The organism is Marinifilum sp. D714, from assembly GCF_030851345.1.
Taxonomy (GTDB): Bacteria; Bacteroidota; Bacteroidia; order Bacteroidales; family Marinifilaceae; genus Marinifilum.
Genome location: NZ_JALPNU010000012.1, coordinates 1 through 57,671, shown reverse-complemented (window position 1 = coordinate 57,671; position 57,671 = coordinate 1). Strand labels below are relative to the sequence as shown.

Below are 57,671 nucleotides of genomic sequence, written 5' to 3'. Positions count from 1 at the left end.
AAACTATTGATTTTTGATGAAATTAAAGCATCGTTAGAAGCAATGTTTTGGAAATTGATACCTGCAATACTGTAGAAGTTCAATAGTTTTGTTTCTGCAAACAAACTTACTTTAGCATCAGATCTTTTAACATCTTTTTGCTTACTTTTTTTACCATCGGTTCTTTCTGTAGTAAATGCGTTAGCATCAATTGGAGACTTTTCTTCAATAATTCTTGAACGACCAATACCCATTGGAACGATAGATTCTACTGTAGTGATTACTTTGTATTCGTATGACTGAGCACTAGCATCGATAAAAAGCCCACAAGCAATAATGAAAAGTAAAACTAATTTTTTCATACTTGGTAATTAATTTACTGGTTTATAAATATTAGTAGTTTTTTGAAAAGCACTAAACTATAAAATTATTTAGATAATATTGTTGCTAAACAAAATTTTTCATCATCCTAATTGATATATTTATCGAATTTTCATGTACATAATGAGAGAGGTACAAATTTTTCATTCACCAAGCATAAGTTAATCTTATAGGTTTATAAAATCATCTTATTTTCAATTATTGATATTTGTATCAAAGAAAATGACAAATCAATAATTAAAAAATAAGAATCATGAAAAATCTAAAAGAGAATCAAGCAACAGTTGAGTTAACAGCAAACGAAAGAGAAATTGAACAATTGCAAATTTTATTGGCAAACTATCAGTTGTATTATCAAAACTTAAGAAATTTTCACTGGAATGTAAGGGGACGTGCTTTCTTCGAATTGCATGCAAAATTTGAAGAGTTGTATACCGATGCAAGTGATAAAGTTGATGAAATTGCTGAGCGTATCTTAACCTTGGATGGTCATCCATTGGGAAACTACTCTGATTATGTAGCAATTTCAACCATTCAGGAAGTAAACTCTAACACAAGTGGAGAGGAAATGGTTCAACAGGTTGTTAACTCACATGAAATATTGATCGAAAAAGTGAGAAATGTAATTGCGGAAGCAAATGAGAATGAAGATGAGGGAACTTTGGACATACTACCAGCTTATATTTCTTATTTGGAGAAAATTAACTGGATGTTAAAAGCTTACTTAAAGTAATTCGAATGTGTTGAGAATAAGAAAGCCTCCAAAACTTGGAGGCTTTTGCATTTTATTCGCTTTTAATATCTAGTATTGTTGGAAAGTTCATGTTTTCATCCATAAATTTATCCATTTGAACCGTAAATCTTTCACAGAAAACAATACGTTGAGATTTTGGAATATATGGAGATAGTCTGTTGATTTCAGACAAAATCTGATCTCTCATAATTAGTTCGGCATCATCAATGATGAACATTTTTAAATTGTTCAGATTAATTCCACTAAATGAATATAACTCATTTAATTTTTTAGCTGTTGCAATTACAACATCCGAGCCTGCATATATCTTATCTCTTAAATCGTGAAGATTTCCTGCATCACCTTCGCAAAAAACTCTTAAATCAGTATTTTGTCCCAATGCCTCAAATTGTTCTTTCATCTCAATAGATTTTTCTCTGCTCGAGACAATAATTAAAGCTCTTGGTACATCTTCGAATTCCGATTTTAATTGTTGAATTACACCAATTACAATGGTAGATGATTTACCACTTTTTTCATCGGCACGAATCATTAAATCAACACCACTTTTTATTTTTGAAATACTCTGTTTTTGAACTTTTGTTGGTGTTTCAAAGCCGTATTCTTCTAAGGCTTCCAATAAATGCTGATCTAATTTTTTTAAGAACATCTTCTTTTGCTTTTTTGTTTGAATGTGGCAAATTTACAAATGTTTTGCCAATTTCATTAATCTGATGAATTCTCCTCGATATCCTTCTTCATCTTTGCCTTTTGAATTTTGAGCCAAATCAATCAGCATTTTATAATTACAGTTTCCTTTGTGTTTCGATTTGCGAAGCAATAAACCAAAACCAGCAACGGCAGCAGAGAATTGGAAGTTTTCAGAAAGAGTTTGTTCGGAGCTTACATTCATAGGAATTTCTTCAGTAATTAAGATGCTTTTTCTTCCTTTTGGATTTTTATATCTGAACTTCACAGTAGCAATTTCATCTTTAGAAAGAGCCTTGGCATTTAATTTTGTATCCTGATATTTCAGATTCTGATCCTTCTTTGTCCTTTTTGCCAGTTTAATTTCGTAAAGTGCAGTTACATTGTGTCCCGAACCAAGTTCGCCGGCATCCTTCTTGTCATCATCAAAATCTTCCTTGTTCAACATTCTGTTTTCGTAACCAATTAATCGGTACTCTTCAACAATTGCTGGATTAAACTCGATCTGAATTTTTACATCTTTGGCAATGGTGTGAAGCGTTCCTCCAAACTCGTTTACCAAAACTTTTTTGGCTTCCAATATGTTATCGATATAAGAATAGTTGCCATTTCCTTTGTCGGCAATAATTTCCATTTTATCGTCCTTGTAATTTCCCATACCAAATCCCAATACAGAGATGAACACCCCATTGTTACGCTCTTTTTCAATCAGCCTTTCCATTTCGGCATTGCTCGAAATACCAACATTAAAATCTCCATCGGTTGCAAGTATGATTCTGTTGTTTCCACCATCGATAAAATTTTCGCGAGCAGTTTTGTATGCCAATTCTAATCCTGCAGCTCCAGCTGTTGAACCTCCTGCATTTAATTTATTTAAAGCATTTAGGATTTTTTCTTTCTCGTTTCCATTGGTGGATGGTAAAACCAAACCAGAGCTACCGGCATATACTACAATGGCAACTTTATCTTCTGGGCGCAATTCATTTACCAAAAGTTTAAAAGCTTTCTTTAATAAAGGCAGTTTGTTTGGTGAATTCATCGATCCGGATACATCTAGCAAGAACACCAGGTTTGAAGCTGGAAGATTTTCAGTTTCGATTTTTTTCCCTTGTAGTCCAATATGTAGTAGTAGGTTGTCATTGTTCCATGGGCACTCAGCTATTTCGTGATGGATGGCAAAAGGATGCTCACCCTTAGGTTGCTCGTAGCTGTAATTGAAGTAATTGATCATTTCTTCAATTCGTACAGCATCAATTGGAGGTTTTTCACCATTGGTTAAAAATCTACGAACATTGCTATATGAAGCTGCATCAACATCAATGGAAAAAGTTGAAACTGGACTTTCCACTGCATTTTTGTAGTTGTTTTCATTGATAGTAGAGTATCCTTCGGTATTGTAGTTTATTGTTGGCATCATTTCATATTGGCAAAAAGCCACTGCATTTCTTTTACCTCTTCTTGAGCTTTTGCCGCGAATTTTAATGCCAGCTACACTACTAGAGAAGCTTTGCTTTGTCTTTTTTCCATAACCAACAACAATTACTTCATCTACGCTAATTTGTTCAGCTCGCATAATAACATTTATTACTGTTTGGTCTTTCACCTCAATCTCCTGACTGATTAATCCAACAAAAGAATAAATTAAAATATCACCTTTTTCTACTTCAATTGTATACTTACCATCAATACCGGTTGAAGTTCCATTGGTTGTACCTTTAATTACTATACTTACTCCAGGTATTGCAAGATTTGATTCATCCGTAACAACACCACTTATTGTTTTTGCTGAAAGGGTAGTAGAAATAAGTATTCCTAGCAATCCCAATAATAATTTTATTGCTCTCATAATTCTATTTTTTAATGATTACTGTTCGTCTTTGTCATTAGGATGCAAGGCAAGAATAAATTCCATAAAAAATTTTCATCTTTTTTTTGAAATGGTTAACTAGCATAAGAATTAAAGCTGATAATTAACACAGATAGCTTAATGTTTCGGACTAAAAAAAATCCTGATAAACTTTCCGATCAAGAGTTGCTGGAATCATATATTGATTCAGGCGATTTGGAAGAATTGGGTGCGCTTTATTCCCGATATATGCATTTGGTTTATGGTGTATGTTTAAAATATCTGCATGACAGAGAGAAAGCAAAGGATGCAGTAAATGCTATTTTTGAACACTTGATATCAGAAATCCCTAAATTTGAGATAAAGAATTTTAAATCATGGTTGTATGTGGTGTGTAAAAACTATTGTCTGATGCAATTAAGGAAACAAAAATCCCGGAAAAATCAGGCAGACAAATTTTTACAGTTGCAATTTGTGGAATCTACTACTTCACTGCATCCTATTGATGAGACACTGGATTTAAATCTGGAACAGAATCTGAAAAGGTGCATTGATAGATTAAAGGAAGAGCAGCAAAAGTGTATTTTGTTGTTTTACTACGACGAGAAATGTTATCAAGAGATATCGGATCAATTGGAGTATCCGGTTAAAAAAGTAAAAAGTTATATTCAAAACGGGAAAAGGAACTTGAAGATTTGCATGGAAGAATTTGCCAAACAAAATGAAGTCTAAATTGAGATTGACATATGAACGAATTTTAGCCTATTTTGGTAATAAAATGACTGAAAAGGAAAAGCATGCTTTTGAAAAATCTGTAATGATGGATGAATTCGAAAGTGATGCTTATGATGGCTTGTCTAAACTTGGTTCATTGGAGATTGAGCAAGATTTAGAAGAATTGAAACTGAGTTTGGAAAGTAAAATGAATTCCAAGCAAAAGAAAAGATTGATTTGGTTGCCTTATGCAGCAAGTATTATAGTTATTCTCGGGTTGAGTTTTGTTTTGTATTTTATTAATCAAACCCCGAGAGGAAATGAATTTGTTAGTCAGGATATTGAACAAGCTAAACCTAAACAGAAGTTTGAGAGTATCCAGATTACAAAAGAAGATAGTCTCAATATTAGTACGGATCAACCAATAGAAGAGTTAGAAGAGGTTGAGTTGGTAGAAGAAAAAGGAATTGATGTTGTCGATCTTGAAGTTCAAATGGCAGATGAGTATGAAGAACTTCAATTTGCACAAGAAATAAAAGATGAGGAGATCGAAACGAGTGAACCAATTCTTAAGGTTCTAAAAGTTAAAGAAAATCAATCTTCAAGAATTGTTACCAATAAAGTTGAGAAAGCATTATCTGGCAAAGTAGCAGGTGTGACCGTTAGCAAAAGGGATACAGGAATTAGAATCAGAGGATTTGCAACAATTGGTAATGATGAAAATGCAAGGAAAATTTCCGGGCTTGTAGTTGATAAAGAAAAAACTCCAATACCTGGTGTAATGATTGTTGTGAATGGGACAACAAAGGGAACCATGACTGATTTAGATGGGAAATTTGCGATGAGTCTTGCGGATACCAATTCCAACTATAAATTGACAGCTTCCTTTGTTGGTTTTGAAACCAAAGAAGTGGATGTTGCTGATTCGTTGTTGGTTGTTTTGGAGCAGGATGCCGTTGAGATGAATGAAGTAGTGGTTACAGCCTACGGATCTGAAAAGAAAAAAGCTTTCGAAACAGGATCTGTATCTGAAGTAAAAATGGATAAACCAATTAAATCTTGGAACAAAGTATTGCCTTCTCAATCGAAGAACATTTCGATATATAAAGAGAATATGATTTCAAGTCTAAAATCAGAATTTGAAACTGAATTAACGGGAAGATATAAACTTAGAGTTTCTTTTATCGTGTATAGTTCAGGATCTATTGGGAATGTTAAAGTTAAGGGTGACAATAATCTGAAACTAACCAAAAAGATTAAAGAATTAATTAGAAATGGAGAAAAATGGATTCCAGCAGAATCCAATGATGCTCCTACTGATTCAAAAGTCCGATTTACTTTACGTGTAGACTTTGATTAATTACTTTTTGTTGATTAAGTATACTCCTAACAAAATTCCAGACATGCATGCAAGATGGAGGAGTGTAATGTTTTCTCCATCGACTACTCCCCAGAAAATTGCAAATATGGGAATGATATAAGTAACAGAAGAAGCATATACGGCAGAAATGTGTCTGATTAAGCTATTCATTAATAACATGGCCAGTGCAGTGCCAATTATTCCCAATGCAGCCAAAGCAAGAAAATGAATTGGCCAATTAGGAGTAGCAAATACAGGCTGAAAATCTGTTGTTAAAAGATATATTAAAGCTGCTGGACCTGTAAAGAAAAAGGAAAGAGATGTAATTTGAACTCCTGATAAATGTGAAAGCTTGGCTTTAATTGTATTGATGTTGATACCATAAAATGATGTAGCTAAAACAATAAGTAAGGCATAGCTGTTGATACTTCCAAAGTTCAATTCTTTACCAGAAGTAATCAGGCCAAGAGCTCCTATAAGACCGACTACCAACCCTATTGTTTGCAACCATTTAAATTTGGTTTTAAAAAATAAAATTCCAACCAAAAGTGTAAAAAGTGGTGTTAGTGAGTTTAGCATTCCAGCCAATGCACTGTCTATTTGAGTTTGTGCCTTGGTAAATAAAAATGCAGGAATGAAACTACCTATGAATCCAGCAACAAGTATACTTGGAAAGTCTTTTCTCTGAAGAAATTTTAAATTCTTAATTGAATACGGAAGTAGTACAAGTGAAGCCAATAACATTCGAATTCCAGCAGCTTGTTCACTGCTAAAACTCTTCAGGCCTATTTTCATTAGTATAAAAGAACTTCCCCATACAAAAGCCAATAGGATAAGAATCGTGAGTTGAAACCAAGGTTTTTTCCAGTGCATATTGAGTGTATTTTGAATGCGAATGTACTGGAAATTAAACATCAAAACAACTGGAAAAAGGAACTTTCAGAAAAAACACAAAACCCCGGGAGTAGTAAATCCGGGGTTTTCTTGTGTATAACAGACTGTAGTTGTTTTTTGCAGAAAATCAACTTTTATTGATAATCATAAGGGTGATTTTCGATTCTGTTTAATCGTCTATTTATTTATTCCTTAAAAACAGAAAAGGTAACCCTGGAAATCAAAGTTTTTTTAATTGATTTACGCTTTGTTGTAAAATACTCAATCCTTTTTTTAACATAGACTTTGGGCAACCTATGTTTAATCTCATGTAGCCATTTCCTTCTTTTCCAAAAGTAGTTCCCTTATTTAAAGCTAAACCAGCTTCATTAATTAGAATCTGATTCAACTTTTCTGAGCCAATATTCAGATCTCTGCAATCTAACCATAATAAATAAGTAGCCTCTGGAGTAACCAATTTAATTTCTGGAATATTTTCTTCAAGAAATTCTCGAACGTAATCTACATTGGATTGTAAATACTCCATGAGTTGATCCAACCAGTCAGCTCCATGTTCATATCCTGCTTGCATGGCAATATGACCAAATAAATTACCAGAATCCAGGTGCATGGCACAAAGTAGCTTTTCGTAAGTTTTTTTCAATTCCTGATTAGGGATAATAATTACCGAACTTGCTAAGCCAGCTACATTAAAAGTTTTCGAAGGAGCAATACAGGTAATTGTTCTTTGTGCCAAATCTTCCGATAAAGAGGCAAGAGCTATGTGTTTGTGATTCTTATAGATTAAATCCTGATGAATTTCATCAGAAATGATAAGAAAATCATATTTTTTTGCGATTTCTCCTAGTCGAAGAAGCTCATCTTTTGTCCATACTCTTCCCACAGGATTATGAGGATTGCTAATAATTATGGCTTTTAAACCATCTTTGGCAAGTTGTTCCAAATGTTCAAAATCCATTTGGTAAGAATCTTCTGTTCTAATTAATGGATTGTGAACCAAACTGCGTTCAGTATCATTTATCACATGAAAAAATGGATGATATACCGGTGGTTGAACAGCAATTTTATCACCCTTTTCAGTCAGACTCATCAGCAATAAGGATAGAGCAGTAACTACTCCAGGACTGGAAGAAACCCATTCCTCTTTTACTTCCCAATCGTGACGGTTTTTAAGCCAGTTTTGTACACTTAAAATACAATCTTTACTTCGGAATGAATATCCGTAAATTGCATGTTCGGCTCTTTTTATTATAGCGTTTGAGATACAGTCTGGAACATTGAAATCGGTATCGGCTACCCAAAAAGGAAGCAAATTATCTTTCCCAAAATAATGTTCGAGTTTATCGTATTTTACCGAGTTGGTATTTTTGCGATCTATAATTTTATCAAAATTGTATTTCATTGTGATTGATTTTTAGGAAGAGTTAAAGTATAAAATTTTATAGAGTCTTTAAAGCAGCTTTTAAAATTTGCGAATAATGTTTGGGTTGATTTAATTCGTAGAAAACTTATAAAGTATGAAAATCAGAAAGAGTGGCGCTAAATATTCTGCGATTGTTGGAATTGGCGAACGAATTAGAAAAATGAGTCAAGAAACCGGTAATGAATTTTTGTTATTAAACCGGGGGGTAAATTCGGTCTGTAACATCGATTTAAACTCTGTTGTTGATGAATTGGATTTTAATTCGAACGAAATGCAGGTTTACCCTCCATCGCAGGGTAGGTCTGAGTTGAGAAAAGCCATTAATCAGCATTACTTTGGCAATCAGTCTTCGGTTGATAACATTGCTATAACCGGAGGAGGCATGTCGGCACTCGATTTGGTATTCCAAACCATAAATGTAGACAAGGTGTGTTTGCCTGATTACTACTGGGGGTCATACGTTCAGGTAATGACAGTTCGAGGAATGGAGTCTGAAACCTATGCTGATTTTAATACTGTAAATGAAAATATAGATTCTTATAAGAACAGGGCAGTGATCATCTGCGATCCAAATAATCCTATTGGAAACAAGCAGGCTGATGAGAATATTTTTAAAACCGCCAAAGCATTAAGTGATCATGGTGCAATTGTGATTGTAGATTGTCCGTACAGAAGAATTTTTTGTGGAGAGGAAGATTTGTTTTTTCAGAAATTAAGCCAATTGGAAAATGTTATTATTGTTGAAAGTTTTAGCAAATCGGTAGGCTTAAGTGGACAACGATTGGGTTTTGTGCATAGTACAAACAAAGAGTTTGTAAATGAATTGGGAATTCGTTTGATGTATGCCACAAATGGAATAAATGCTTTCTCTCAATTAATGGTAGCCAAATTGCTAAGCTCTGATAAAGGACAGGTTGTAATGAAAAGCTTTAAGGAGCGCACTTGCGAGGGAATAAAGAAGAATATAGAATTTTTGGAAATCAAAGGCTTGCTGGCAAAAGAGTTTTATAAGGATTCTGAACCTATTGGAATATTCGTGATTGTTAACAAATCGGAAGAGGAACTTCTTGAGGCACGAATAGGGAGTGTATCATTAAGTTACTTTACAAGGGATAAGAAAGAATATGCATCTCGGTTTGCAAGAATTTGTGTTTCTGTTCCACACGAAAAATTCAAAACTTATTTCGATGGATTGGAAATGTTGAACAACTCCAAAAATTAAGATCTTTTTTGAGGCAAAAATTAATGCGTAAGTAACAATAAGGAGTGTTTTTATAGGAGAAGGGAATTGAAATAATTCTTATTTCAAGCAGATTTACTTTATGGGAGTTCCTTGCCAGATTCAGAAAGCAATTCAATCACGCCTGATCCATAAACTCCCAATTCCCAGTAATGACGGTTAATACAACCCGATGGACAATCGCCCCAGCCGTAGCTATATATCAACTGAATGAAATCAGGATTAAAATAAACGATCTCAATATGAGGTCCATCGCCAATGCAATTGGCAGCTTGTGCTTTCGTGATAAATTTAAATTTTCTCAGTTCTCTGGCTAAGGATTCCTGATTGATACCAGTATTGGTATGAACCAGATATTGTGTTTCTCTGATAGAATCCAACTGCAAATCATATTCGTCTATTAACAAATCCAAACTTAAATTATCCGAGAAACCATAAGTTTTCCAAGAGGTAAAATTCTCACTCGTTGTATCTATTGTGATACGAGCTTTGTGCAGCTGCTCAGGACATAAGGCATGTACATCGTATTTTCTAATATCCGAAGAAGCAATCGAAACAGAATCGAGATAAACGGTTTGAAGTGCTGCTAGAATTGGTGCAAAGTGGTATTCTTTAAATTCTATTTCAGATAACTCTTCCATTTCCTGATTGGTATAAAAATCCATACAAATCAATTTAGCATCATTCAATAAGATTTCAAAAATAGAATCTGATACTCGGGAATCTTGAATTATTTCTGTAGGGAAATTAGCCGCATTGTCACTGTCACATGCATACAAAAGGTATACTCCGAATAGCAATATAGACAGCACGCGGTTTTTCATAGGATTAAAAATTAGGTGACTGGTTAGGTCATAAAATCTTGATGCTGGGTTGATATTGAATAAATAACCCGACATTATTTAATCAACGAAACATCTTTCATTTTGTTGTTTCAAGTTACAATCTTCTGATGAGTAAGTAAAGAGCAAGTTTTAAAATGTTTAAAAAAAAATAAAATTGAACTTGACGAACAGTTCAAATTTATTGGTGTAAAGATTTGTTAAAAGAAAACATTTCTTCTCTTAATCGAGTAGAATATTTTACATTTGACAATCTTAAAAATCAACAGCCGTGAATATATATAGACCTTTAAAAAATATTTTAGCTTTAATTGTTGTTTCGGGTGCAGTTTACCTTACTGCCCAGTTATTTAATTACTCAACCGTAACCGACCGAGACAAAGATCCTGAAAATAGCGAATACATGAGTCGCTATAATGTGTATGCACTAAAAACACCAGATAAATTAACCTTTGGCGATGAAATTGTTCCGATGAACAGGTGGGATGTAAAGGAATCGCTTGATAGGGAATTATTGGTGAATACCTATTGGCAGTCGCAAACTTTGTTGTTCTTAAAACGAGCGAATCGATATTTTCCAATTATCGAACCCATTTTAAAAAAGCAGGGGGTTCCTGAGGATTTTAAATATTTGGCTTTAATCGAAAGTGGGTTTGTGCCTACAATTAAATCGCCAGCAGGGGCTGTTGGGGTTTGGCAGTTTATGAGTGGAACGGCCAAAGACTATGGTTTGGAAGTGTCATCAGAAGTTGATGAACGATATAATATCGAAAAAGCAACTGTTGCGGCTTGTAAATACCTTAAAGATTCATACAAAAAATATGGAAGTTGGACCTTGGTAGCTGCATCGTACAATGCTGGAAGAAGGTTTGTTGATAAGCAATTAAAATTACAAGATGCAGGTGAATACTATGATTTGCTTTTGGGCGAAGAAACAGGACGATATGTGTTCAGAATTTTGGCCATTAAGATGATTATGGAGAATCCTTCGGCATATGGTTTTAAATATCGTGAGTCAGATTTGTATCCGGAAATTCCAACCCGAAAAATAAAAATTAAAACTCCGGTAAAGAATTTTGCTGTGTTTGCTAAGGAAAATGGAGTAAATTATAAGGTTTTAAAATATTTTAATCCATGGCTACGAAGAGCATACCTTACAAATAAATACAAAAAAGAGTACGAAATTACGCTTCCTGCCAAAGGATATATTAATTTTGCATTTTCTGATTATAAAAACCCTGATGGTTCAGTGTCAGAGAAATAGATTGTTGGATTTGCAAAAGGAGATTTAGATTTGAGTTCCAAAAAGAATAAAGAAGTAAACGGTGTAGAACAGCTCGAAACTGGCAGTGTTGATGTGTTTGGGGCACGAGTTCACAACCTTAAAAATATTGATGTAAGTATTCCTCGTAACCAACTTTCGGTGATTACCGGATTGAGTGGTAGTGGAAAATCTTCATTGGCATTCGATACAATTTATGCTGAAGGTCAGCGTAGGTATATCGAAACATTTTCTGCTTACGCCAGACAATTCCTTGGCGGAATGGAACGTCCCGATGTGGATAAGATTACAGGTTTAAGTCCGGTAATTTCTATTGAGCAGAAAACTACCAACAAAAACCCACGCTCTACAGTAGGAACCATTACCGAATTGTATGATTTTCTTCGCCTGTTGTATGCAAGAGCTGGTGTAGCCTATTCGTATGAAACAGGCGAGAAGATGGTGAAGTATACCGATGAGCAAATCATCAATTTAATTCACGAAAAATTTAGCGAGAAGAGAATTTACATTCTTGCACCCATTGTAAAAGGGCGTAAAGGCCATTACAAAGAACTGTTCGAGCAAATTCGAAGAAAAGGATTCTTGTATGCCAGGGTGGATGGTGAAATTGTTGAATTGTTGCATGGTTTTAAGGTCGATCGTTATAAAAATCACGATATAGAAATACTAGTTGATAAACTGGTTGTTGAAGAAGTTGGAGATAAGCGCCTAAAAGAATCTGTGCAAACAGCTATGAAACATGGTAAGGGGATTACGATGATTCTGGATAAGGATACCGATGAGGTAAAATATTACAGTCGTTTGTTGATGTGTCCATCTACCGGGATATCATATAATACTCCAGCACCACATAGTTTTTCTTTCAACTCTCCTCATGGAGCTTGCCCAAAATGTAAGGGTCTTGGACGTGTAAATGCAATTGATTTAGAGAAAATAATTCCAGATCAGACCTTAAGCATTCGTGAAGGTGGCATTGTGCCTTTGGGTAAATACAAGAATAGTTTGATTTTTTGGCAGATGGAGGCCATTGGGCGAAAGTATGGTTTTGATATGAATACCCCAATTGAAGAAATTCCTGAGGAAGCTCTAAGTATAATTCTGGATGGCTCCAGCGAAACATTCAAACTTGAAAATACTCCATTGGGCACATCGTCAAATTACTTTTTAAGTTTTGATGGTGTGATAAAGTATATCACAAACCAGGAAAGCAATGGAACTTCAAAGAAAGCCAAGAAATGGGCTGAACAGTTTGTGAAAACAGATGCTTGTTCTGCTTGTGATGGAAAGCGATTGAAGAAAGAAGCATTGCACTTTAGAATTCATGATAAAAATATTGCTGAACTAGCCGAAATGGATCTTGGTTTATTGGGTGAGTGGTTTCAGGATTTGGAACAGCACTTAAGCGATAAACAAAAAAAGATTGCCATTGAAGTTTTAAAAGAAATAAGATCTCGTTTGGGATTTCTTTTAGATGTAGGATTGGAATATCTTTCTCTAAATAGAAGTTCGGTAACGCTTTCTGGTGGCGAATCACAACGAATTCGTTTGGCAACGCAAATTGGTTCTCAGTTGGTTAATGTATTGTACATTTTAGATGAGCCAAGTATCGGTCTGCATCAACGTGATAATGAAAGATTGATTCAATCCTTACAGCAATTAAGAGATTCTGGAAATTCGGTAATTGTTGTTGAGCACGATAAGGACATGATAAAATCTGCCGATTATGTGGTGGACATGGGACCTTTTGCAGGAAAGCATGGAGGTGAAATTGTTGTTGCGGGTAATCCTGATGATATTGAAAAGGGAGATAGTTTAACAGCTCAATACTTGAATGGCGATAGAAAAATTGAAGTGCCAACAGAGCGAAGAAAAGGAAAAGGGAAGAGTGTTGACTTAAGAGGTTGTACCGGTAATAACCTAAAGAATGTTGATGTAAGTTTTCCGCTAGGAAAGTTCATTTGTGTAACTGGAGTTTCGGGAAGTGGAAAGTCGAGTTTGATTAATGGTACTTTGCAGCCTATTTTGTCGCAGCATTTTTACCGATCAGTTAAAGATCCTCTTCCTTACGAAGATTTGGATGGAATTAAGAATATCGATAAGGTAGTGGAAGTAAACCAAGCTCCATTGGGCAAAACTCCTCGTTCGAATCCGGCTACCTACACCAATGTTTTTGGTGATATTAGAAAGTTGTATGAGAAATTGCCTGAATCGCAAATTAGAGGTTACAAAGCGGGTAGATTTTCTTTCAATGTAAAAGGAGGAAGGTGTGAAACTTGCCAGGGAGCTGGAGTTCGTTCCATTGAAATGAATTTCTTGCCAGATGTGTATGTGCATTGCGATGAGTGTAATGGCAAGCGATACAATCGAGAAACTCTTGAGGTACGTTACAAAGGAAAATCAATTGGCGATGTGCTTGATATGACCATTAATCAGGCTGTAGATTTCTTTGAAAATATACCTGCAATTCTAATTAAATTGAAAGTTTTGCAGGATGTCGGCTTAGGATACGTAACGCTTGGGCAGCCATCAACAACTTTGTCGGGTGGTGAATCTCAACGTGTAAAACTGGCAACGGAATTGGCCAAAAGAGATACCGGAAAAACCATGTATATTCTGGATGAGCCAACAACAGGTCTTCACTTTGAGGATATCAGGGTGTTGTTGGACGTTTTAAATAGATTGGTTGATAAAGGCAATACCGTAATTGTGATTGAGCACAATATGGATGTAATCAAAGTTGCCGATCATGTTATTGATATCGGAAAAGAAAGTGGCCGAAATGGGGGTGAGATACTGTTCGAAGGAACGCCGGAAGAATTGGCCGAATGTAAGGAATCATTTACGGCTAGATTTCTAAAAGAAGAACTACAATAAAATATATCAAATCCCCGCAAGGGGATTTTTTTTTACCCTAATTTCTCAGGATTAAGAAAATTTAAGATTTCCGAAGAAGACTGATATAGCATAATTATTATCTTTATACAACTGTCCTTAATGTATAGGATGGCCATTAAATCTACAGCTCATGGGGAAATTAATAGATATTTACTTTGAAGATCTTGATGAAAAAAGATCTTATGCCGTTGGAACCGATCTACAAACCATTTTATCAGACATTGATATAAAATTGAATGGGCCTGTATTGGGTGCAATGGTAAATAATAAGGTGAAAGAACTTACCTACGAAATATATAAACCTAAAAATATTCGTTTTGTTGATCTTACACATCCTGCGGGAAGAAGAATGTATATTCGATCTTTGTGTTTTGTTTTATATAAAGCAGTAAGGGATTTGTATCCTGGAACAGGTTTTAGGATGGAACATTCTGTGTCGAATGGTTTGTATTGTAGGTTGACAGATAAAAATATCGTATTGACTCCTACAGATATAGATAAGATAAAGAGCAGAATGGAAGAGATCATTGCTGCCGATATGCCATTTATACGTGAGGAAATCGAAACGGAAAAAGCGATTGAGATTTTTGAAAATCAAGGCCTGAAAGAGAAAACCGGATTACTACGAACAAGAGGAAATTTGTATACCTCAGTGTATCATTTGTGTGATTGTGCTGACTATTTCTATGGATTTCTTGCGCCTTCTACAGGGGTATTAAAAGTTTTTGATTTGCAACATTTTTATCGTGGAATGCTTTTGATGAGTCCTAAAAGAGATGAACCATCGGTTATTGAAGAGAGAATTGAGCAAGAGAAAATGCTGAAAGTATTTAGTGAGTTTAAGCGATGGGGAAAAGTGTTGAATATTTCGAATGTTGGTGATTTGAATAAATATGTGGCTGAGGATAATATTTCTGAAATGATAAAAATTTCTGAGGCTTTACATGAAAAGAAGATTTCTCAGATTGCTGATAAAATTAGAAAGCATAGAAAAAGAATTAAGTTGATTTTGATATCCGGGCCATCATCATCGGGGAAAACTACATTTGGAAAACGATTGGCAATACAATTGAAAGTTGCTGGCTTAAGTCCTGTGAATCTTTCGATGGATAATTATTTTGTGAACAGAGAAATTACACCAAGGGATGAGAATGGTGATTATGATTTTGAGGTTCTTGAAGCTTTAGATGTTCAGTTGTTCAATCAAAACTTGGTTGACTTGATGGAAGGAAAAGAGGTTGAATTGCCAAAATTTTCATTTGAGACAGGACAAAGGTATTACGATGGAGAGAAGTTAAAAATTAATGATAAGCAAGTGTTGGTGGTCGAGGGGATTCATGCCTTGAATCCTGAGCTCACTCCATTAATTGCTGATGAGTCAAAGTTCAGAATATACATTTCAGCCCTTACCTCCATTTCTATTGATGGTCATAATAGAATTCCTTCAACAGATAATCGATTAATAAGGCGAATAGTGCGCGATTACAAGTATCGTAATTATAGCGCATCGGATACCATTAGCAGGTGGCTAAGTGTTCGAAGAGGTGAATTGAGAAACATTTTTCCTCATCAGGAAGAGGCAGATGTAATGTTCAATTCGGCATTGCCTTATGAATTGGGAGTTTTAAAAAGATTTGCTGAGCCAATTTTAAAAGAAGTGCAACCAAATCAACCTGAATATTCAGAAGCAAACCGACTTCTGAAGTTCTTTAGTTACTTTTTACCAATTTCAGAGGAGGAGATTCCACCAACATCTTTAATGAGAGAGTTTTTAGGAGGAAGTACTTTCGACTATTAGATTGTTAATAACTTTTTTACCTGTTTATATCAGTTCTATTTTTGCTGTTAATATCCTATTCGGCAAAAATAGGATTTTTTAGTTTTTAACAACTGTAAGTCAATAAAATTAAGGAGTACAGAGTTTATTAACAAATTGTCAACAATGTTGATAACTTGTTAGTTTCGTGTTGATAAACTAATATGAATAGGAAAGCCCGAATCTTGAGAAACGGGCTGCAAATATAGAAGAAAATATCTGTGATTTGCGAGTTATGAGAGAGAAATTTTTGAGAAAAAATCGAAAAAATAGCTAACTATCTCTTCATCATGCGGTCTATCTCTCTTTTGTGATCTTTTTGCTTTAAGCTTTCGCGTTTGTCGTAGTGTTTCTTACCCCTGCATAGTGCAATTTCCATCTTTGCAAAACCTCTTTCGTTAATGAAAAGGCGAACTGGAACTATGGTAAGGCCCGACTCTTTTGTTTTTCTATCTAGCTTATTTAATTCTTTTCGGTTAAGAAGTAGTTTTCTTTCTCTTTTTTCTTCGTGATTGTAGTAGGAGCCAAACTTGTATTCCGAAATGTGCATTCCTACTACATACAATTCGTTGCGTGTGAAATAGCAATAAGAATCAACCAAGCTGGCTTTTCCAGCGCGAATTGATTTGATTTCGGTTCCAAAAAGTTGAATTCCGGCTACAAATTTCTCAATGAATTCGTATTCGAAGCTGGCTCTTTTATTTCTGATGTTAATATTCTGCATCGTTATATCTTAAATTCCTTGCAAATTTAGTATTTAAATTGTTAATGGAAGCCTGAATAGAATTGAAAACATTCTTTCAAATATCAAAGGAAGAACAAGAATCAATAGACTTGCCATAACAGTAAATCCAGGACGCTTATTATTGGCGATTGGTAAAATTGAAGTTGTTCCCAGCCACAATATTCTAATGAAGTATAGTTCCAACAATAGACATATCTGGTTTAAGAATGAAAATGGGGTAAATAGTTGAGCTAATCCGTGAAAAATGCAGAATATCGAAGCACTGTAAATTACGAGTTTAAAAATCGCACTTTCATTGATTTGAAGCTGGAAATTTGGTGCAAGTAAAATAATCAGTTTAGCTGCGCAGTATAATCCTAAATTAAGTGCTAAAAAATCAACAAATAATTTTGATCCAGCAATTAAAATATCCTTCGTATGAATGTAGGTGCCTCCTGCGGCAATAATTGCGCATAAAGTAATTACAGGAAAGGAGAAGTTTCGAAATAACTCTTTAGTTGTTGAGTTTTCCGGAGCAATTCTTTCCCATTCTTTTTTGGGGGTAAGTAGCAGATTACGTGTTCGAAAGAGCGAATTTAAAACACCTTTTGAATTGTATTCCATTTTTGAATCTTCTTGTTTGATACTGTCAAAATTAAACAAGTTTTTAAAAAAGTGAAGAAGTTATGATTTTTTAGAATTGATTTATACTACAATTTAAAAACCTAAAAGGTTAGCTGTACCTATAAATAGCGCACCCAACACTGCATAAATGGAAAGTAGACCGATTAGAATAAATGTAAAATAACCAGATCTTCTTCTGTCGGGAACATTTAAAATTGGGGTAATTCCTTTGTATAATATATAGAAGCTATATAATCCGAAAATCGTTAGGTAGTTAATGATAGGGAACAGGAATGCAATAGAATTAAAAATGAAGCCTGGAGTATAGGAAAATGCAACCAAAATAAATGCTCTTTCGAATCTTTCCTTTTTTGTAGGAAGAACAGCAAATGGTCTAACTACTATGGAAGAGATGTAGATGGATGCAATTGATAGAACAAATGTAGTTATGGAAGAAAACAAAAACATATCAATATGATTGGTTGAATTATTATCAAAAAGAACAAAGCCTATAAAGTTACATGCAGACATGATTAAGGCTAAAGGAACAATCAATATAAACAGGAGTTTGGAGCTTTTGATATTTACATGATCTAGAATTGAAATCCATTCCTTTTCGGGAGAAATTAGCAATCGAAAAGTGTGTTTGTAGGTTGCAAGAATTGTCATATTGATTGTCTGGTTAGTGAAATCAAAAAACTTAAAGTAATTTTGTTGCCGAATTCTAAATTTTCGACCTATTTAAGATAGGCATTATCCTGAGAATGAAACGTCCATTATTGAATAATTATTTAATTTATGGTGAGTTTTGTGTGATAACTAAAAGAAAATTTAAACACATGAAAAATCGGATTGTTATTTCGATTAAAATTTAATGAAGATGCGTTACAATTTATTGGTAGTATTAGGTGCGACTGCAACGGGCAAGACAAGTTTGGCGGTTAATTTGGCTAAAGATTTCAATGGTGAAATTATTAGTGCTGATTCTCGTCAGATTTATCGTGGTATGGATTTGGGTACAGGAAAGGATATTGAGGAGTATGTTGTGGATGGAGTTGAAATACCATATCATTTAATTGATATCGCCGATGCAGGATACAAATACAATGTGTTTGAATTTCAACAAGATTTCGTTAAAGCATTTGAGGATATTTCGTCCAGGAAAAGACTGCCGGTTGTATGTGGTGGTACAGGAATGTACCTTGAAGCAGTTCTGAAAGGTTATAAATTAATAGCAGTTCCTAAAGATCAATATTTTAGAGATGAGTTGGAAAGTAAATCGCTTGAAGAGCTTGAGGTAATACTTCGTTCATATAAAGACTTGCACAATACCAGCGATTTAGAAACAAAGAAAAGAGCAATCAGAGCCATTGAAATTGAAAGATACTATGCTGCAAACCCTCAAATTGACATGGAATATCCAGAAATGAATCCATTGTTGATTGGAATAAAATTCGACAGAGAAAGCAGACGCGATAGAATTAGCCTAAGATTAAAAGAGCGTCTAAAATCAGGAATGGTGGAAGAGGTTGAAGGTTTGTTAAAATCTGGTGTGTCTGCAGAAGATTTAATTTATTATGGCTTGGAGTATAGGTTTCTTACCGAGTATGTAACAGGGCAAATTACATACGATGAAATGTTCTCGGGATTAGAAATAGCAATTCACCAATTTGCCAAGCGCCAGATGACTTGGTTCCGAAAAATGGAACGAAGTGGCAGCAACATTCATTGGTTAGATGGTTACATGCCACTTGATGAAAAAATTGCCAAGGTAAAAGAATTGTTTAATGCTTAAGCAAGATATTCAACAACCTTATCATACGAAATGCGGGTAATGCCAAGTTCATCCCATTTTTCAAAAGGAAGTGGGATGTTCGGAAGTTCTTTGATGGCATCCTCAATTACATAAACTTTAAGTCCTCTTTCTGCAAGTCCAACAGCTGCGCAATCAACGCACACATTTGTGGTAACGCCATATACAAAAACAGTTTTTGGATTAATCACTTTTAGTAGATTTTCAGTATTTGGGTTGCCTTCAAATACATCAAATGCATCTTTTCGGATAATGATGTTTCTTTCAAGAGTAGCTTCTCTCAATTCTTTTTCGTTGTATATTTTGTTCCAAAGAATTTTTGGACTGTTTTTATCGGGCTTGGTTTCGGAAATGTACTCGGCACCTAATGAGTTTGCCATGCAATGTTCAGGAAAAGTATTTGCAAAATCAGGATTTGAAGATAGTTCGGCAGAATTGCTATAATGATAATCTGCGGTGTTAATTACCTGAATGTTATTGAATTCAGCCAATTTTGTAATTGCCGCAAGAGTAGGTTGAATTTCTTCTGCATTTTGAGCATAAAGTTTTCCATTCTTACTCATAAAGTCGATTTGAGTATCGACATTCCAAAACAAGATATCTTTTGTAAACATATTTGTAAGTCTTTCTTTTTTATAAAAATACAACCGATTCGATCCTATTCAAAATTGATAGGATTAATTAATCTAAAGATATCGGAAAATTAAGGCTTTTTGTCATGGATTTTGCAGTCGATAACGAATATATTTTAATGTGGTGACGAACTTTTCTAATTTAAATTTTGAAAATCGATATGAATACAATAAATGAACAACATAAGAACCATATCCCGTAGTCGGATAATTTATCATATACTTTTTTGGGTGGTTGCGGCTGTGTTTTGGTTGCTAACCATGTTTGTTGCCAGTAATTTTAAAAACATACTAAAGATTGAGCCAGTGTTGATGACTTTGGTTTTTAATCTTTGTTTTGCGGCAGCTGTATATGTTAATCTTTTGATTTTAATTCCATTTTTATTCAAAAGGCAGCGCTTTTTTCTCTACGTTGTATCAGTATTTGCAGTGATATCTGTTGCAGCTTTTGTAATCGATTTTTTGCTGGTATATCCTTTAAATAGCTTTGTTCAAGGAGAACAGTATTTCGAGGAGTTGACCTTTGTGGTTTGGGTAAACTTTGCAATTTTCACATTAATTTATGTTGGGATTACTTCAGTTTTATCAATGACACGTGAGTTAATTGTTCTGCAAAAAGTTACTGCTAATTTTCAGGATATTGAAAGAGAGAAATTGGAGGCGGAATTGAAAGCTCTTAAGGCTCAAATAAATCCACATTTTTTGTTTAATACCCTTAATAACCTATATTCACTTACTTTAGATAAATCAGATAAAGCACCAAATTTGGTACTAAAATTGTCTGATATGATGAGGTATATTTTATACGAATGTAATGATAGGTATGTATTTGTAGATAAAGAGTTGGATTTTATTAAAAACTACCTGGATCTGCAAAAAATTAGGTTAGACGATACCATTCCTGTAAAGATAAATGTAAAGGGAAGTGCTTCTCAAAATAAAATTGCGCCTTTGTTGTTCGAACCATTAATTGAAAATGCATTCAAGCATGGATCATATGGCAAGAATAATAATGGATTTGTAAATATTCTATTTAACTTTGAAGAGAAGGATAAAATGGAATTGTCAATTGAAAATCGATTTGATAACAAATGGCAAGATGAGGAGCGAAAAGCAAAAGGGATTGGAATAAAGAATGTTACTCGTAGATTAGAATTATTGTATCCGGATAAACATGATTTGAATATTTCGAAACAAGAAGACTTGTTTAAAGTGAACTTACAAATTGATTTATCGGAGCAAAATGCTTAGAGTTACATTTAAAACTCTGACAAAAAACAAAACGCATGAAGTTGAAGTGTTTAATTATAGATGATGAGCCATTGGCACAAAGAGTACTGGAAAAGTATGTTTCAGAACTCTCGAGTCTGGAGTTAAAAGGCAAGTGTAGCGATGCCATTGAAGCTATGGAGGTTCTTCAGCAAGAATCGGTGGATCTGATTTTTTTAGATATTAATATGCCAAGATTGAGTGGAATAAACTTTTTAAAGTCCTATAAAAATCCACCAATGGTTATTATTACCACGGCATATACCGAATATGCATTGGAAAGCTATGAGCTGAATGTGCTGGATTATTTGAAAAAACCATTCTCGTTTGAGCGTTTTTTACAAGCAGTACAGAAGGCGGAAGAAAAGGTGAAAGCCCTTGCTGAACCTCAGGAAACCACCAAGGATGAATTGGAGTATATTTTTGTAAAGGCAAATAAAAAAACAATTAATATCAATCTGGATTCCATTCAATATGTTGAAGCTTTGGGTGATTACGTTAAGATCTTTACCAATGATGGGCATGTTGTTACTTATCAATCTTTGAAAGGGATTGAAAGATTATTGCCTTCAGCCAAATTTTATCGGATTCACAAGTCATATATCGTGGCTTTGGCAAAAATAAAATCGATAGAGGGAAATATGGTGCATATGGATAAAGGTACCATACCAATAGGAAATAATTACAAGCAGGGATTCTTCCAAAGGATTCATCCCGTGTAATTTTTATAATCAAGTCTGTTTGAGTAAGTAAAAGAGTCGATTTTCAGTATCGACTCTTTTTTTGCTGTAAAAAAGAGACTGAATCAGGGAAGAACGCAATTTTTAGGTGTATGAACTAAAAAAGAAGTCAAATATAATGCTCAATTATGCTAGGAATTAGCTGCTATTTGTTAAATTTAGGCTTTGATAAATTGAATCCGATCAATATTAAATTTAAAAGACTATGAACAGACGTGCTATTTCTCGTTATACCTTTATTCTTTTTGCTTTGGCTATAAGTGTTGTGGCTTGTAAACCAGTTGATAAGAAGAAAAGCGGAGAACAAACAGTAAAACCATTATTGAAGAAAGCTATTGAAAGTGAAGTTAAAGATGTAGTTTATCCCTTGCCAACTACTTTCGAGTTGACTTCTATGTTGAATCGTATTGGAGCTGACTATATTTTAGGTTTATCAAATTCTACAGATAACGCTGATAAATATTTCACAGAAAAAGCAAGAGCTCTTAACCTTGGTGTTTACAGTGCTGATTTAAGTTATGCAAGTACTTACAATCGCAAGCAGGAAACAATGTTGTTCCTTAAGGCATCTAAAACATTAATCGATAATCTTGAGATTACAAGTGCATACAACAAAACTTTGGTTGATGATGTAGAAAAAAATCTTGATGATAAAGATCAGTTGGTAAAAGTAATTACTAACTCTTTCTATGATACTTATGAGTTTTTAAACAAAAATGGAAAAGCGAACCTATCTCTATTGGTTGTAAGTGGTAGCTTTATAGAGGGATTGTACATTGCAACTCACATCTCAGAAAATACTTATGCAAACCCTGAAATTGTAAAAGTAATTTTCGATCAAAAAGCTTCTTTAGAGAAATTATTAAAGGTGCTTGAGCCAGAGAAGAAAGATCCTAATGTTGCAGCTTTGATTTCTGAATTCACAGGCTTAAAGGCTAGCTATGACAAAGTTGTGGAAGGAAAAATGACTGAAACACAATTGAATGAAATTATTGCTAGCGTTGCAAAATTAAGAAACAGTATCGTGGAGTAATCATATTCCATTAAAGATATTAGAACTGCCTTCCAATTTGGGAGGCAGTTTTTTTGTGTCAATTAAGAAGAAATTGCAATCTTTTGTAAAGAAATAAATTGTAATTTTAAAAGCAGTGCAGATCTGCCAAAAAACCATAATTCATATTTATACATGGGGGAATCGATACTAAATGCTCTAATGTACCTGTTTGCAATTGTTGCTAATACAAAACAAGAAGGAGTTTCTGGTAAAGGAAGAATTATTGTAGAAAGCTTTTTAAGTCGTTATGTGAATTCTGATATTCAGGATGAATACTTGCGATTGTTTGAGAATTATTCGGAGTTTTATCGCCGGGAAATGGAGTATCAGGCAATTACTCATGCTCGTCAGGCGGATATTCTATCATTAACCGAGGCTTCTAAAGTTTGCAATAAGGTAAAAGCGGAATTGATACAGGAAGAAAGGTTAATTGTATTGCTGCGCTTGATGGAATTCGTTTACGAAGATAAAATGGTTAGCGAAGGTGAGTTTGAGTTTATTAGTATTGTTGCCGAAAATTTTAAGATTCCACGTTCTGAGTTTATCAATTGCCTGGCATTTGTTTGGGGCGATACGGTAGATGATTTTGATAAACGCAAGTTCTTAATAATAGATAATAAGGTTACCGAATGGTCGGATAACTTGTCTTGGTTTATGAAAAAGGAAGCCAAGAAAAGTGAAAACGAAACCAAGCACATGTACTGTGAAAATTTGTATGGACGAATTATCGTAATGTACATCGAAAGTGTAAATTTGTTGGTGTTTAAATATGAAGGAGAGTTAAATCTTTACCTTGAAGGTAACAAGATTATCTCTGAAAAAACTTACCAATTGGGGAATGGTTCCATTATTAAGGGCCCCAATATCAAGTCAATTTATTTTTCTGAAATTGCTGCCAAATTTCTTGAAGAAGAAACACAAGAAAAAATCATTTTCTCGGCAAAGGATATCGAATTTAAATTTAGAAATTCAAACAACGGAATACAGAAATTTAATTTATCAGAAGAAAGCGGACAGCTGATTGGTATAATGGGAGGTAGTGGTGTTGGAAAATCAACTTTACTGAATGTTTTAAACGGAAATCTTACGCTTAATAATGGTGAAATTAGAATTAACGATTTTGACATTCACCGAAACAAGCTTGCCATTCAAGGTTTAATTGGTTTTGTACCACAGGACGATTTGTTGATTGAAGAGCTTACCGTTTTTCAAAATCTCTACTATAACGCCAAACTTTGTTTTAAAGATTTTAGTGAGATTCAGATTCTGAAAACTGTTTTAAAAATGCTTCAGGATTTGGCATTGTATGAAGCGAGAGACTTGAAAGTAGGAAATCCACTAAACAAATTCATAAGTGGAGGACAACGTAAACGCCTGAATATTGGTTTGGAGTTAATGCGCGAACCAGCTATTCTTTTGGTTGATGAGCCAACATCAGGACTTTCGTCTACCGATTCGGAAATGGTAATGAAACTGTTAAAACAACAGACCTTAAAAGGGAAGTTGGTTATTGCCAACATTCATCAACCATCCTCGGATATCTTTAAAATGTTCGATAAGCTTTGGATTTTGGATAAAGGTGGTTACCCAATTTATACTGGTAATCCAATTGATGCTATTGTTTATTTTAAGACACAGAATTCGCAGGTAAATGCATCGGAAAGTGAGTGTGTAACCTGTGGGAATGTAAATCCTGATCAGATATTACAAATTGTAGAGACCAAGTTGATTGATGATCAAGGAAAACCAACGCGCGATAGAAGGGTCTCCCCTGAGAAATGGTACGAGAAATACCTGGATAATATTGAGTCAAATCACCAGCCATTGAGGGCAGAAAAAAAGCTACCGCAAAGTGATTTTAAGATTCCTGGCAAGGTGAAACAATTCTCCATTTTCTGGATCAGAAATGTTTTGTCGAAACTTACCAATAAGCAATACCTGATCATCAACTTGTTTGAAGCACCATTGCTTGCTGTTATTCTGGGTTATTTTACCAAATACACAGAGAATGGGGCCTATGTGTTTGGTGAGAACAAAAATTTCCCGGTTTTCTTATTTATGGCAGTTGTTGTTTCCATGTTCTTAGGACTTACAGTTAGTGCCGAAGAAATAATTAGGGACAAGAAAATATTGCAGCGAGAAAAGTTCCTGAATTTGTGCCGAATTAGTTATCTCACATCCAAAATCATGTTTTTGTTTGTATTATCGGCCATTCAGTCCATTTCTTTTGTTTTGCTGGGGAATTTCATACTGGAAATTGAAGGAATGACTTTTGCCTACTGGCTGGTGTTGTTTACCACAGCCTGTTTCTCTAACTTGGTAGGTTTAAATATCTCCGCAGGATTAAATTCTGTGATTACCATTTACATTTTGATACCATTAATCTTGGTACCTCAGCTTTTGCTTGGAGGTGCAATGATTAAGTTTGATGATCTTCATTATGGTGTTACCGATAAAGTATATGTGCCTATTGTGGGGAATATGATGACAACCCGTTGGACCTACGAGGCGCTCGCGGTTACGCAGTTTAAGGATAATGAATTTGAAAAGCACTTTTTCGATCACGAAAAGGGAATAAGTGATGCTTCGTTTAATAATTCATTCTTGATTCCTAAACTGGAATCGATTCTTTTGGATTGTGAAAGGAGTGTGGAGTTCGAAAAGGATACAACAGAAACGCAAGCCCACTTTAAGATGCTTCGGGATGAGATTACACAATTGGCTGATAATGCAGGATTGGACGTTTTTCCTGAGGTTAACCAGTTAAACCTTAAAGATTTTAATTTGAATGTAGCTGAGCAAACCAAGAGCTTTTTAGATCAGGTTGAGCTATATTACATGGGAATGAGTAGTGAATCGGGCTATAAGAAAGATTTTGAGTATTCACGATTGGTTGATTCTTTGGGACGAGATGGAGTGTATGAGTTTAAACAAAACTATTATAATCAGGCTTTGGCCGATTTGGTTTTGAATAGAAACGAAGTGAACAAGATGATTGAGGTGGATTATCAATTGATTCAAAAGAAAGATCCGATATTCATGTCGCCAGATTCGAAGTTTGGTCGCTCACATTTCTACTCGCATGTAAAGAGAATAGGAAATTTCTATATTGATACCTACTGGTTTAATCTGGCTGTGGTTTGGTTGGGCACAGTACTACTGTTCTTCGCACTTTGGGCCGATGTGTTGCGCAAAATGATGAACTACTTCGAGAGCATTAAGTTGGTCCGCAGAGAGAAGAAAAGAAAATAGAATCAATTACGAATTAAGAAAACCAGACAGCGTTAGTATGACCTAACAGCGTTTGATAAAAAATAATTGTAGAGACGTAGCATTGCTACGTCTTTCTTTATTATATGGATCTTCGGTTCAAATAGTTCACCAACAACAAACTACTCGCAATCACCATCATCCCCATAATCGAAACGGTATCCGGATTTTCATCGGGTAATATCATCCAGCTCAGGAATGCACCAAATATTGGAATGATAAATTTCCAGGTGTTTAGGTTCGATACCTTTACATTTGGTCGCTGAAGTAACCCGAACCAAATGGTAATGGCAAAGGCCGATACCATAGCTAGCCAGCCAAGAGAGATCCAATATTCGCCAGGTAAATTAAAATTCCAAGATGGATTTTCGATAGGAAGGGAAGCCAACATCAATCCCATTCCTCCAATAATCATCGAGAAGGAAGCCAATACTCGTGGAGGCATACCTTTTGCATCGCGAGATACGATTACATTGCCCGTGCTTCCCACAATATTATTTAGAATCAGAATTCCCACGCCAAGTGGAATGGTGGTAGAAAAAACAAAGTCCGATCGTCCCAGGCTAATGATGCATACTCCTGTCATTCCAAGAAGAATGGCCCCAATTTTTTGCCAGCTCATTTTGTCGTTGCTCAACATCAGGTGTGCCATAATGGCTGCAAAAAGAGGTTGAGCCCCAATTAACATGGCTCCCAATGCGCCGGGAACGTAGCTAATTCCCATATAGAACAATCCGTAAAGAAAGGTGGTTTGCAAAAGTGCTACCCATAGCACGAACTTCCATCTTCTTTTCGATTCCAGTATCTTAAACTTTAAATCTTTAATAAAAGGGAGTATCAACAAGCCTGATATAAAGAAACGCAAGCCTGCAAACTGTAATGGAGTAGTGTATTTCAATCCAATTTTAATTGCGGTAAAGGGAGTTGCCCATAGCAGGCAGGCAAATATTGCCAATACTGTGGTTGATAGGAAGAATTTCTTCATAGGGATTAAAAATTTTCTGCAAACTTAGGGATTTTTCGGTTAGTATCATCCTAAGTAATTAAAATGAAAAATCCCTACCAAAGCTGGCAGGGATTTAATATTTAAATAGCTTTCGCTTATTTCTTTAACCACTTGTCTAACCAACTAGCGAATTCGCGCTGCCATAAAATTCCATTTTGGCATCCCAATACCCAGTGATTTTCTTCAGGGAAGTAAAGATACTTTGCAGGAATACCTCTTAGGCGAGCTGCATTAAATGCTTGCATGCCTTGCGAAGCAACAATACGGTAGTCTTTTTCGCCATGAATCACCATGATTGGCGTATCCCACTTGTCAACAAATTTGTGAGGAGAGTTGGCGTAAGAACGCTGAGCAATCTTGTTCTTTTTGTCCCAGTATGCACCACCAAGATCCCAGTTTACAAACCACATCTCTTCAGTTTCCAGGTACTGAGCTTCCAGGTTAAACATTCCGTCGTGTGCAATAAATGCCTTAAAGCGCTTGTTGTGGTGACCAGCCATCCAGAAAGTTGAGAATCCACCATACGATGCACCAACGCAAGCCAAACGGTCTTCATCAACATACTTTTCAGCTTTTACATTATCGATCGCCGATAGGTAATCCTTCATATTCTGTCCACCGTAATCACCAGAAATTTGCTCGTTCCATTCCTGTCCAAAACCTGGTAAACCTCTACGGTTTGGCGCAACAATCACATAACCATTGGCCGACATCATTTGGAAGTTCCAACGGTAGCTCCAGAACTGAGAAACTGTTCCTTGAGGACCACCTTGGCAATAAAGAACTGCAGGATATTTTTTGTTCTCGTCGAAATGTGGAGGTTTGATTACCCATACCAACATTTGCTTGTTATCGGTAGTTTTTACCCAACGTTTTTCAACAGTAGCAAGTGTTAACTGATCAAGGATGTGCTTGTTTACGAACGAGATTTCTTTCGCCTCACCAGTTTTGGCATCAACATTATAAATTTCTGCAGGTTTGCTCATTGATACGCGCTTTGCAATCAATTTGTCACCTACAGGATGAACCGATTGGTAGTTGTGAACCCCTTCGGTAATCTTGTGAATCTTACCATCAGCAATGTCCATGCGGTAGATTTCGTCAGTTGCATGCCAGTCTGAAATAAAATAGATCGACTTGCTATCCTTGGTCCATGTTAGGTGACCCACATTTTGGTCGAAACCTTTGGTCATGTATTTTTTCTCGCCAGTTTTTAAATCCATTAAGAACAAACGAACCTGATCAGCTTCGTAACCATCACGCTCCATGCTTTCCCATGCCATGTATTTTCCGTCAGGCGAGAAGGTAAGGTTGTTGTCGTAACCCATCATGCCTTTGGTCATGTTCTTGGTTTCGCCTGATTCTACATTGTAGAAATAGATATTTGTATTGGTTGAAAGAGCGTATTCCACACCGTATTTCTTGCGAGAAGAATAAGCGATGTTCTTGCCATCAACAGTCCAGTTTACTTGTTCTATGCCACCCCATGGGCGTACAGGAGCTTCCCATTGTTCACCTTCCATAATATCTTTACCGTCTTTTAACATGCTTGCGCGATTAAAATCGGCAACGAAAAGGTGAGTGTAAGTTTCTACCCAATGGTCCCAGTGGCGATAAAACTCGTCAGTAATTACTCTACCGTTTGTTTTTTTCAAATCAGGATGCTTGTCGTGTACATCTTCTCTTAGCTTTACTTCTTTCGAGTAAACAATTTTCGACTCATCTGGTGAGAATTTGAAATCGTTGATTCCTCCTTCAATATCAGTCAACTGCTTGCGACCTGTTCCGTCGGCATTCATTTCCCATGCCTGAACCGACCCGCTTTCAGCAGAAAGGAAAGCAATTTTGCCATCTTTGGTCCAACGCTCGCCCCACTCTTTACCTGCAGTGTTTGTAATCTGAACAGCATCGCCACCAGCTACAGGAACTGTATAAAGGTCGCGGTACGATTTGTCTTCTTCTTTGTTGAAGTAAGTTACTCCGTAAAGAACTGTTTTTTCGTCAGGCGAGATACTTTCTCCACCCAATCGTCCGAAAGACCATAAAACCTCCGGAGTCATAACGTCTGAAGCCAGCTTGGTTTCAGGAGTTTTGTAGGATGAATCCTTTTTTGATTCTTCAGCTTTTTGCTCACAAGAAGTTAATCCTGCTACAAAAGCCAATCCTAACAAAAAGTACTTGTTTGTCATGATTGTAGATATTTGTTGTTTGTATTATTTTCAGCACCGTAAATGTAAGGAAGAATGAACAATTACGAATTAATTAGATGCAGATTTTTATGATTTAATGTTTAAAAGTATGTTTAGAATTTGAGGTTGCATACTATATTTTAACCATCGTAGTATGCCAAGGTAATTGGTAAAAGATAAAATATGATTTGGGCAGTGGTGTGCGAATGGCATAATCAAATCTTATCGTTTTTTTATATTGTTCTTCTCATTGTTATTTATATGTGTAGCTCAATAATCCTGCGTTTCTCCAGCCAGATCATATTTTATCATTATTCTCCAAAGATAGCAAACCAAAATGGTGAAATAAGAATCACTTGCCTCAATTTCCTGGTACACATTTGAACTTTAAATCATAAAAATCTGCGTCTCCCTTCTTGCGTCTATAAAAAAAAGACCCCCGCATTGCGAGAGCCTTTCTTTATATAATAGGTATCAGAATTTATTCTGCCGGATTGTTGATGGCATCAATAATCTTGTTTTCTAATTCTTCAGCCAACTCTGGATTGTCGTTGATTAGGTTTTTAACTGCTTCACGACCTTGACCCAATTTGGTGTCACCATATGAGAACCAAGAGCCAGACTTTTTGATGATGTTGTAATTAACACCCAAATCGATGATTTCACCAGTTTTAGAAATACCTTCTCCGTACATGATATCGAATTCAGCTTTACGGAATGGAGGTGCAACTTTGTTTTTGATAACTTTAACACGTGTGTGGTTACCATTTACTTCATCGCCATCCTTAATCTGCCCAATTCTACGAATATCCAAACGAACCGATGCATAGAATTTCAATGCGTTACCACCTGTTGTTGTTTCAGGATTACCGAACATTACGCCAATCTTCTCACGCAACTGGTTGATGAAGATACAAGTAGTATTAGTCTTGTTGATGTTTGCAGTTAATTTACGCAATGCTTGTGACATTAAACGAGCCTGAAGACCCATTTTTGAATCACCCATTTCACCTTCAATCTCTGCTTTTGGAGTCAATGCAGCAACCGAGTCGACAACAACTAGATCAATAGCTGATGAACGGATCAATTGGTCTGCAATTTCTAAAGCTTGCTCACCATTATCTGGCTGAGAGATCAAAAGGTTTTCTGTGTCTACACCTAGTTTTTCAGCATAAAATCGATCGAAAGCATGCTCCGCATCGATGATGGCACAAATACCACCAGCCTTTTGAGCTTCAGCAATTGCATGGATTGCCAAAGTGGTCTTACCTGAAGATTCAGGACCATATATTTCAATAATTCTACCTTTTGGGTATCCACCAACTCCTAATGCCATATTCAATGACAAAGAACCCGATGAAATTGCAGGTATATCTTCAATGGCTTCATCGCCCATTTTCATGATAGCACCTTTTCCATAGGTCTTGTCTATTTTTTCCATGGTTAGCTGAAGGGCTTTCAGCTTTTCCTTATTAATTTCTGCAACGTCTTTGCTCATAATATGTGTTTTTTAATATTTTCTATTTTAAAGCTTCAAATCTCAGGCTTCAAGCTATTGTAGGTTCATTTCAGAAAGAATCTGATTGGTGTGGTCTTTGGTCTTTACTTTCTTAAATATTTTCTCGATTACACCATCTTCTGAAATCACAAAAGTAGTTCTAATTACTCCCATGTATTCTCTTCCATATAATTTTTTCATTCCCCAGGCACCATAAGCTTCCAGAATTTCTTTTTCTGTATCAGCAATTAAATTGAATGCCAAATTGTGTTTTGCAATGAACTTTTGATGCGATGCAATTTTGTCGGGGCTAACACCAACAACTTCGAAGCCTAAATTTGTAAGGGCATCGTAATTTTCATTCAAATTACACGATTCAGCAGTACATCCAGGTGTGTTATCTTTAGGGTAGAAGTAAAGAATTAGTTTTTTGCCTTTGAAATCAGCTAAGCTTAATTCTTTTTCATCTTGGTTTAATCCCTTGAAATCGGGGGCTTTATCTCCTTCTTTTAAATGTGTCATTTTTCAGAAATTTGAATTACAAATATACCTTAATCCGAATATCCGAACGAATTAATTCGACTAAAGTTATCAACCCATGAAGTTAAAAAAAAAGTGTCTGAAATGGATTAAATCGAGGATCTTTTTTTAAAGAGTATACTCTGATATTTTGTTAATTCAATCTTTCTCTGGCTATTTCGTACTTACACTTTATATATTATCTTTGTTATAAATATTTACTATATTAATATTTTATAATTGTAAGCCTTGTTATAGGGGGAGTTTAAGAGATGAAAATATGGACAGGCTTTAGATAAAATAATTAATATTTCGGATTGTCTTTTAGCAAGAAATTAATTCTATGAACAAAACTATGAGATTACGCAGCACGTTGCTTTTAATCGCTCTGTTTATTGCCCAAATATCATTTGCCCAAAGCTTTAGTGGAGGAAAAACCGAACAGCAAATAGAAGAAGAAGCATTTACTTTTTTCGATGAGGAGAACTACAAAAATGCGATGCCTTTGTATCAAGAACTTATGAATGTATATCCTCAGGATCCGGAATACAATTATTATCTTGGAGTTTGCCAGGTGGAATTGAATGAAAATATTCCAGAAGCAATTAAGCATCTGAAAATAGCCTCAACCAAGAATGTAAATGTGTCAGTTGCTTATTATTTGGGGCGTGCTTTCCATATGAATTATCAATTTAATTCAGCAATTCGTTACTACAGAAAGTTTCAGGAATATTACAAAAGGAAATCAACAGGGATTGATCAATTGATTGTGATGTGTCAGAATGGTTTGCCTTTGGTGAACTCTTATTACGTGATTGATGTTCGAGATAAAAAAGTAGTAGATAAGCAAGAGTTTTTTCGCTACTATAAAATTGAAGGTTTCGATGATCGATTGTCAAAGAAAACAAAGAGTATTAAATCAAGATATGATGGAACAGGAGATGTGGATGTAGCATGTTTGGCAAATAAAGGTCGATACATATATTTCTCCAGCTATGGAAAAAACAAGAAAAACGGAAGGGATTTGTATCGCGCCAAGCGTTTAAAAAATGGAGGTTGGGGCGAATGGGAAGCACTAAGTGCTTTGAATACAGGTTTAGATGAAATTTACCCTTATATGGCAGGTGATGGCAGAACATTATATTTCTGTTCTCAAGGTCATACAAGTATGGGTGGATTTGATATTTTTAAATCGGTATACAATGAAATAACTGATACCTGGACAGAACCAGAAAATTTGGGATTCCCTATCAATTCCACTTCTAATGATTTCTTTTTTGCAACGGATGTAAACGATGAGTTTGCTTGCTTTGCTTCGAGCCGTGAGAATGGCAAAACGGATGTGACGATCTATAAAATTAAGATGTCGGAATATCCAGAACAAAAAGTGGTTATGAATGCCGAATCACTTCCTGAATTGGCTGTGCTAAAAAAAGGAGGAAATGTTATGCCAGAAAAACCTGCAGTTGAAATGGCTTCCTCTGAAATAAAGTATACAACAAAATTTACCAGCGCTAATTTGCCTTACTTCAACTTTCAAATTAGTGAAGAATTAAGCTACCATTACTTAACGGAGTTTAAATCGAATGAGGCAAAGAATATTTTCATGCAATCGAAAAATGATAAATTTAATTCGGATAGCCTTTATAGTGTAACAGAAAACTTGAGAACAAAGTTGGCAGATGCTAATGAAGCTACAAAAGCAGTATTGAGCAAACAGATTTCGAACTTGGAAGAAAAATCGTACGAGTTGGGAAATCAAGCCAAGCAAAAAATGATGCAGGCAAGATCTATCGAATCTGATTATTTGAACAAGCATATTGTTGGAACCATAGAAACGGATGTTGTTGCACAATCGGACAAAAAAGAACATTTGGTAATGACTTCGGAGAAACTTCCTGAAAAACCAAAGAATGTGATTGCAGGCTATGTTTATCATTTGCAAGTAGGAGTATTTTCAAGCAGAAGAGATCCTAAGTTTTTTGAAGGTTTAAATCCGGTTAAGGAAGAATTGGCTGGTAATGGCAAACTGTATAAATATATGGTTGGAAATTACCCAACATTTGCTTCTGCAAAAACAGCTATTCCTGAAATCAGACAGTTGTTTCCTAATGCATTTGTAGTTGCATATAAGGATGGTAAGAAAGCAAATCTTACACAGGCAATAAAAATAACCGATCAAAATTACCAACCTACTGTAGTGGCAAAATCAACACGAAAACCAATTGAAAAACCTAAGACAGTAAAAACAAATGATGGAGAAGTTGTGTTCAAAGTTCAGGTGGGTGCTTTTTCGGAAGATGTTCCGAATGATGTGAAGGATAAACTTAGAGCATTTTCGAAATATAAGATTGAATATGCCAATGATTACAGAGGATATACAATTTGCACGGTTGGAAGCTTTGATTCTTATAGCAAAGTGAGTAAATTGAAAATGGAACTTAGAGAAGCTGGATTAAGCGATGCATTTACTGTGGCTTATTCCGGAAGCGATAAGATTACCATTCAGCAAGCATTGGAAATTCTTCGACAATAAAAATTTGACAATATGAGTAATTACGATGAAGGATATTTAGGGGAGGAAAATGAGGTTTTGGATGATATCATTAATCGTAACACTTTGCTTTTGCATAACGATGATTATCACACCTTTGATTTTGTTGTAGATGCACTTGTCGATATCTGCAAACATAATCCGGAACAGGCAGAACAGTGTGCATATATTACGCATTATAAAGGCAAGTGTGATGTGAAAAATGGAAAAATGAGTGTTATCAGACCAATGAGAGAGGGCTTGGCGAAGAAGGGATTAAAGGTCACAATTGTATAATTTTAGATTTAGAAATTAATGACAGCTTTAATTATTGTATTACTTATTCTATTAGGAGTTCTTCTTTTATTATTAGAATTTTTGGTGATTCCAGGAATTACATTGGCCGCAATTGGTGGTGTTTTAATGATTGGAGGAGGAATATACCTGGCCTATGATCATTATGGAAATACCATTGGACATTTAACGGTGTTGGCTACTATTATTTTCTGTGGAATATCTTTAGTGTTGGCATTAAAGTCTAATACTTGGAATAAAATAATGCTAAAAGCAGAGGTAGATTCGAAAGTAGAAAAGCTAGAAGAAGAAAAAATACACATAGGAGACCAAGGAATTTGTTTATCTAGACTTGCGCCTATGGGAAAAATAAAAATTAATAAAACTGTTGTCGAGGCGAAATCTACAGGTGCTTATATTGATGAGAAGAGCAAAGTAGAAGTTATTGGCTTAATGGATAAAATTGTAATTGTAAAACCTATATAAAACTATACAGATGGAAGGAATTGGAACTATAATTCTAATATTTGCTGCAGTAGGAGTCGGGATTTATATCCTGTTTGTCTTTATTCCTGTAGCACTTTGGTTTTCAGCTCTGTTATCGGGAGTTAGAATATCCTTGATTCAATTGGTGTTTATGCGTTGGAGAAAAGTACCACCTAAAGTAATTGTAAGTGCAATGATTGAAGGAACCAAAGCAGGATTAAAATTGAATCGAAACGAGTTAGAAGCTCATTATTTGGCAGGAGGACATGTTTCTCAAGTCACGCATGCTTTAGTGTCTGCTTCAAAAGCTAATATAGAATTAGGATTTAAGATGGCAACAGCAATCGATTTGGCTGGTCGTGATGTTTACGAAGCAGTTCAAATGAGTGTAATTCCTAAAGTGATCAATACTCCTCCGGTTACAGCTGTTTCTAAAGATGGAATTCAGTTGATAGCAAAAGCAAGAGTAACCGTTCGTGCAAACATCCGTCAATTGGTTGGTGGAGCTGGTGAGGAAACCGTTCTTGCGCGTGTTGGTGAAGGAATTGTATCCTCAATTGGTTCATCAGAAACTCATAAGTCGGTTCTTGAGAATCCAGATAACATCTCAAGAGTTGTATTGGAAAAAGGTTTGGATGCTGGTACTGCATTTGAAATCCTATCAATTGATATCGCTGATATCGACATAGGTAAAAACATTGGTGCGGTTCTTCAAACTGATCAAGCTGAAGCAGATTTGAAAATTGCACAAGCAAAAGCAGAGGAACGTAGAGCAATGGCTGTAGCTTCTGAACAAGAAAATAAAGCATTGGCTCAGGAGATGCGTGCTAAAGTAATTGAGGCGGAAGCTGAGGTGCCAAGAGCAATGGCTGAAGCTTTCAGAAATGGACAGCTTGGTATCATGGATTACTATCGTATGAAGAATATCGAAGCTGATACAAGCATGAGAGAGAATATTGCAAACCCTAAAGATAAAGGAAAGAAGAAATAAAAATTATTGAATTTTCATTGAAAGCCGAAAGGGAAACATTCCTTTTCGGCTTTTTTTTAAAAATATTTCAAAAAAAATAAAATCTAATCTCATTGATTTATAATTTACTATAATCAGGGCTGGAGAATTCTTTGAATTATTGCGAAAAAAATATTTTGCACATCAGAAATTTTTACATACTTTTGCTTCCGCAATCAGGAGAGGTGGGTGAGTGGCTGAAACCACCAGTTTGCTAAACTGGCGTACTGAGCAATCGGTACCGGGGGTTCGAATCCCCCTCTCTCCGCTAAGTTTTCGGGGTGTAGCGTAGCCCGGTTATCGCGCCTGCTTTGGGAGCAGGAGGTCGCAGGTTCGAATCCTGCCACCCCGACCGAAAATTTTCAGAGGAGTTTAAAAGCTTCTCTTTTTTTATCGAAAACAGTACCGAATTTTTCGGGGTGTAGCGTAGCCCGGTTATCGCGCCTGCTTTGGGAGCAGGAGGTCGCAGGTTCGAATCCTGCCACCCCGACTGAAAAATTTGAGAGTTTAAAAACTTCTCGATTTACTGAAAAATACCGAATTTTCGGGGTGTAGCGTAGCCCGGTTATCGCGCCTGCTTTGGGAGCAGGAGGTCGCAGGTTCGAATCCTGCCACCCCGACAGAGAAGAGAAGTTCATTATTGAACTTCTCTTTTTTTATGCCTGCCAAAATTGTAATTCCTTTCGTTGCATTTATTAAATTTGTGCGCAACTAAACAACAACAGAAATGGAATCGATAAAGGAATTATATAGAATTGGCTGTGGTCCTTCTAGTAGTCATACAATGGGACCTAGAAAGGCAGCAGAAGAGTTTTTGCAAAGAAATTCGGATCATGATAAATTTGAGGTAACTCTATTCGGAAGTCTTGCAGCAACGGGGAAAGGACACCTTACCGGTGTTGCTATTGAGGAGGTTTTTAAGAGCAAAGAGCTTGATTTAATATGGAAACCAAAGGAGTTTTTGGAAAAGCACCCAAATGCTCTAAGATTAAAATCTTATAATAATTCAGGAGAACTTGTAGAAGAATGGACTGCTTATAGTGTTGGAGGCGGTGCCATTGTAGATGATAAGACAGAACATTCCTCACAATCAATTTACGATCTAACCACCATGGATACTATTCTGCAATGGTGTAAAGAGAATGATAAGCAACTTTGGGAATACGTTTTATTAAGAGAGGGAGAAGAAATTTGGGATTTTTTGGATGAGGTTTGGACTGCCATGAAAAGTGCCATAAAAAAAGGAATGAACAATGAAGGTGAACTTCCTGGAGGTTTAAAGTTACCTCGTAAATCTCATTTGTATCATTTAAAAGCAAAGACCTATAGTGGGCCAATGCGAAAGCGTTCGATGCTTTATTCGTATGCATTGGCGGTATCAGAAGAAAATGCAGGAGGAGGAACCATTGTAACAGCGCCAACATGTGGAGCTTGCGGAGTTTTGCCAGCCATTCTATACTATCACAAGAAATTTTACAAGTTTAAGAAAAAGGATATTTTAAAAGCTTTAGCTACTGCTGGATTAATTGGAAATATTGTAAAATTCAATGCTTCAATTTCTGGAGCTGAAGTAGGATGTCAAGGTGAAGTTGGTGTTGCTTGTGCGATGGCTTCAGGAGCGGCAACTCAATTGCATGGAGGAACCATTTACCAGATTGAATATTCTGCTGAAATGGGCTTGGAACATCATTTGGGATTAACTTGTGATCCGATTTTGGGCTTGGTTCAGATTCCATGTATCGAGCGGAATGTGTTTGCTGCAGCTCGTGCATTAAATCACAATACTTACGCATTATTATCCGACGGAAGGCATAGAATTAGTTTTGATCAGGTAACTGAAACCATGATGAAAACAGGCTTGGATTTGTCTTTGTCTTATAAAGAAACCTCACTTGGCGGTTTGGCTAGTTTAAAAGGTTTTACATATAGATAAAATAGGTACTGGCTCATTTAAATGAAAAACAAATGAGCCAATTGCTTTTTTCTCGAGTTCACTTTATTTAGTAAATTAGGTGTTTTGCCAGTAATTTTTGCATAGTTTTTATACTAATGGGCTTGGATACAAAATCGTTGCAGCCTGCTAGCTTTGCCTTTATTTTATCTTCGCTTGTTGAATAGGCTGTTTGTGCAATAATTTTCTGTTCAGGTTTGATTTTTATAATTTCCATGCTTGCTTCGTAGCCATTCATTTCAGGCATCTTTATATCCATAAAAACAAGCTTAAACTCTTTCTGTTTGAAAAGTTTGATGGCTTCAAGTCCATTTTTTGCATGTTCTAAATGGCATTCAGGAGCAATTTCCTCTATTAAAGATTCAAAATAGAGATAATTTATTTCTTCGTCTTCAACAATCAAAATATTGCAATTATTACCCTTCTCACATGGTTTTGTGTTGCTTTCTTGATTTGGGATAAGACAATTTTTCAATTCGATGATGAATTTACTTCCTTCATCAACTTTAGAAATCAACTTAATTTTACCATGAAGTAACTTTACGTTTTCTTTTACAATGGAAAGTCCCAGTCCTAAACCACCTTGCTTGTTACTAATTTCACTTTCGGCTTGAGAAAACCTTTCAAATATTTGTGAATGTCGTGTAGTATCGATTCCAATACCTGTGTCTTTAACATATAGCTCTATTGTATTTTCATTTACATGGTATCCAATTTCAATTGAACCTGAGTTTGTATACTTGAGTGAATTTTCAATTAGGTTAACTAGTATCTTACTTAATTTGACTTCATCAGAATGAATTATACAGTTTTCGTCATTTAAATCTTTATGCAGGTATAGTGATAAATTTTGTTTTTTGGCCTGAGGTTGAAAAATGGTAAATAATTCAGTCATAAGACTGTTAAGGTTGAACTCGCTTTCGTTTAGTTGAACATGTTTTGTTTCCAGAGCTGAGATTTCTAGAATATCATCGATGATTCTTAATAGCTGAAATCCGCTGTTTTTAATAATGCTGATATATTGTTTGCGTTTGGTTGGAGTAATGCTTTCCAACTCAAGGAAATCTGTAAAACCAAGTATTGCATTCATTGGTGTGCGAATTTCATGAGAGAGGTTTTGCAGAAACTCTGATTTTAAGCGATCGCTTCTTTTGGCAATCTCAATTGCTTTAATTAGTTCTTCATTTTGATCTTTATACTCCTCAGCTAAAACTTCATACTCTTTATTGCTTTTTAAAAGTTCTTCTTCAGAGTATTTTCGATTAGTAATATCCTGAACATGAACAATAGTATAAAGAAATTTATTCTTTGAATTAAAAATTGGACTTACACTGGTTAATCCCCATTTTACATTTCCATTATGTGTAAGATATCTTTTCTCAATAGTAAATGCTTGTTTGCTTTCTTTGCATTTTTGATAGTGTTGTTGGCTAAGTTCAATATCTTCAGGATGCGTGATATCTATAAAATTATTTTTTTTAAGATCCTCAGGCGTTGATTCCATCATTTTGCAGAATGCAGAATTTATTGCTCGGAATTTTTTGTCTTCACCTACAATTGCCATTCCAACATCTGAAGCTTCAAAAGAGGTTCGGAATTTTCTTTCGCTTTCAGCAAGTGCTGCATCTGCTTTTTTTCTGTCAGTGATATCTATTGTAGCAAGCATGGCTTTTGCACTATCAAGGGAGTTATAGTCTATCGATAGTTTAAGGTAAATTTGCTTGGCAATACCGCTTAGAGTTTTAATTTCACCTTCGGTTTCAAATTCTTTTTGACCATTTGCAAGAGCAATAACTTCATCTTTAAAAACTTCGTAGGATCTTGGAGTGAAAATTTTATCCAAATTTCCCAGTAGTTCTTCTTTTGATCCAGCATCATGCAGTTTTAATGTTGCCAGGTTTACATCAGTTACTTTAATTTTTTGCGAACATAGAGCAAGGGATTCAGGATGCTCATTAAAATAATCTTTAAAGTTTGTTATGCCATTTTGTTTTAATTTGTCTAGATATTGGTAAAGCTCTGAGAATTCTTCTTCCCATAAAGGAACAGGAGAGTAGTTGAATAATGTTTGATATCTTAGATTATTAAGGTGTCTTTCTTCTTCTGTTTCCTTTATTGGTGTAATGTCTTTTAAAATGCCTCTAATCTCGATTGGTTCTCCTCTTAAATCGTACTCTATTTTGCAAGAGGCTTTTATCCAAACGATAGATTTGTTTTTTTCGGAGAGTCTGAATGTTGATTCACAATTTATTGATTTATTACTGAAGCATTCGGAGAGATTATCTACAAAATTGGTGGTATCTTCATGTTTAATACAGTTTAAAAAACTTTCTTTTGTACTTCCAAAAGTTGTGTTTTTTAAACCAAATACAGTTTCTGCACAATCCGACCAAAGAATTTGATTTTTATTGAATAACCAGCAGAAAGCCACAACCTTTTCATTAGATAAAATATCATAATAATTACCAAAGAAATCATGTTTTCTACTATTTAGAAAGTCAATTTGTTTGCGCAGTTTATCAATTTCTTTATGTAATTCAGCTATATTGTTGATATGTGGCTGATTCATTGGGTGTTTGATTAATAGTATGTACTATTAAATTAAGAAATTTTAGTGAAGCCCACAAAATTGTTTCAAGTATTACTAAACAAAAAAAAAGAATGATTCGGAAATCATTCTTTTAATTTTTTATTTGTTCATGTAGCTTTCTCTGATTGCTTTAAATTCTGAACCTTCTTTCCAATTCGGAAATTTATCTTCGTTAGCCAATTTCCAGCCTACCCTAAACAATAGTTTGGCATCATCGACAACTCCTTGCAAATCCCACCAATCTTCATATTCATCGAATGGTTTGTGGTAGTGGTTAGCTAACCAATATTGCTCCTTTTCCGACATGAATTCTTTTCCTTTGTCCCAATGATCATTATTTCCTCGAACAAATAATGAAGGAACACCAACTCGTGCAAAGCTAAAATGATCTGAACGGTAATACATTCCAGATTGAGCATTTGGGTCAGGTAGAATATAGCGATCTTGATTTTTTGCAGCTTCAACTACATAATCTTCTAATTCAGATTGTCCATAACCTGTAATCATCACATCTTTCATTTTACCATATGGTAACATCAAATCATTATTGATATTGGCAACGGTTTTTTTCAAAGGAAAAATCGGGTGATCGGCATAATATCCCGAACCGTTTAGTCCTGACTCTTCTGCAGAAGGGGCAAAAAATACGATTGATCTTCTTGGTTTTTGTGGCATTGCTTTAAATGCTTCTGCTATCTCAAACATCCACGCAAGTGAGGTGCCATTGTCAACGGCGCCGTTGTAAATTGAATCTCCATTCATTTTAGGGCCAATTCCTAAATGATCCCAATGTGCAGAATAAAAAATGTATTCATCTGCCAAATCGGTTCCTTTTAAAACGCCAAGAACATTGTTGGTTTTATCGAAACGAGCTTTGTTGTGAAATTTAACTGATAATTTTGTGTTGAAATTAAAGCCTTTATAGTCTGATCTTTTTGCTTTTGCCAACTCTTCATTCAAATTTTTACCACAAGAGTTGAATAAAGTTTCAGCAGTATTCCAAGTTATCCAACCTTCTGCAGCACATCGTGATTCATAATTGTCCTTTGGTTGTTGATATAATTTTGGAACAGACGCCGAATTTAAAACAACGGACCAAGGATAACCAGCAGGTTTGGTTTGGTGAATAATTAATAATCCAGCAGCACCTTGTCTGGCTGCTTCTTCGTATTTGTAGGTCCATCGGCCGTAGTAGGTCATTTCATTTCCTTTAAAAAAGCTCTTGTCTGTAGATCCAAATCCAGGATCATTAACCATTACAACTACGGTTTTACCTTTTACATCCAAATCTTTGTAATCATTCCAATTATATTCGGGTGCAATAATTCCATAACCGGCAAAAACCATTTCAGACTTTTTCAACTCAATATCATCTTGCAACCTTCTCGAAAATATCACGAAATCGTCACGGTATTTTAATTCTGATTTGCCTTTAGAAGATTGTAATTTTATGCCTTCTGGAACATCAACCGTAACTTCTACCAATGGAACTTCCTGAAAGTAAGAATCTCCATTTATAGGTTCCAATCCCATTTTTTTATAAAGATTGGCAATGTAATTGATTGATTTTGTTTCTCCTTCCGAGAATGGTTTTCTTCCTTGGTACTCGTCAGATCCCAATTCCTTAATGTATTCTATCATTCTTTCGGTAGAAATTACCGATTCGGCTTTTTGAAGCTCCTTTTCAGGGGTGCTACATGCAAAAATACTTCCGGTAAGCAGAAATAGAGATGCTTTTCTTAGCTTATTCAAATTCATCTTTTAGGTTTAGTTTCAAAATTCAAATATACATTTTATGCTATTTATTATAAAATGAAGGTTAGTTTCAAACCTCGGCACTAGAATGCTTTTTTTTCAGCTTTTAAAGCTCTCCTTGCATAAAGTAAAGCTTCCTACGGCTAAAGAAGTCATTCTTTCGGCTTGTGAATCTTCCCTTCAGAAAAGTAAGGATCCCTTCTGATTAGTACGCCGTTCTTCGCAAAAGGATGTAGTCTTCTCGGGGGGCAAAGATTTTATTAAAATGATGATTTTGTAATCTGAATCACAAATTAGTAGTGATGATTGTCCTATCTTGCAATAGTAATCAAAATGAATTTCAAAGAACTGATTCATTTTTGTAGTTTTAAGTTGAAGTTAAGTAAGTATATCATGAAAGAGAAAAGAAAATATAGAAACGTTGAGATATTGTTAAGGATTGTAACAGCAATAATTTTAATTCAAACCTTACATTTTAAGTTTTCTGGTCATCCACAGGCTATTCATATTTTTTCAACCATTGGAATGGAGCCTTGGGGAAGATATGGAGTTGGAGCAATTGAACTAATTGCTGGAATTCTTTTCTTTTTGCCTAGCTATTGGAAGTTTGCCTCATTAATTACTGCTGGTTTAATGATAGGAGCTGTTGGTTTTCACCTTTTCACACCTTTAGGAGTTGAGGTCGTTGTAGATGGAATCTCGGATGATGGACAGTTGTTTACGATGGCTGTAGTTGCTTTGGTACTTAGTGCGATACTCATCTATAGAGCCAATTTTCCTCAGTTATATAGAGAATACTTTAAAAATAGAATGCGGTAAAATGAATGGTTCGTTAAGCTATGATGAGAAATGTTCATGTGCAAAAAGTACTTTTTGTATTTATGTGAGCCAGTCGCAGGACTTTGAAAGTTCAGAAAAGCATTATTTGGTTAAAACCATTACCAATAACGGATTCTTTGGTATCCTTTATGTAAGTTCGGTTCTTGCGGGTTGGGCAATTGTTGCTGGACTAATTGAGTCAATTTTATTTCCCGGAATCATTGCATATGCAATCTTTCATGGAGTTGTAGATTATAAAGTGTTGACACCACCTATCCTTTTTTTATTCGGGAATATTTTGGCTAAACTGGTGTATATAACTCATAATCTACGTGGAAAAGTAAAACCGTTAGATATCTTAATAGCTGCATTGCCATATGCCGGATCAGCTTATCTCTTAAGAAAATTTCTTGTGAAAGATAAGCTGATGCGCAAAGCTGTAACTATGTGTTTAACTTCTCAAAAGGAAAAGGTAAAAAAGAAATTATTAGGTGTGTTTTCAAAAAAACAATAGTTATTTTTCATTAATTGCTTCTATGTGTCCATAGTAAGAGATGTGACTTTTATTATTAGAAGTAATAAATAAATTTGTATAACCTTGTTTCGAAACTTGTAATTTTATTTGATAGGTATCTTCTTTTCCTTTAGCTTTAAATTTTATCTCATAGCCCTTTTTGTTAAGATTTTTAATTTCTAAATCATTAGCTGTTGTTTCAAAAAGAATACCTCCTTCATCATTAATTTTTGCGATGTGAGCTTTTCCCCAAAAGGGAAGGTAAGCTTTTGTAGAGTCCTGATTTAATTCCAGTTCGTATGAAAAGTTTAAATCTTTGGTGTAACCTGAACTTGTTGTAAGCGAACGTGGAATAAATGTGAACTTTTGATTACTTATCATTTGTTCAATTTCTTGCCTTTTAAATTCTTTTTTTTGTTGTCTTTTAGCCTTTCCGCTAAGCTGAGCGAAACTGTTTGCAGAGGCCAGTAGGCAGATTATAACAACAATTAATTTGATATTTTTCATGTTTTTACTTTTTAGTTCATATGCATTTTGGCATGAACTATGCCAATCATTGTTCAATTTCGTTAAAAAATTTGAAATTGTGTTGAAATTAAATAGGTTTACTGCCTATTATTAATAGATTAGATTTGAATAGAATGAAGAGATTTAAATTGCTTACACTTTTGTTGGGGCTATTTGTTTTTACATCTTTTTCACAAGAAAGAGATAGCCGTGGATATATTGTACAAGTAGGAGATATGGCTCCTGATTTTGAAATGAAATTAACAGATGGCACTACAATTAAATTGTCAGATTATAGAGGTAAAGTGATAATGCTACAATTTACTGCTAGTTGGTGTGGGGTTTGCCGAAAAGAGATGCCGCATATTGAAAATGATATTTGGAAGGCGCATAAAAATAAAGACTTTGCTTTATTTGGAATCGACAGAGATGAACCGCTTGAAAAAGCTAATAAATTAATCAAAGCAACGGGAATTACTTATCCAATTGGATTAGATGATGGAGCTAATATTTTTGCAAAATATGCATATCGTAAAAGTGGAGTGACTCGAAATGTAATTATTGATAGGGATGGAAAAATAATTTTTCTAACAAGGCTATTTAATCCTGAAGAGTTTGAAGCCATGAAAAAAGTAATTGAAAAGGAATTGGATAAAAAATAAATAAAAAGCTGCAAGATGATTACTTGCAGCTTTTTATTTATTAAATGCAATGTCACACTATTTCATTAAGTAATCGAAAAATGTGAGATATCTGATTTTAGAGCAAAAAAATGGGCGGTGACTAGCCGCCCAAAAACTACTACTTAAATTTACTTATGAAAAAGAACTTTCAATCACCCTATGTATTAAAAGTATCCATTCTGCATTAAAGATACTATTTGTTTTTAAATCTAACCCCATTGTAACTCCGATTTTTATGAATAAACTCATTTTGTCAATGAAGAGCTGTTAATTGATGAATAATACATGGAACATGTTTATACTGTTTTAGAATTACAATCATTCCTGTTGATATCTATTACTGTTCTGGTGAAATATTCTTCGAAAAATTAAATCATTTACAAGTTGTATTAGATATACAATGTGAATTTTCTTAATTTTATGGCTATATTGAATTGAGGAATTGTGTTAGTACAATTTTGAAGAATTTATAGGGATAAGTGTATATGGATAAGGAGTTTGTGCAGATTATAGAAAAAGTAAGAACTTTTCTGTTGAAGAACGGTTTAAAGGACTTTTCGTTTGAAAAAATTAAAGATTTTGGTGTAACACAAGAAGATATCTCAAAATTTGTTAATTCTAAAGAAGAATTGGTAGAGAAAATTTTGGAGTATGAAAGAAAGAGTTTTGAAGCAATTTTTCTTGAGTACAACTTCGAAGGTCAGAATGCTATTGATATTTTATTTATCGTTAGCCAAGAGATAAATGATAAGTTTGAACATGTTACGCCTTCAATTACCATGGAGCTTGAGCAATATTTTCCAGAAATTTATGCAAAGCATATGGAAGATAGAATGGAATTTATTTTTAATAAAATTCAGATTAACATCCAGAAGGGAATTGCGCAAGGAATGTATAGGAACGATTTGAGTGGTGAGATGGTTGGACGTATGTACCTTTCTCGTTTGGAGGATATGCATAATCCAGAGTTGTATCCACCTGAGCGATTTAAATTTGGAACGATATACGATACAATGATTGATGAGTTTGTAAAAAGTATTGCTACCGATGATGGTTTAAGATATTATCGCCAGCGAAAGCAATTGTTGGGTGTCTTAAGTTTTGGACGATAAGGAGATTTTATGAAAATTTCGCTTGCTCCTTTACAAGGATATACCGATTGGGTTTTTAGACAAGCCTATCAAAAGAATATTGGGGGTATAGATGAATTCTATACTCCTTTTCTCGTTTTACAGAATGATGGTATCGTAAAAACTGCCCATAAAAGAGAGGTAGAGCCTTACGAAAGTAGATGTAATGATTTGATTCCACAGTTTTTATGCGGAAGCTCCGAAGAATTAAGTTTTTTTGAAACTTACTTTTCTGAATTAGGTTATTTAAAAATGAATTGGAATATGGGGTGTCCATATCCAATGGTAACCAAAAAAGGAAAGGGATCGGGATTGTTGCCAAATCCTGATAAAGTGAAAGAAATTCTAAAAACGGCATTTCATAATAAATTAGAATTATCCGTAAAATTGCGATTGGGTTTAGTTGATGATTCTGAAGTTGATTCAATACTTCCTTTCCTAAAAGATTATAATGTTTCAGAAGTAATACTTCATCCAAGAATTGGAAAACAATTGTATAAAGGCAAGGTAAACTTAAATCGGTTTAATGATTTGTATGAGAAGTATGGATCTTACATTGGGTACAATGGAGATGTTTGTTGCAAAGAGGATTTTGATAAGATTAAAAGCTTATTTCCAAATTTACAGCATGTAATGATAGGGCGTGGTTTACTGAAGGATTATTGGTTACCACATAAATTAAAAGGAATTGCTTTGCCTGATTCTGATAAGAGAAGAGATCAACTTGAAAAAATGCATAATGATATTTTTCAATTGTACTCCTCGTATTTGCAAGGAGATTCTCAAATCATGCAAAAAATGAAGCCATATTGGGAGTATTTTTCGTCACATTTCGAAAATGACAAAAAAGTATTCAAAGCGATTAAGAAATCGGCAGGAATAAAGAAATATGAGCAAGCTGTTGAATTTGCTTTTTCTCAGCAATTGAAATTAGATTAAGGATGAAATACAATATAGAGCATAACGATCAATTTCTTCATGTAGAATTTGATACGCCAACTAAAATACTTAGTTCAGCAATTTTAAATGGTGGGTTTCAACAAGCAAATCATTTTCTGAATACAAAGGTTGACGCTAATTTTAATGGAGAACGAACAGAATTTGAAAAGCCGGAGGTAACTCTTGCAAGAATGGCTGAAGTAAATTCATGGAGTGGTGTTTGTGTGGGTATGATGACTGCAGCAATTATGAAAACGTTTCGAAGGGTGCGCGTCGAGGAACAAGGTGTTTGGATAGATGCGTTGGTTACTGCAGGAATTTCAAATGCCAGAAGGGCTGGTGATCCAGCTGATTACAAGTTCATGAATGAGGAGTGTGAGAAGGTTGGAACCATTAATATTTTGATCGTTACAAACGCTAATTTATCGGATGCCGCTATGGTGGAATGTGTAATGATGGTTGCGGAAGCCAAAGCTGCTTGCATGCAGGACTTGAACATTAAAAGCCGTGTTTCTGACAATATCGCAACAGGAACAGGAACCGATTCAGCAGCAATTGCTTGTGGAGATGGTCCAGAATTAGTTTATTGCGGCAAACATGTTTTGTTTGGAGAATTATTGGCTAAGGTTGTAATTGAAGGTGTAACTCAATCTTTACAAGCCGATAAGTAATTTTCAATAAACTTTACTCTTTCTCGAATAGAAACTTTTGGAAGTTCAATAGTTTGAAAACCAAGTTCATTGTAGGTTTCTTTTAAAAACTGATAGATTTCCATTGAATCATCGAAAGATTCGGGGCGTTCTGCATCGTTTATAAATATCTCTTGCCAAGGTGGAGCAATAAATACAATTGGATTATACTGGTTGCTTTTTTCATTGTATTTTTCTGGAACTTTGAGGCCACCGCGACGAACGTAAGCAATAATATCAGGAATGCCTCTGTCGTAAAAACAATAATTTGAAGAGTTACAACCCCTAAGTTGTTTACCCATTCTTTTAAAACAGATTTCAGCAAAAGCAGCCAGATTTTTCCACGGAAGTTTATCTCCGTTTATTTCGTGTTGTTCACGAATAACAATACGCGATATTTCTTCAAAACCTTGATATCCCTTTTCGATCAATGCGTTTAAAAGACTTGACTTTCCAGAACCTGGGCCGCCGGTAATTATATATCTGTTATTTACTTTCATGTTTTAATCTTGCGATAGATGCTGATAAAATAGCTTCATGTCAACATTATTTCGAATTACATCGGCTAATTTATCGTACTGTTCTTCTTTGAAGTTTTTGTAATTGAATTCATCATCAGATATCGCTTCGAAACCAGATAATAAATCATTGATAACAATAGGATTGTCTAGAATTCCGTGAATGTAGGAGCCCCAACAATTATCATCTAAAATATATCCTTCCTGTTTGCCGTTCGATAATTTATTCAAACTATTGTCTTGAACCAATGATTTGCTCTGTCCCATGTGAATCTCATAACCTTCACAGGTATCTGAATAATTTTTAAAAGCAAATTCACATTGCTCAGTTAATTTTTCTTCTGTAATTACTGTTTCAATTGGCAATAATCCAAGTCCACTAATTTGCTTGATATTACCTTCGATGCTTTTGGGATCAGAGATTACACTTCCCATCATTTGGTATCCCCCGCAAATACCAATCACCTTTTTGCCATTCTTACGTGCATTAATTATGGACTTTGCCACACCATTGTTTTTTAATTCTTGTAGATCAGAAATGGTGTTTTTGCTTCCAGGAATAATGACAATATCAGCATTTTCAATTTCTTGAATATTATTGGTATAGTACAAATGCACTCTAGGATCATGTTCAAGTACTGAAAAGTCTGTAAAGTTCGCTATTCTAGGAAGCAGAATAACAGCACAATTAACTTTTCCTTCTTGTGCATTGCTAAACTTCTTTTCTAAACTTACGGAATCTTCTTCTTCGATATGAATATCTCTAAAATAGGGAAGAACTCCAATTACAGGTTTGCCAGTAAGATCTTCAATAATTTTTTTGCCTTCTTCAAAAAGTTTGATGTCTCCACGAAACTTGTTGATAAGAATTCCTTTGATTTGATTTCGTTCATTTTCATCCAAAAGTGCAATACTCCCATAAACACTGGCAAAAACACCACCTTTGTCAATATCAGCAATAAGGTAAGTAACCGAATCAGTCTCCATTGCCATTTTCATATTGGTAATGTCTCTGGTTTTAAGGTTCAATTCTGAAATACTTCCTGCACCTTCCAAAACTATTGGGTTGAATCTTTTTTCTAATCGATGAAATGCAGATTTGGCCTCCTCAAACAAAGCAGATTTATTATTTCCCATGAAATAATCATATGCACTTTGTGTGCCAACAGGTTTTCCGTTTAAAACTACCTGAGAACTTTTATCGTTTGTTGGTTTTAAAAGAATCGGGTTCATGTCTGTATGACAATCTATGCCACATGCCTCTGCTTGAACCGCCTGAGCTCTTCCTATTTCAAAACCTTCTGGAGTGGCATAAGAATTTAACGACATGTTTTGTGCTTTGTATGGAGCAGGATTGTATCCATCTTGTTTCAAAATTCTACAGAATCCGGTATTTACAATACTTTTTCCTACATCAGATCCTGTTCCAACGAACATTACAGGTTTTAGTTTTCTCATGTTTAAAATCTTAAGCTCAATCTATTTCCCTAGTTTTTGGCAAAAATAACTTTTTATTGGTGAGTTGAATTGGTTTTTAAACATTCTATATGAAATTATCTTCTGTAAGATTTAAATACTCTTGATATAAAATCATGTAGAGTTTATTCATTCTAAATTTGTAATCAGAGGTGAATAGATTTCATATGGTTATAAATTATTATTAATTTTGCTATTATTGTAATGATTTGTAAGATGCTTGCAAGTTAATTGTAAAGAATTCATCTGATGGATAATGATTATAAGCCATTTAGATTGACCCTAATTGTTAGAACATGAAGATTCAAATTGATGAAGTAGATCAGAAGATATTATCTTATTTGATCAAAAATGCACGTATACCTTTTCTTGAAATTGCCAGAGAATGTGGGATTTCGGGAGCGGCAATTCATCAACGTGTAAAAAAACTTGAAGACGCTGGCATTATTGATGGATCGCGTTTTATTGTAAAACCTCGAGCTTTAGGCTACGAAGTTTGTGCATTTGTAGGTATAATTTTAGATCATGCACATCAATATAAAATGGTTGTTGATAGTATTGAGGCAATTCCAGAAATCGTGGAATGTCATTTTACTACAGGTAATTATACATTTTTGGTGAAAATGTTATGTAGAGATAACCAGCACCTTATGGATGTATTAATAAATACTCTTCAGAATATTGATGGAGTATCTAAAACAGAAACTCTAATTTCCTTAGAGCAAACTGTTGATAGAGAAATAAAGTTATAATGATCTGATATCATAATATAAAGGCTTCCAGTTTGGAGGCCTTTTTTTATGGATTAAACTGATAAATGACATAAAAAAGAATTTAAAAGCAAGCTATTTTTGTATCTTACAAAATCTTAAAATTTAAATACTATTAACATGTTTCCAAAAGAAGTTTATATAAACAGACGTGAGAAATTGCGTGCATCCATGAAAGATGGAATTGCAATTGTTCTTGGTAACCCAGATGCTCCAATGAACTATGCTGGTAATATTTATCACTATCGTCAGGATAGTACATTTTTATATTTTTTCGGTATTGATCATCCTGGTTTTGCTGGTGTTTTCGATATAGATAATAACAAAGACTATGTTTTTGGTAATGATGTCGACATTGATGATATCATTTGGATGGGGCCTCAACCAAGTGTTGCGGATCAGGCTGCAGAATTTGGTTTGGAAAATACAGCTCCATTTGATGAATTGAAAACTTTTGTTGCAGAAGCAGTTAAGGAAGGTCGTAAAATTCACTTTTTACCTGTTTATCGAGCAGAGAATAAAATATTGATTCATGAAATGCTTGGTACTCCTCTTGATGCGATTAAAGAAAATGCATCGGTTGAATTCATTAAAGCAGTAGTTGCTTTGCGTGAAATTAAAGATGAGTATGAGATTAAAGAACTAGAAAGAGCTGCTGCCATTGGTTACGAAATGCATACAACAGCTATGAAAATGGCAAAAGATGGAGTGTATGAGAGAGAAGTAGCAGGTGAAGTTGAAGCCATCGCACTTAGAGCAGGTGGAATGTTATCTTTCCCGGCTATTGTTTCGAAAAGAGGTGAAACTCTTCACAATCACGAACATGGTAACTTGTTAAAAGCAGGTGATTTATTACTTGTTGATTGTGGTGCTGAAACAGATAAACATTATGCTTCTGATAATACAAGAACAATTCCAGTTGGTGGTAAGTTCAGCCAAAAACAAAGGGAGATCTATGAAATTGTACTGGAAGGAATAAACAAAGGGAATGAATTGATTCGTCCTGGAGTTACATATCAAAGTATTCACCTTGAGGTTTGTAAGGTTTTGGCAACTGGTTTGAAAAAACTTGGTCTAATGAAAGGTGATATTGATGAAGCTGTAAAGGCAGGTGCACATGCTTTATTTATGCCACATGGTTTGGGACATATGATGGGACTTGATGTACATGATATGGAAGACTTTGGTGAAAACTACGTAGGTTACGATGATAAAGTTCAGAGAATTGATCAGTTCGGAACAGCCTATCTAAGATTGGGTAAGGAATTAAAACCTGGATTTGTATTGACAAATGAACCAGGTATTTACTTTATTCCTGCTTTAATTGATAAGTTTCAAAATGAAGGTTTGCATAAAGAATTCATTAATTTTGATAAAGTAAACGAATATCGTGATTTTGGTGGAATTCGCTTAGAAGACGATGTGCTTGTGACAGAAACTGGTAATAGGTTAATTGGTAAAAGAATTCCTGTTTCGGTTGAAGAAGTTGAGGCGATTATGAAATAATTACAACCCAATATTTATAAGACTTAGCGGTCTCTCCTAGGAGAGACCGCTTTTTTTTAATCTTGACCTATTGTTTAATTTTTCTTAGCTTTACTAAATATTTATACAAATGTGTAACAAATAAACCCTTTTATCAGTTTAAAAGGTATATTTGTGTAATAAAATAAGACATACGTACAATAATTAAATGGTATGTATTAAATACTTTATCTCTAAAGCGCTGAAATAGTCTTTGTTGGATTGTCTCGAAATGATAGGGAAGAAGTGGTTTGAAATGTTAGCAAAGAATTCTATTAGCCTTAACGAATATAACTTTGAATCTATAAATATGAGAAATGATAAAATCTTTACTCGTTTTAAAAAAATTTTAAAGTCAATTTCAATTTTCATACTATTAGCAATTCCTTTGTCAGGATTTGCACAGTATGATTATGAGCATTATGTACCACCCTTTTATTGTTCTTCTCAGGTTGGAAAGCAGGAGGTGTTTTTATCAACAAACTCAGAGAAAGATATCAATGTTTATATTGAAGATGGACAAGGAAATGCTATAGCTGGACCATTTACAATTAATAGAAATCAAAGTGATACATATGTGTTTGAAACTCCTGACGGAGCTACGTATAGTAAACATAGTAACACATCTTATCCAGATGGATGTAGTTATTCGCTAGGTATTATTGGACCAAAAGAATTAAACAAACCTCTGGATGGACAGGGTTTAAGAATTTATTCTTACGATGGTCCATTCTTTGCAAATATCCGACATGGTTATAGTAATAGTGGTGAAGGAGGTGCTTTAACGCATGGATTTTCATTGTCAGCCAAAGGAGCTTATGCCAAAGGTAAAGAGTTTTATTCTGGTCACTTGTATGGTCACACTATATTGAATGGAGACCCTTTGGATTATAGAGAAAATTGGTGGTCTGATATTTATTACGATACTAGGCCTATCAGAAGCCACTCTATTTCGGTAATGGCGGTTGAAGATGGTGTTACTACGGTTACATTTTCTGGTATAAAGTGTAAGTATATTACCAAGTATGAGGGAGGTAAAGTTGTTTTAAGGTCAATTGCACCTAATGAAACAATTACTGTTAATTTAAATAAAGGACAAACTTATACGCTTGGAACAAATTTACATAGTGACCAATTTGGAAGTGAATCGATAGAGGTGCGTAATGGAATGAATGGTACGCATATTACATCAACACAGGATATTGTTGTAAATTCAGGCTCTTGGACAGCAGGTGCTAAACCTTCGCAGGATATAGGGTTCGATCAGATTGTTCCTGTTGATCAGGTTAGGGACAAGTATATTGTAATGAAAGGACAGGGGGAGGCTGAACCTGATCCTACGGCTTATCATGCTGGTCAAGAAAGAACCATTGTAGTTGCCACTCAAGCCAATACAGAGATTTGGGTGAATGAAGTTTTTAAAGGAACATTGGTCGAACCAGGAGATTTCATGATTCTGGATGATATTGTTAATCCTGATGATATTCCAACACTATTTATCAATTCAAAAGGTAAAGATATATATGTTTATCAGACCATGTGTGGCACAAGTGAGGATTGGATAAATATTGGGCTTAATTTTATTCCTCCATTAACAGCACTGGGAATGAAAGAGGTTGTGATTCCTAAGGCTGAGCAGATTACCAGTGGAGATTACATCAATCCAACAGTTACAGTTCTAGCACAAAAGAATGTTAATGTTAAATATAATGGCGTTACACTAAATAATCCCAATGATATTCTAGGGTCAACAGAATGGGTTTATTATGAGGTTTCAGGAATTTCTGGCGATTGTCGTTTTACAGGAGATAAAGCCATTAATGTTGCTTGGACTGCAAGTTCGAATACATTAGGAGCAGCAGGATATTATTCAGGTTTTACAAAAGCAGTATCCCCAATTCATCCTGATCTAAATATCGATACCGATTTAAGTTTGATCTGTGAAAGTTACGATGATGATATAATTGTATCAATAAAAGATAATACAGGAAGAAATCCTGATTTTTACGAATGGTATAAGGAAGTTGTAAATGGCTCCGGAGAAACAGAATGGGAAGGGCCTAATTTTATAAATAGTTCATTAAAAATTCCAGCTCCAAATGAAAATACAACTTGGCAGGTTAGAGCATATTATCGAGATCCAAGTTTGGAAATTCTATTTAATGGTGATTTTTTAGATGGATACAATGGTTTTGATTCTTATTATGAGCTTGTTACGAATAATTTGGTAGATCCTGGTCAATTTGCAATTACGGGGAGACCTAAGGATGAAAATCCGATATTGAATGATTTTAATCCTATTGGTGGATGGAAGATGTTATTGGCATATTCTAAAAACCAGAATGATACCATCTACCGCTCAGCTGAAATGGCAGTAGAAACTGAATTTAATTACATTTTTAAAATGTATGGTCGACTGGCACAAAGTGATGCCACAAAGAATCAATCTCTTAAGATTTTAATTAATAACGAGACAATTGTAGAAAACTTTAGAATTGATCGTTCGGATGATTGGCAATCAGTATCAGCATTGTGGAGACCTAATGGCGCAAGAAATGCATCTATTAAAATTCTAAATAACAACTTAAATGGCGAGGGAACCTTTTTTGCCATTGACAGTATTAGTTTTGTTCAAGCAGTAGAAGATACAGATTTATTTGAAGCTAAAGTAATTCCTAATTATAGTTATTCAAATAATGGAAAAACATTTCACTTCTGTGAAGGTGTACAAAGTTCTTTGGATGTTTCGAATGGAGATACAAGTTGGTATAGCTATTCTTGGTCTAAAAAAGATGATGAAACGGGTAATTATATTGGTCTGGAAGATGTTGCTGGTGAATTTTCAGGAACCAAAACACATGAATTAATTTTCTTAAATCCACAGCAGGATGATGAAGGAGATTATAGATGTACAATTAATTTTAAAGAAGAATATAAAAATTGCGGGACGTCGACAGATGATGTACATGTTGACCTTTCTGTTTTAGTAGATGAACCTGCAACAGTTGATATTGAGGCTGACAAAACACATTTTTGTTTTGGTACATCTGCTAATTTAATGGCATTAGTGACAGGAGATGCCGGTCAGGTTAAATGGTATGTAGATGGAGGCGAAGATCCTGTTTCATTGGAAAATCCATTTGTGTTTTCAGGATATGATGCAGGAACCTATACAGTTAGATGCGAAGCTGAAAATGGATGTGGTTTGGCATTTGATGAAGTTACTTTAGAAGTATTATCTGCACCAGTTTTAAATTCCTTAACGGTAAACCCTGATCTTTGTGAGAATAAGGATATTATTTTAACTGCAGATGCAACTGGTAATGGAACAATAGTTTACAATTGGAAAGAAGGAACCACCGATTTGACTGAAAAAGGTTCAATTTTAAAGTTTCCGGCAACAATGGCTCACAGAGATCTTACTTATTCAGTAAGTGCAACTAGTGTTTATACAACTGTTGATGGAAATGTAGAATGCCCTGCAGATCTAACCATCCCAATTGATAATCTGGATGTATATCCAAATGTAGCAATTACCGATCCTTTAAAAGATGCAAATCTATGTGAAGGAAATGGAAATCATACTTTTTTCGTATCGCTTTCTCAGCCAGAATCATTTTATAATTTTTCATGGCAAAAAGATGGTGTAGATGTCGATGGAGTTACCGCTCAGAAAATTATTACTCCAATTAATCTTACAGATGCGGGACAGTATAAGCTTACTGTTTCGAATAGATGTGATACAAAGATATCTACAGCAAATTTAACAGTGGTACCGAAAATGGTTGTGAATGGAATTACAGCAAGTGCTGTTGGTCCATTCTGTAGTCCAACAAATGTAACGGTTACTTTTGATGATAATGGAGCCGTTGCTGAGTATAAGGCTAAAAAACCAGATGGTTCAGAAATTGTAATCACGAATCCATACACATTCGAAGTGAATACAACAACCGAAGGAACATGGGAATTTATTGCTGTACCTAATTGCGATGGAGATAATTTCACTCATAAACTTACATGGAACTTGATTCCTGATTTTGGTGCAGTTTCGATGAATGATGTTGCTACCTGTATTGGAAAAGATGTTGACTTTGTGGTTGACGTTAATGATGTTTCACCTTTGTCAGAATTGACTTACGAATGGAAAGACAATACAAATACAACCATTGTAGGAGAAAATAAAAACTTCTTGAGTCTAACGAATGTTCAGGATGCAGATTTAGGACAATATAAATGTATTGTAACAGATCAGTGTGGAAATTCAAAAACTGCAACAGCTAATTTAAGTATTGAAAAAGTAACGACTTCTACAACTGGAACTGCAATTGAAAAATGTGTTGGCGACACCGATTTTCGAATTGATATTGCCTATACTGGAACTCCAAATTTTGAGTGGAGTTTTAAAAATAAAGCAGGAGATGTAACAATCTTAAGCGAATCAACAGGTTCGCTAACTATTAATCCAGTAAACGTTAATGATGCAGGAATATATTATTGTGCAGCTACTTTAACTTGTGGTGATGTTGTGAATATTCAACGAGAACTTATTGTACACGAACATGTTTCTATTGTTTCTCCTGCCGATGAAATAATTCATATTTGTCAAGGAGAAGAACCAGTTCTTGATATTGAAGTGAATGGAGATGGAGATATTTATACTGTAAGTTGGACCGATGATTCTGATAATCCACTAGTTGGGGTTGGTGATGTAAATCAGGTGCAATTAAGTAAGCACGATATGCCAGGAATTTATACTTACAAAGCAAAAGTAACAAGTCTTGGAAATTGTGATAATTTGGAGAAAAAGTATATTGTTCAAGTTCACGAGAAGCCAATATTAAGTACCATTGATAACAACGTAAACAAATGCGCTGGTCTCGTTGAGTTAAAAATCACCGAAAGTGGAGAACATAATGGTATTAGTTGGTGGAAAGATGGAGCTTTAGTAATTGATGGTAATGCAGTTGCAAATGATTTTGTAATTAATCCAGCAGTAAGTCCTGATGACGATGGAATTTACGTTGCTAAGGTAAACTCTGATTATTGTGGTGATAATCAGGTTTCTATTAATTTGGATGTTAGAAATAATATTAATGTAATAGGTAAATCTCCTGCAACAACAACATTTTGTGAAAATGAAGAGGTAAGTTTATTTGTTACTGCAAATGCTGGTGGAGATGAAATTTATTACAAATGGTATAAGGAAACAGAACCTGGTACAACATTGTCGGATCAACCTACTTATAATATCAGCAATGTTGATTTAACACAAGCTGGAACTTACAAAGTTGAATTATATAATGATTTAGGATGTGGTAATCAAACCTTATCATTTGATGTTGTGGTAAATAAAAATCCAACTGTTACAAATCCATCTGATAAAATAATTTGTGAAACAGAAACTTCAGTTGATTTTACAGTTTCAGGTGATGCGCAAGGTGGAGCAAATTATCAGTGGTACAATAGTGCAGGTGAAATTGTTGGTGCGACATCAGCAACTTATACCGAAACCAATTTGGTTGATGGTGAAACTTATTATTGTGAAGTGACCGGAACAGTTGGAAGTTGTGGAACGGCAACATCCGAAAAAGCAACTCTTACTATTATAAAAGAAGTTGCAGTTACAAAACCGGTAGATTTAACTATTACGGATGGGGCAGATGCTACCTTTAGTGTTGTTGCATCTGGTGAGCCAAATTATTCTTATCAATGGCAGGTTTTTGATGGAACATGGAAAGATATTAATGATGTTGATAAATATTCTGGAACTCAAACTTCTGAACTAAAAATCACAAATGCAGATATAGCAACTTATAATGGAAAACAATACAGATGTGTTGTTGTTAGTGATGGAACAGTTTGCTTTTCAAGTGCAACGAGTGATTTAGCCACTCTAACAATATTAGCAGTTAATAAGATTGCAGTTCAGCCAGGTAATCAGGTAGTATGTGAGGGAGAAGATATTGTATTCACAGTAAGCGGAACCAAGACTACAGGACTGACTTACCAATGGCAATACCATACAGGTGATAA

General features: G+C 34.9%; 45 protein-coding genes and 4 tRNA genes (1 of these 49 running past the window's edge). 30 read left to right on the top strand and 19 right to left on the bottom strand.

The features are described from left to right. Positions 1–341: the 5' portion of a hypothetical protein gene (locus M0051_RS12305; protein ID WP_306741823.1), read on the bottom strand. 118 nt of this gene lie to the left of the window's left edge; 341 of the gene's 459 nt are visible here — the first part of the coding sequence; it begins with the start codon at positions 339–341; its stop codon lies off the left edge, out of view. A gap of 272 nt (positions 342–613) precedes the next feature. Between M0051_RS12305 and M0051_RS12300 the strand changes: the two genes are divergently transcribed. Next, positions 614–1,093 carry a Dps family protein gene (locus tag M0051_RS12300; RefSeq protein WP_306741822.1) on the top strand — a complete coding sequence of 160 codons (480 nt, stop codon included), beginning with the start codon at positions 614–616 and terminating at the stop codon, positions 1,091–1,093. A gap of 52 nt (positions 1,094–1,145) precedes the next feature. On the opposite strand, the gene M0051_RS12295 is transcribed toward M0051_RS12300, so the two are convergent. Further along, positions 1,146–1,763 carry a DEAD/DEAH box helicase gene (locus M0051_RS12295; RefSeq protein WP_306741821.1) on the bottom strand — a complete coding sequence of 206 codons (618 nt, stop codon included), beginning with the start codon at positions 1,761–1,763 and terminating at the stop codon, positions 1,146–1,148. Positions 1,764–1,796: 33 nt separating this feature from the next. After that, positions 1,797–3,647 carry a VWA domain-containing protein gene (locus M0051_RS12290; protein WP_306741820.1) on the bottom strand — a complete coding sequence of 617 codons (1,851 nt, stop codon included), beginning with the start codon at positions 3,645–3,647 and terminating at the stop codon, positions 1,797–1,799. A 141-nt stretch (positions 3,648–3,788) separates the two neighbouring features. On the opposite strand from M0051_RS12290, the gene M0051_RS12285 reads away from it, so the two are divergent. Beyond that, positions 3,789–4,379, top strand: coding sequence for an RNA polymerase sigma factor (locus tag M0051_RS12285; protein ID WP_306741819.1), 591 nt, complete (start codon positions 3,789–3,791; stop codon positions 4,377–4,379). Continuing rightward, the gene (locus M0051_RS12280; protein ID WP_306741818.1) at positions 4,369–5,721 is read left to right on the top strand and encodes a carboxypeptidase-like regulatory domain-containing protein; all 1,353 of its coding nucleotides are present in this window, start codon (positions 4,369–4,371) and stop codon (positions 5,719–5,721) included. Before M0051_RS12285 ends, M0051_RS12280 begins: the two co-directional genes overlap by 11 nt. On the opposite strand, the gene M0051_RS12275 is transcribed toward M0051_RS12280, so the two are convergent. Further along, the gene (locus M0051_RS12275; RefSeq protein ID WP_306741817.1) at positions 5,722–6,594 is read right to left on the bottom strand and encodes a DMT family transporter; all 873 of its coding nucleotides are present in this window, start codon (positions 6,592–6,594) and stop codon (positions 5,722–5,724) included. 241 nt (positions 6,595–6,835) lie between these two features. Then, a complete protein-coding gene (locus tag M0051_RS12270) occupies positions 6,836–8,017 on the bottom strand; it encodes a MalY/PatB family protein (RefSeq protein WP_306741816.1) in 1,182 nt (393 codons plus the stop codon). A 115-nt stretch (positions 8,018–8,132) separates the two neighbouring features. Between M0051_RS12270 and M0051_RS12265 the strand changes: the two genes are divergently transcribed. Then, positions 8,133–9,260: a pyridoxal phosphate-dependent aminotransferase gene (locus M0051_RS12265; protein ID WP_306741815.1), complete on the top strand. Its 1,128-nt coding sequence runs from the start codon at positions 8,133–8,135 to the stop codon at positions 9,258–9,260. Positions 9,261–9,358: 98 nt separating this feature from the next. On the opposite strand, the gene M0051_RS12260 is transcribed toward M0051_RS12265, so the two are convergent. Continuing rightward, entirely contained in the window at positions 9,359–10,102 is a 744-nt protein-coding gene (locus M0051_RS12260) for a hypothetical protein (protein ID WP_306741814.1), read from the bottom strand. A 289-nt stretch (positions 10,103–10,391) separates the two neighbouring features. On the opposite strand from M0051_RS12260, the gene M0051_RS12255 reads away from it, so the two are divergent. The 3 genes from M0051_RS12255 to M0051_RS12245 all read left to right on the top strand — a co-directional run bounded on the left by M0051_RS12255 (position 10,392) and on the right by M0051_RS12245 (position 16,095). Continuing rightward, on the top strand, positions 10,392–11,384 hold the full coding sequence (locus M0051_RS12255) for a lytic transglycosylase domain-containing protein (RefSeq protein WP_306741813.1): 993 nt from the start codon (positions 10,392–10,394) through the stop codon (positions 11,382–11,384). Between the two features lie 30 nt (positions 11,385–11,414). Further along, positions 11,415–14,276, top strand: a complete 2,862-nt coding sequence (uvrA, locus tag M0051_RS12250) for an excinuclease ABC subunit UvrA (RefSeq protein WP_306741812.1) — start codon at positions 11,415–11,417, stop codon at positions 14,274–14,276. Positions 14,277–14,427: 151 nt separating this feature from the next. Beyond that, positions 14,428–16,095 carry a nucleoside kinase gene (locus tag M0051_RS12245; RefSeq protein ID WP_306741811.1) on the top strand — a complete coding sequence of 556 codons (1,668 nt, stop codon included), beginning with the start codon at positions 14,428–14,430 and terminating at the stop codon, positions 16,093–16,095. Positions 16,096–16,390: 295 nt separating this feature from the next. On the opposite strand, the gene smpB is transcribed toward M0051_RS12245, so the two are convergent. The 3 genes from smpB to M0051_RS12230 all read right to left on the bottom strand — a co-directional run bounded on the left by smpB (position 16,391) and on the right by M0051_RS12230 (position 18,130). Further along, entirely contained in the window at positions 16,391–16,837 is a 447-nt protein-coding gene (gene smpB, locus M0051_RS12240) for an SsrA-binding protein (RefSeq protein ID WP_110363129.1), read from the bottom strand. A gap of 33 nt (positions 16,838–16,870) precedes the next feature. Then, complete coding sequence (locus M0051_RS12235; protein ID WP_306741810.1) at positions 16,871–17,461, bottom strand: hypothetical protein; 591 nt, start codon at positions 17,459–17,461, stop codon at positions 16,871–16,873. Positions 17,462–17,554: 93 nt separating this feature from the next. After that, on the bottom strand, positions 17,555–18,130 hold the full coding sequence (locus tag M0051_RS12230) for a Yip1 family protein (protein WP_306741809.1): 576 nt from the start codon (positions 18,128–18,130) through the stop codon (positions 17,555–17,557). 211 nt (positions 18,131–18,341) lie between these two features. Here M0051_RS12230 and miaA point away from each other — a divergent pair, with 211 nt between their 5' ends. Then, entirely contained in the window at positions 18,342–19,256 is a 915-nt protein-coding gene (miaA, locus tag M0051_RS12225) for a tRNA (adenosine(37)-N6)-dimethylallyltransferase MiaA (protein ID WP_306741808.1), read from the top strand. Here the strand turns inward: miaA and M0051_RS12220 are convergent. Continuing rightward, on the bottom strand, positions 19,253–19,888 hold the full coding sequence (locus M0051_RS12220; protein WP_306741807.1) for a cysteine hydrolase family protein: 636 nt from the start codon (positions 19,886–19,888) through the stop codon (positions 19,253–19,255). The two genes, miaA and M0051_RS12220, sit on opposite strands and share 4 nt — an antisense overlap. A 192-nt stretch (positions 19,889–20,080) precedes the next feature. On the opposite strand from M0051_RS12220, the gene M0051_RS12215 reads away from it, so the two are divergent. The 4 genes from M0051_RS12215 to M0051_RS12200 all read left to right on the top strand — a co-directional run bounded on the left by M0051_RS12215 (position 20,081) and on the right by M0051_RS12200 (position 26,221). Then, positions 20,081–21,157, top strand: a complete 1,077-nt coding sequence (locus M0051_RS12215) for a sensor histidine kinase (RefSeq protein ID WP_306741806.1) — start codon at positions 20,081–20,083, stop codon at positions 21,155–21,157. 35 nt (positions 21,158–21,192) lie between these two features. Then, positions 21,193–21,897 (top strand): LytTR family DNA-binding domain-containing protein, encoded by a 705-nt coding sequence (locus M0051_RS12210; protein ID WP_306741805.1) that lies wholly within the window; start codon positions 21,193–21,195, stop codon positions 21,895–21,897. Between the two features lie 223 nt (positions 21,898–22,120). Continuing rightward, positions 22,121–22,948, top strand: a complete 828-nt coding sequence (locus M0051_RS12205; protein ID WP_306741804.1) for a hypothetical protein — start codon at positions 22,121–22,123, stop codon at positions 22,946–22,948. 153 nt (positions 22,949–23,101) lie between these two features. Continuing rightward, positions 23,102–26,221, top strand: a complete 3,120-nt coding sequence (locus M0051_RS12200) for an ATP-binding cassette domain-containing protein (RefSeq protein WP_306741803.1) — start codon at positions 23,102–23,104, stop codon at positions 26,219–26,221. Positions 26,222–26,321: 100 nt separating this feature from the next. On the opposite strand, the gene M0051_RS12195 is transcribed toward M0051_RS12200, so the two are convergent. From M0051_RS12195 to bcp, 4 genes are all read right to left on the bottom strand, one after another. Beyond that, on the bottom strand, positions 26,322–27,224 hold the full coding sequence (locus tag M0051_RS12195; RefSeq protein ID WP_306741802.1) for a DMT family transporter: 903 nt from the start codon (positions 27,222–27,224) through the stop codon (positions 26,322–26,324). A 116-nt stretch (positions 27,225–27,340) separates the two neighbouring features. Next, complete coding sequence (locus tag M0051_RS12190; protein WP_306741801.1) at positions 27,341–29,434, bottom strand: S9 family peptidase; 2,094 nt, start codon at positions 29,432–29,434, stop codon at positions 27,341–27,343. Positions 29,435–29,915: 481 nt separating this feature from the next. Then, complete coding sequence (gene recA, locus M0051_RS12185) at positions 29,916–30,932, bottom strand: recombinase RecA (RefSeq protein WP_306741800.1); 1,017 nt, start codon at positions 30,930–30,932, stop codon at positions 29,916–29,918. Positions 30,933–30,986: 54 nt separating this feature from the next. Next, positions 30,987–31,454: a thioredoxin-dependent thiol peroxidase gene (gene bcp, locus M0051_RS12180; RefSeq protein WP_306741799.1), complete on the bottom strand. Its 468-nt coding sequence runs from the start codon at positions 31,452–31,454 to the stop codon at positions 30,987–30,989. A gap of 352 nt (positions 31,455–31,806) precedes the next feature. On the opposite strand from bcp, the gene M0051_RS12175 reads away from it, so the two are divergent. The 9 genes from M0051_RS12175 (at position 31,807) to M0051_RS12135 (ending at position 37,706) form a co-directional block, all read left to right on the top strand. Next, the gene (locus tag M0051_RS12175; RefSeq protein ID WP_306741798.1) at positions 31,807–33,987 is read left to right on the top strand and encodes a hypothetical protein; all 2,181 of its coding nucleotides are present in this window, start codon (positions 31,807–31,809) and stop codon (positions 33,985–33,987) included. A 12-nt stretch (positions 33,988–33,999) separates the two neighbouring features. Further along, entirely contained in the window at positions 34,000–34,281 is a 282-nt protein-coding gene (locus M0051_RS12170; protein ID WP_306741797.1) for an ATP-dependent Clp protease adaptor ClpS, read from the top strand. 18 nt (positions 34,282–34,299) lie between these two features. Then, on the top strand, positions 34,300–34,764 hold the full coding sequence (locus tag M0051_RS12165; RefSeq protein ID WP_306741796.1) for an NfeD family protein: 465 nt from the start codon (positions 34,300–34,302) through the stop codon (positions 34,762–34,764). 10 nt (positions 34,765–34,774) lie between these two features. After that, entirely contained in the window at positions 34,775–35,755 is a 981-nt protein-coding gene (floA, locus tag M0051_RS12160) for a flotillin-like protein FloA (RefSeq protein ID WP_306741795.1), read from the top strand. Between the two features lie 197 nt (positions 35,756–35,952). Continuing rightward, a tRNA-Ser gene (locus M0051_RS12155) sits at positions 35,953–36,041 on the top strand. A 9-nt stretch (positions 36,042–36,050) separates the two neighbouring features. Beyond that, positions 36,051–36,125: transfer RNA gene (locus tag M0051_RS12150), tRNA-Pro, on the top strand. Between the two features lie 63 nt (positions 36,126–36,188). Further along, positions 36,189–36,263: transfer RNA gene (locus M0051_RS12145), tRNA-Pro, on the top strand. 55 nt (positions 36,264–36,318) lie between these two features. Continuing rightward, positions 36,319–36,393, top strand: a tRNA-Pro gene (locus tag M0051_RS12140). 107 nt (positions 36,394–36,500) lie between these two features. Beyond that, positions 36,501–37,706 (top strand): L-serine ammonia-lyase, encoded by a 1,206-nt coding sequence (locus tag M0051_RS12135; protein WP_306741794.1) that lies wholly within the window; start codon positions 36,501–36,503, stop codon positions 37,704–37,706. 67 nt (positions 37,707–37,773) lie between these two features. Here the strand turns inward: M0051_RS12135 and M0051_RS12130 are convergent, their stop codons facing one another. Further along, the gene (locus M0051_RS12130; RefSeq protein WP_306741793.1) at positions 37,774–40,293 is read right to left on the bottom strand and encodes a PAS domain-containing hybrid sensor histidine kinase/response regulator; all 2,520 of its coding nucleotides are present in this window, start codon (positions 40,291–40,293) and stop codon (positions 37,774–37,776) included. 120 nt (positions 40,294–40,413) lie between these two features. Further along, positions 40,414–42,072, bottom strand: a complete 1,659-nt coding sequence (locus M0051_RS12125; RefSeq protein ID WP_306741792.1) for a M28 family metallopeptidase — start codon at positions 42,070–42,072, stop codon at positions 40,414–40,416. A 390-nt stretch (positions 42,073–42,462) separates the two neighbouring features. On the opposite strand from M0051_RS12125, the gene M0051_RS12120 reads away from it, so the two are divergent. Together M0051_RS12120 and M0051_RS12115 are read left to right on the top strand one after the other, a co-directional pair. Beyond that, a complete protein-coding gene (locus tag M0051_RS12120) occupies positions 42,463–42,888 on the top strand; it encodes a DoxX family membrane protein (protein WP_306741791.1) in 426 nt (141 codons plus the stop codon). A 1-nt stretch (position 42,889) separates the two neighbouring features. Then, entirely contained in the window at positions 42,890–43,402 is a 513-nt protein-coding gene (locus M0051_RS12115) for a hypothetical protein (RefSeq protein WP_306741790.1), read from the top strand. Here the strand turns inward: M0051_RS12115 and M0051_RS12110 are convergent, their stop codons facing one another. Continuing rightward, positions 43,403–43,909, bottom strand: coding sequence for a DUF4251 domain-containing protein (locus tag M0051_RS12110; RefSeq protein WP_306741789.1), 507 nt, complete (start codon positions 43,907–43,909; stop codon positions 43,403–43,405). A gap of 134 nt (positions 43,910–44,043) precedes the next feature. Here M0051_RS12110 and M0051_RS12105 point away from each other — a divergent pair, with 134 nt between their 5' ends. The 4 genes from M0051_RS12105 (at position 44,044) to M0051_RS12090 (ending at position 47,332) form a co-directional block, all read left to right on the top strand. Continuing rightward, positions 44,044–44,571 (top strand): TlpA disulfide reductase family protein, encoded by a 528-nt coding sequence (locus M0051_RS12105; protein ID WP_306741788.1) that lies wholly within the window; start codon positions 44,044–44,046, stop codon positions 44,569–44,571. A 506-nt stretch (positions 44,572–45,077) separates the two neighbouring features. After that, positions 45,078–45,704 carry a hypothetical protein gene (locus tag M0051_RS12100; RefSeq protein WP_306741787.1) on the top strand — a complete coding sequence of 209 codons (627 nt, stop codon included), beginning with the start codon at positions 45,078–45,080 and terminating at the stop codon, positions 45,702–45,704. Positions 45,705–45,713: 9 nt separating this feature from the next. Next, on the top strand, positions 45,714–46,661 hold the full coding sequence (locus tag M0051_RS12095; RefSeq protein ID WP_306741786.1) for a tRNA-dihydrouridine synthase family protein: 948 nt from the start codon (positions 45,714–45,716) through the stop codon (positions 46,659–46,661). 2 nt (positions 46,662–46,663) lie between these two features. Continuing rightward, positions 46,664–47,332: an adenosylcobinamide amidohydrolase gene (locus tag M0051_RS12090; RefSeq protein ID WP_306741785.1), complete on the top strand. Its 669-nt coding sequence runs from the start codon at positions 46,664–46,666 to the stop codon at positions 47,330–47,332. Here the strand turns inward: M0051_RS12090 and M0051_RS12085 are convergent. Both M0051_RS12085 and M0051_RS12080 read right to left on the bottom strand, forming a co-directional pair. Next, positions 47,308–47,850, bottom strand: coding sequence for an AAA family ATPase (locus M0051_RS12085; protein ID WP_306741784.1), 543 nt, complete (start codon positions 47,848–47,850; stop codon positions 47,308–47,310). The genes M0051_RS12090 and M0051_RS12085 overlap by 25 nt on opposite strands. A gap of 3 nt (positions 47,851–47,853) precedes the next feature. After that, complete coding sequence (locus tag M0051_RS12080) at positions 47,854–49,326, bottom strand: cobyric acid synthase (protein WP_306741783.1); 1,473 nt, start codon at positions 49,324–49,326, stop codon at positions 47,854–47,856. A gap of 314 nt (positions 49,327–49,640) precedes the next feature. Here M0051_RS12080 and M0051_RS12075 point away from each other — a divergent pair, with 314 nt between their 5' ends. The 3 genes from M0051_RS12075 to M0051_RS12065 form a co-directional block, all read left to right on the top strand. Then, positions 49,641–50,096 (top strand): Lrp/AsnC ligand binding domain-containing protein, encoded by a 456-nt coding sequence (locus tag M0051_RS12075; protein ID WP_054715791.1) that lies wholly within the window; start codon positions 49,641–49,643, stop codon positions 50,094–50,096. A gap of 138 nt (positions 50,097–50,234) precedes the next feature. Next, a complete protein-coding gene (locus M0051_RS12070) occupies positions 50,235–51,620 on the top strand; it encodes an aminopeptidase P family protein (protein WP_306741782.1) in 1,386 nt (461 codons plus the stop codon). Between the two features lie 328 nt (positions 51,621–51,948). Beyond that, positions 51,949–57,671 (top strand): hypothetical protein (locus tag M0051_RS12065; protein ID WP_306741781.1); only part of this gene is annotated, 5,723 nt, incomplete at its 3' end.

What these genes read in the sequence shown, in the direction of transcription:
- M0051_RS12300 (WP_306741822.1), top strand. Translation starts at nt 614, where the DNA reads ATGAAAAATCTAAAAGAGAATCAAGCAACAGTTGAGTTAACAGCAAAC.
- M0051_RS12295 (WP_306741821.1), bottom strand. Translation starts at nt 1,763, where the DNA reads ATGTTCTTAAAAAAATTAGATCAGCATTTATTGGAAGCCTTAGAAGAA.
- M0051_RS12290 (WP_306741820.1), bottom strand. Translation starts at nt 3,647, where the DNA reads ATGAGAGCAATAAAATTATTATTGGGATTGCTAGGAATACTTATTTCT.
- M0051_RS12285 (WP_306741819.1), top strand. Translation starts at nt 3,789, where the DNA reads ATGTTTCGGACTAAAAAAAATCCTGATAAACTTTCCGATCAAGAGTTG.
- M0051_RS12280 (WP_306741818.1), top strand. Translation starts at nt 4,369, where the DNA reads ATGAAGTCTAAATTGAGATTGACATATGAACGAATTTTAGCCTATTTT.
- M0051_RS12275 (WP_306741817.1), bottom strand. Translation starts at nt 6,594, where the DNA reads ATGCACTGGAAAAAACCTTGGTTTCAACTCACGATTCTTATCCTATTG.
- M0051_RS12270 (WP_306741816.1), bottom strand. Translation starts at nt 8,017, where the DNA reads ATGAAATACAATTTTGATAAAATTATAGATCGCAAAAATACCAACTCG.
- M0051_RS12265 (WP_306741815.1), top strand. Translation starts at nt 8,133, where the DNA reads ATGAAAATCAGAAAGAGTGGCGCTAAATATTCTGCGATTGTTGGAATT.
- M0051_RS12260 (WP_306741814.1), bottom strand. Translation starts at nt 10,102, where the DNA reads ATGAAAAACCGCGTGCTGTCTATATTGCTATTCGGAGTATACCTTTTG.
- M0051_RS12245 (WP_306741811.1), top strand. Translation starts at nt 14,428, where the DNA reads ATGGGGAAATTAATAGATATTTACTTTGAAGATCTTGATGAAAAAAGA.
- smpB (WP_110363129.1), bottom strand. Translation starts at nt 16,837, where the DNA reads ATGCAGAATATTAACATCAGAAATAAAAGAGCCAGCTTCGAATACGAA.
- M0051_RS12235 (WP_306741810.1), bottom strand. Translation starts at nt 17,461, where the DNA reads ATGGAATACAATTCAAAAGGTGTTTTAAATTCGCTCTTTCGAACACGT.
- M0051_RS12230 (WP_306741809.1), bottom strand. Translation starts at nt 18,130, where the DNA reads ATGACAATTCTTGCAACCTACAAACACACTTTTCGATTGCTAATTTCT.
- miaA (WP_306741808.1), top strand. Translation starts at nt 18,342, where the DNA reads ATGCGTTACAATTTATTGGTAGTATTAGGTGCGACTGCAACGGGCAAG.
- M0051_RS12220 (WP_306741807.1), bottom strand. Translation starts at nt 19,888, where the DNA reads ATGTTTACAAAAGATATCTTGTTTTGGAATGTCGATACTCAAATCGAC.
- M0051_RS12215 (WP_306741806.1), top strand. Translation starts at nt 20,081, where the DNA reads ATGAACAACATAAGAACCATATCCCGTAGTCGGATAATTTATCATATA.
- M0051_RS12210 (WP_306741805.1), top strand. Translation starts at nt 21,193, where the DNA reads ATGAAGTTGAAGTGTTTAATTATAGATGATGAGCCATTGGCACAAAGA.
- M0051_RS12205 (WP_306741804.1), top strand. Translation starts at nt 22,121, where the DNA reads ATGAACAGACGTGCTATTTCTCGTTATACCTTTATTCTTTTTGCTTTG.
- M0051_RS12200 (WP_306741803.1), top strand. Translation starts at nt 23,102, where the DNA reads ATGGGGGAATCGATACTAAATGCTCTAATGTACCTGTTTGCAATTGTT.
- M0051_RS12195 (WP_306741802.1), bottom strand. Translation starts at nt 27,224, where the DNA reads ATGAAGAAATTCTTCCTATCAACCACAGTATTGGCAATATTTGCCTGC.
- M0051_RS12190 (WP_306741801.1), bottom strand. Translation starts at nt 29,434, where the DNA reads ATGACAAACAAGTACTTTTTGTTAGGATTGGCTTTTGTAGCAGGATTA.
- recA (WP_306741800.1), bottom strand. Translation starts at nt 30,932, where the DNA reads ATGAGCAAAGACGTTGCAGAAATTAATAAGGAAAAGCTGAAAGCCCTT.
- bcp (WP_306741799.1), bottom strand. Translation starts at nt 31,454, where the DNA reads ATGACACATTTAAAAGAAGGAGATAAAGCCCCCGATTTCAAGGGATTA.
- M0051_RS12175 (WP_306741798.1), top strand. Translation starts at nt 31,807, where the DNA reads ATGAGATTACGCAGCACGTTGCTTTTAATCGCTCTGTTTATTGCCCAA.
- M0051_RS12170 (WP_306741797.1), top strand. Translation starts at nt 34,000, where the DNA reads ATGAGTAATTACGATGAAGGATATTTAGGGGAGGAAAATGAGGTTTTG.
- M0051_RS12165 (WP_306741796.1), top strand. Translation starts at nt 34,300, where the DNA reads ATGACAGCTTTAATTATTGTATTACTTATTCTATTAGGAGTTCTTCTT.
- floA (WP_306741795.1), top strand. Translation starts at nt 34,775, where the DNA reads ATGGAAGGAATTGGAACTATAATTCTAATATTTGCTGCAGTAGGAGTC.
- M0051_RS12135 (WP_306741794.1), top strand. Translation starts at nt 36,501, where the DNA reads ATGGAATCGATAAAGGAATTATATAGAATTGGCTGTGGTCCTTCTAGT.
- M0051_RS12130 (WP_306741793.1), bottom strand. Translation starts at nt 40,293, where the DNA reads ATGAATCAGCCACATATCAACAATATAGCTGAATTACATAAAGAAATT.
- M0051_RS12125 (WP_306741792.1), bottom strand. Translation starts at nt 42,072, where the DNA reads ATGAATTTGAATAAGCTAAGAAAAGCATCTCTATTTCTGCTTACCGGA.
- M0051_RS12120 (WP_306741791.1), top strand. Translation starts at nt 42,463, where the DNA reads ATGAAAGAGAAAAGAAAATATAGAAACGTTGAGATATTGTTAAGGATT.
- M0051_RS12115 (WP_306741790.1), top strand. Translation starts at nt 42,890, where the DNA reads ATGAATGGTTCGTTAAGCTATGATGAGAAATGTTCATGTGCAAAAAGT.
- M0051_RS12110 (WP_306741789.1), bottom strand. Translation starts at nt 43,909, where the DNA reads ATGAAAAATATCAAATTAATTGTTGTTATAATCTGCCTACTGGCCTCT.
- M0051_RS12105 (WP_306741788.1), top strand. Translation starts at nt 44,044, where the DNA reads ATGAAGAGATTTAAATTGCTTACACTTTTGTTGGGGCTATTTGTTTTT.
- M0051_RS12100 (WP_306741787.1), top strand. Translation starts at nt 45,078, where the DNA reads ATGGATAAGGAGTTTGTGCAGATTATAGAAAAAGTAAGAACTTTTCTG.
- M0051_RS12095 (WP_306741786.1), top strand. Translation starts at nt 45,714, where the DNA reads ATGAAAATTTCGCTTGCTCCTTTACAAGGATATACCGATTGGGTTTTT.
- M0051_RS12090 (WP_306741785.1), top strand. Translation starts at nt 46,664, where the DNA reads ATGAAATACAATATAGAGCATAACGATCAATTTCTTCATGTAGAATTT.
- M0051_RS12085 (WP_306741784.1), bottom strand. Translation starts at nt 47,850, where the DNA reads ATGAAAGTAAATAACAGATATATAATTACCGGCGGCCCAGGTTCTGGA.
- M0051_RS12080 (WP_306741783.1), bottom strand. Translation starts at nt 49,326, where the DNA reads ATGAGAAAACTAAAACCTGTAATGTTCGTTGGAACAGGATCTGATGTA.
- M0051_RS12075 (WP_054715791.1), top strand. Translation starts at nt 49,641, where the DNA reads ATGAAGATTCAAATTGATGAAGTAGATCAGAAGATATTATCTTATTTG.
- M0051_RS12070 (WP_306741782.1), top strand. Translation starts at nt 50,235, where the DNA reads ATGTTTCCAAAAGAAGTTTATATAAACAGACGTGAGAAATTGCGTGCA.